Raw genomic sequence first — 57671 nt, forward strand, 5'->3', positions numbered from 1 at the left:
GTCACATCTTCAGATTGAACCCAGACCACCTGCACCTGGGCGTCATGAGCGTATCCACCATGCTGAAGTGCTGCCTGTACACTCGCATATGCGTCAGGTAAAGCTACATATTTTCCTACCACAGCAATTTTCACAAGTCGATGAAGATTAGAGATTTTTTCCACCATCTGTTGCCATTCACTCATGTCGGGTTCAGGAGCTTCAATCTCAAAGTGACGAAGAACAATGCTGTCAAGGCCCTCTTGCTGCATCAGTAAGGGAACTTCATAAAGATTTTCCGCATCGCGATTTTCAATGACCGATTCTTCATCCGTATCGCAGAATAGAGCGATTTTCTTTTTAACATCGAGTGACAACGGCACTTCTGTTCGGCAGACAATGACGTTTGGCGTGATGCCAATGGAACGCAGTTCTGCAACACTGTGCTGAGTTGGCTTCGTCTTCACTTCACTGGCCATTCGCAAATAGGGGATTAGCGTGACATGCAGGTATAGGGTATTTTGTCTTCCAACTTCTCTCTTCATTTCCCTAATCGCTTCTAGAAATGGGAGCGATTCAATATCCCCCACAGTTCCGCCAATTTCGGTGATAACAATATCCGTTCCCGGTGTAGCAGCTTTCATAATACGTTCTTTTATCTCATTCGTAACATGCGGAATCACTTGCACCGTGCCACCCAAGTAATCACCCCGACGCTCTTTGGTGATTACAGACCAGTAAATTTTTCCGCTTGTTACGTTATTGGCATGAGTCAAGTTGATATCAATAAATCGTTCATAATGTCCCAGGTCAAGATCGGTTTCTGCCCCATCTTCGGTGACGAATACTTCTCCATGTTGATAGGGAGACATGGTACCAGGGTCAACATTAATATAGGGGTCAAATTTTTGTATAGTTACGGACAAACCTCGATTTTTCAGCAATCTACCCAGCGATGCTGCTGTTATTCCTTTGCCCAGGCCAGAAACCACGCCGCCTGTAACAAAGATAAATTTCGTTTCCATGCTATATCCTCCCAAAGATTGTCCATCCTGTTTACACATGAGCACCTGACACCAAAAAGTGTGCGTCCTGGTTCTTTGCTCCACCAGAACGCACCTTGTTTGCCGCGCATTCTAACGAATATGCCTTTCGTTTAGGGCGATCTCGTTAGGCAACATGAAGAATCAGTCTTCCTCATCCTCTTCGTCTTCATCGTCTTCGAGAAGAGGTTCTTCTTCAAATGGCTCTTCTACTTCATCCTCAACTTCTTCTGTATCATCGAGATCATCATCCGGCAAAACTTCATCCTCACCATCTTCTACGACAGTGTCAAACAAATCGCCATCTTCTTCAACTTCTTCAAGTACTTCTTCCTCATCTTCGTAAACATCTTCTTCGTCTTCATCGCTAAAGGCATCGCCGCTGCGACGAACAAATTTCTTGTTGCCGCTGCTACCGCCAACTTTATCCACAGGATACCAACGAATCAGACCCCAAATATTTTGGCCGATGCAAGTAAAGCGACCATCAATATTGATTTCTGTGTAAAGACGCGCAATGACCTCATTGACTTCTTCATCCGTCATACCGCGCAATTCTTGAATTTGACGCATGATTTCACGGAAATACAGAGGTTCCTTGCGCTCTTTGAGAATTTCGTATGCCAACTCCACGAGCGGCATTTGCTGGATTTCCTCTTTCCCCTTGCTCAGCAGCGTCGCCAACGCTCGTTCCCTCCTCAAGGGCAAAGGGCAAAGCCGCGCCATTTGACCAGCGCGGGCTGCCCGTCTCCATCTACACTTCAAATGTGTGGATTATAACATAATCGCCAATAGGTTTACAGAGCCAATCTAGGAAAATGCTCTTGAATCATCTCTGCAGCTTGGTAAGGATCGCGAACATTCGATTGCAACAATTCTCTCCACTTTTGCGAAGAAAACACCTGATACTGTAAATAGTTGCGAAATTTGAGCTGTAACAAGCGTTCTACGTCCACTTCCAACCGTCGACAACGACGCTTTTCGCCAAAACCGCTAGAAGCTAAATGTTGGCGATGACCAACGAGCGTCTGCCAAAGCTCTTCGATTCCTTGCTCGGCAACTGCTCGAGTACGCAGTACAGGAGGCTGCCAATTTTCACGAAATTGCCTTTTCTCATGCAACATCCATTGAATTTCTCGAATCAAAGTGTCGCTTCCCGGCAAATCGTCTTTGTTGACCACAAAGATATCGGCAATTTCCATAATTCCTGCTTTAGCCGCCTGAATATGGTCACCCGTGCCAGGTGTCAAGACCAACACAACAGAATCAGCGCGAGTTAACACGTCCAATTCTGATTGACCTACTCCCACGGTCTCTAAAAAAATCACGTCACAGCCAAAGGCATCCAGAACATGAACCATATCGCCCGTAGCTGCAGACAGTCCACCTAAATCTCCGCGTGTGCCTACACTGCGAATAAATACACCTGAATCTTCGCTATGTCGGATCATGCGAATACGATCGCCGAGCAACGCCCCGCCACTGAATGGACTAGACGGATCAACCGCCAACACACCGACTTTCAATGAACGTTGGCGCAAAAATCCTATCATAGCATCTACGAGAGTGCTTTTTCCTGCTCCCGGCGGACCTGTAAACCCAATAATATGAGCGCGTCCCGTCATGGGATAGAGACTTTCCAGCAACTGCCGACGATTTTCATCATCAGACTCGACCACAGTCAGTGCGCGAGCTGCTGCGCGGATGTCGCCCTGACAAAGTTTTTCCACGAGGGGATGCACGCTCATTCTCCTTTCTAAGGGTGACGATGGATAACAACATCTGTCAGTGCTGACTGTTTAAAACATGACGAGCAATAACCAATCGTTGAATTTCGTTTGTACCTTCATAAATCTGAGTAATTTTAGCATCCCGCATCATGCGTTCTACTGGATATTCACGAATAAATCCATAACCACCAAAAATTTGCACAGCCTCTGTGGTCACTTCCATGGCTACATCGGAAGCAAACACTTTACTCATTGCAGACGCCTGTCCATAGGGCAACCCTTCTGATTCCAGCCATGCTGCTTGATAGGTTAGCAAACGCGCTGCTTCAGTTTTGGTGGCCATATCTGCTAGCTTAAACTGAATCGCCTGCAAATTGGCAATTGGAGCGCCAAACTGCTCACGGGATTGCGCATAGTCGCGCGCTGCTTCAAACGCTCCTTGGGCAATGCCAACCGCTTGCGCAGCAATTCCGTTTCTCCCACCATCCAGTGTCATCATGGCGATTTTAAAGCCAAATCCTTCTTCACCAAGACGATTGGCCAGCGGGACGCGACAATCTTCAAAGATCAGCTCGACCGTTGTTGAACCGCGAATACCCATCTTCTTCTCATGTTTGCCAATGCGAAATCCAGGTGTCCCCTTTTCGACAATAAAGGCAGTCACACCACGTGTTTTTTGAGCGCGATCGGTCGAAGCAAAGACAACGTAAGTCTCCGCAGCGTCACCGTTTGTGATAAATACTTTGTTGCCATTCAAGATATAGCTATCCCCATCGCGAACCGCCGTAGTACGCATTCCACCAGCGTCCGATCCGCTTCCCGGTTCCGTCAGACCATACGCCCCGAGCTTTTCACCTAACGCCATAGGTTTTAAATATTTCTGTTTCTGCTCTTCTGACCCAAACCGATATATCGGATAACCGGCCAATGATGTGTGTGCTGAAAGCACAACCCCTGCAGATGCATCCACACGTGATAATTCTTCTACAGCAATCACGTAGCCGAGATAATCCATGCCTGCGCCGCCGTATTCTTCCGGCCAAGGAATTCCTGTAATTCCCAACTGAGCCATCTTATCAAAGATTGTTCGGTCAAAATACTCCTTTTCGTCCCGTTCTGCCACCCCTGGCTTAACCTCATTCTCAGCAAATTCACGAACTAACTGGCGAAGCTGTTCATGTTCCTTGTCCAAAGTAAATTTCATAAGTATCTTTCATCCTCTCTGTTATCTTGTGCAAACACATGTCGGGCAGAAGGCTTTAGAACCCGATGAAGAAACCTTTACGCTGGATTCTCTTAATTTAAATATGACGGGCTATGACAATGCGTTGAATTTGGTTCGTTCCTTCATAAATCTGTGTGACTTTGGCATCGCGCATCAGCCGCTCAACATGATAGTCCGCTATATATCCGTACCCTCCAAACAATTGGACTGCATCCGTCGTGATTTGCATGGCGGCGTCTGAAGCGAATACTTTTGCCATGGAGGCCTCTTTCGCACATGGCAAATTGCGCATTTTACGATTGGCCGCATTGTAAATCAGCCAATGCGATGCCTCAATTTTGGTCGCCATATCTGCCAACATAAACTGTACGACTTGAAAGTCAAAAAGCGACTGGTTAAACTGCTTGCGACCGCGGACGTACTGATTCGCTGCATCAAACGCTGCCCGTGCTATGCCCTGAGCTTGGGCGGCAATCCCAATTCGACCTGTATCGAGCAAGCGCATGGCAATACTAAAGCCTGCGCCTTCTTCTCCCAGACGATTGGCGACAGGTACACGAGCATCCTCAAATAGCAATTCTACAGTAGAAGAGCCATGTAACCCCATTTTCCGCTCTTTGCGGCCTATGCGAAAACCCGGAGTATCTTTCTCTACCAAAAATGCTGTGATACCACGACTTCCTTTTTCTGGCCTGGTCACCGCAAAAACACAGTAGACATCCGCCTCGCCGCCATTGGTAATAAACATTTTGCTGCCATTCAGCACATACGAATCCCCATCACGCACGGCACGTGTACGAATGGAAGATGCGTCCGATCCGGCTCCAGGTTCCGTCAGGGCAAAGGCGCCAATCCATTCCCCCTGTGCCAATTTGGGAATATACTTTTGTTTTTGTTCTTCTGTGCCAAAGTATAGAATCGGAAATGTACCCACTGAAGTATGAACAGCGAGTATGACGCCAATAGCTGCACACGCGTAAGAAATCTCTTCAATAGCCAAAATATAAGAGACAAAATCAGCGCCTACCCCACCCCATTCTTCTGGAATAGGCAGACCCATCATTCCGAGATTGCCCATCTGTCGTATGATTTCTCTTGGAAATTCGTCTTTTTCGTCAATCTCGGCCGCTTTGGGCAGAATGACCTCTCGGGCAAAATCGCGCACCATTTTACGAATTTCTTGTTGTTCAGATGTGAATTCGAAATTCATGACCCATCGACACCTTTATCCAGGTTTCTTCGTATCTTCCCGAATTTCATGATTTATTTTAAAGATGCATAACCAATTTATTCTCCACGAAATTCCGGTTTACGGCGTTCGAGAAAAGCCTGCATACCCTCTTTGCGATCATTTGTTGAGAAAGCAAGAGCAAAAAAGGCTGCTTCCTGAGCGGTACCTCGTTCGAGATCCGTCTCTGCCCCTTCATAAACCGCTCTCTTGATAAAATGGAGAGCTTTAGCAGGCAACTTGGCAAACTTGTTGGCAAGCTTAATGCCCTCTTCCATCAATTCTTCTTCTTTGACCACAGCCGTAACGAGTCCATAAGCCATTGCCGTTTGAGCATCAATTGGCTCACCTGTCAAAAGCATATGCAAGGCTCGTCCCTGACCTATGATTCGTGGTAACCGTTGACTTCCACCAAATCCAGGCAATACACCAATACTCACTTCCGGCTGCCCCAATTTAGCACCTTCTGCCGCAATACGAATATCGCAAGCCAGGGCCACCTCCAGTCCACCACCTAAAGCGTAACCTTGAATGAGCGCAATGGTAGGTTGAGGAAGTGCCTCAAGTTTGGCAAACACCTTTTGACCAAGACGTGAAAATTCAGCAGCTTGGAGGCTATCTATATCAACCATCTCGGCAATATCTGCGCCAGCCGCAAAAGCTCTGCCTTCTCCACAAAGAATGATGGAACGCACATCTTTTTGTTTCTCCAATTGAGTTAAATGAGCGTCCAATTGACGGATAACTTCTTGATTGAGAGCATTCAACTGCTTCGGACGCTGCAAGATTAATTTTGCTGTCGTACCTTCAATCACAAGCTTTACGTACTCTTCAGACATTCACATTTCCCTCACTTGTCAATTATATATTTTCACTGCTTACAAGAGCTTTAATCGTTATACACGTAAAAACCACGACCTGATTTTTTCCCAAGCCACCCTGCTCTCACATACTTGCGCAACAAGGGACAAGGGCGATATTTGGAATCACGAAAACCTTCATAGAGCACTTCCATAATCGCCAAACACGTGTCAAGTCCTATAAAATCAGCTAAGGTAAGCGGTCCCATCGGATGATTCATGCCAAGTTTCATCACTTCGTCTATCGCTTCCGGTGTAGCCACTCCTTCATAGACACAGTAAATCGCTTCGTTAATCATAGGCAATAGAACACGGTTGGAGACAAAACCCGGGAAATCGTTGACCTCCACTGCCGTTTTACCCATTTTCTCTGCCAATTCATGCACAGCTGTATAAACCGCATCACTCGTGGCTAAACCGCAAATAACTTCCACCAATTTCATCACAGGTACTGGATTCATAAAATGCATACCAATGACTTGTTCAGGACGACGAGTGACAGCAGCAATCTCTGTTATCGGCAAAGAGGATGTATTGGAAGCTAAGATAGCGTCACCCTTCATCAACTCATCCAATTTGCGAAATATCCCCAATTTGATATCCATATTTTCTGTGGCTGCTTCAATCGCTATATCTGCGTCAGAACCTGCATCAAGCTGGCAACTCGTCTCAATCCGTCCCAACACAGCAGCCATTTCTTCCTGTCCCATGCGCCCTTTATCTACTGCGCGTTGCAAATTCTTACGTATGACAGCCAAACCACGTTGGATAAATTCGTCTTGAATATCATTCAAAACAACTTGAAGTCCCGCCTCTGCAGCTACCTGTGCAATACCACTCCCCATTTGACCTGCACCTATAACCATCACTTTACGTATCTCTGCCATTAGTCGATAACACTCCCCATTGTCTCAAATGATGAACGTGAACTTTCTTACATCTTCTTTGTAACTCAGGCAAGCTTAATTGCGCGGCACTTCTACCAATACTGCATCCCCCTGTGCCGCCCCACTGCAAATTGCCGCTATGCCGAGACCACCGCCACGACGACGCAGCTCATAGATTAAAGTCATCAATATACGCGCTCCACTTGCTCCAATAGGATGTCCAAAAGCGATGGCTCCGCCATTCACATTGACTTTTTCAGTATCCCAAGCCAGTTTGTTGCCCGTAGCTAAAGCAACTGCAGCAAACGCTTCGTTGACCTCAAATAAATCAATGTCTTTTAGGCGATAACCCGTTTTATCCAAAAGTCGAGATATCGCAAGCGCTGGAGTCAGGGCAATATATTTTGCTTCAAGTGCTGCTTCTGCATATCCATGGATGAACGCCAGAGGTTTTTGACCTAGTAACGCGGCTCGTTCTTCAGACATGAGCACAAGCGCTCCCGCTCCATCGTTCACTCCCGGTGCGTTTCCTGCCGTGATCGAACCATTTTCCTGAAACACCGGGGGTAAAGCTGCCAGTTTTTCAAGCGACGTATCACTTCGCGGACATTCGTCAGCCTCCACCAGCAAGTCTCCTTTGCGTGTGGGCACTGATACGGGAACTATCTCATCCCGCAACCTTCCTTCTCTTGCTGCGGCTATTGCTTTCTCGTGGCTCAACAAGGCAAACCGATCTTGTTCTTCACGTGTAATACCCAGCTCTGCCGCCACATCACTGCCATGAACCGCCATATGAACTTGATGAAAAGCGCATGTTAATCCATCATGAACCATCAAATCGACAATAGGTACATCGCCCATTTTGTTGCCGCCTCGCGCCGCAGGTAACGCGTAGGGAGCATTGGACATACTCTCCATTCCTCCCGCCACAGCTACCTCAATATCACCCGCGCGAATCAGCGCGTCTGCTAACGTGACTGCTCGCAAACCGGACGCACAAACTTTATTAATGGTTAAGCTTGGCACTTCCCACGGCAATCCAGCCAGTCTCGCAGCCTGTCGAGCAGGAATTTGTCCAGCACCGCCCTGTAGTACCATTCCCATAATAACCGAACCCACCTGACCGGCCGGTAGATTCGCTCTTTCAAGTGCGGAGCGAATGGCTATACCACCTAACTCAACCGCTTTCATATTGGACAAAGCACCTTGAAATTTGCCAAACGGTGTGCGTGCCGCGCTGACAATCACCGATTTTCTCATCTCGTCCGCCTCCTGTTAGACTGATGATGGTTTTCAGCAAGCAAAATTCCCGCTCTTTTCACTTTCTGTCATTATGATAGCCGAGATAGCGACAAGAACCAAAGGGAAAGCCTGGTCATTTTCAAATAGACACAACATGATTTGCAAACTTCTGCAGACAATCGGGAAGCTGCCCAAGAATCGTTGGACAGCTCCGATAGTTGCTTATTCATTTCAAAATTCCCATGAAAATATACTCCATGCGTAACAGAGAAGCTGAGAGTTTTGGATAAACCCACTTTTATGCCCCTCATACCTTATTCCTCAAGCAATGGACTGTGCGAGCAGTTCGATGACATCAAACGTTTCCAATCTTTCCTCTGCCCCATTCGCTTTTGTACCATCAATCAGCATGGTCATGCAATATGGACAGGCTGTGCCAACCACTTCAGCCCCAGTATCCAGAGCCTGTTTAGCCCGCATTACATTGATACGGGAAGCACCGCCCTCTTCTTTAAACATACCACCGCCGCCAGCGCCACAGCACATGCTCTTGTTCCGACTACGCTCCATTTCTACAAGCTCCAGCCCCGGAATAGCTTCCAGGATAAAACGAGGCGCATCATAGATGTCATTATATCGGCCCAAATAGCAGGAATCATGATAGGTAATTCTCTTTTCGATCCGGTGGGTTGGCTTCAGTTTTCCTTCTTGAATCAATTTTGCCGCAAATTGCGTACTATGATAGACTTCCGCCTCAAACCCAAAATCAGGGTATTCGTTTTTGAAAGTATTAAACGCGTGCGGATCGGTCGTAATAATTTTTTTCACGCCGTATGTTTGGAAAATTTCAATGTTGCGCTGCACAAACTCCTGATATAAAAACTCGTTGCCTAAACGGCGTGCAGAATCGCCATCACTTTCTTCCTCTGTACCGAGAATCGCAAAATCAACGCCTGCCGCCAGAAGAATACGCGCAAACGCTTGGGCAATTTTCTGATTGCGCTGATCATAAGAGGCGGCTGTACCGACAAAAAACAGATACTCGGCCTTCCCTTCCACTTCCTCCATGGTTTTGACAGGCAAGTCTCCAACCCAAGCCGCACGTTCACGTTTACTAATACCCCATTCATTGGACTGTCTCTCTAAATTACTAAAAACCTTGGTAACTTCCGGCGATGTTTTTCCTTCTGTCAACACCAAATACCTACGCAGATCGATAATGTCTTGAACATGTTCGTTCGCTACCGGACAGGCTTCTTCACAAGCACGGCAAGTTGTGCAAGCCCAAACTTCCTCGTCAGTAAATACTCCTTCAAAAACCGGATGTGTACTGAGAGTTTCTGCTCCAGCCGCTTTTTGTTGCAATAACTGAGGACCTTCAGCAACAATAGCCTCTTTCATCTTCAAAATCAGATGCTTAGGAGAGAGCGGTTTTCCTGACAAGGTTGCTGGACAATTGATGTGACAACGCCCACACTCCGTACAGGCATAGCCGTCTAATAACTGTTTCCAGGTAAATTGCTGTATTTGTCCTACACCAAATTCCTCAATAGACTCGTCTTCCAAATCGAGCTTGCGAAGCTTGCCAGCAGGCTCGTACTTCTTGAAGTACCAGTTAAAGAGTGCGCCAATCATATGCATATGTTTCGAACGAGGAATAAAATAGAGAAATGTGGAGATTGCAAGAATATGCAGCCAAAAACAAATTTCGCTAATTGCCAGCAACCCACTCTTTGAAAGAGGCGCCAACCAACGCGCGATCAGCGAAACACCCGGCGAATACCATCCACCGTAACTTCCCGCCAAGGCCATATCCGCACCTGTGGCAATAAAGTAAGTGACAACAATTGTCCCAATCAAAAAGAGAATAAAGCCGCCTTCGAAAGTCTGCTCCACGCGCATAGGACGCAACACATAGCGGCGAATAGCCGCCACAATGATGGCCACCAGCACAAACCAAGAGAACATCTCCTCAATAAACAGATAGACAGGAGAAGTTGCCCAAGGCAGATGAAAACGAAGGATGTGATAAACAATAAAATCGAGATCGCCAAATACTAGAAATAGAAAGCCCCAAAAGATAAAAAAATGTCCTAACCCGGACGGTTCGGCTAAAACCTTCCGTTGTCCCAACACATTGACTACGAAGCTTTTCAATCTTTGCCCCGGTTTGTCAAAACGTGTAGGGTCAGGCGCTGCCAATTTCAAATACAAGTAACGTTGTCTGACAGCTGTGCCAAACAGGTAAAGCGCTGTCCCAAAAACGAGGACAAACACAATTCCCTGAATGATATACCACATAGGCGCCCCTCCTCCGTGCGTTCATGACTAGTATAAACGTGCGCGGTCACATTTTGTATAGCAGCCGGCACGAACATCGCTAGCACATATTATACCTACCGACTGGTTGGTATGTATAGCGCATTCTCTGATTTTTTGCCGATCCGGTTACAAAAAGAATTTCGTCTTAACAGAAAGTCCAAGGTTTGTCATGTTCTGCTCCATTCATTCATAAGTATTGGACAATTGAATCCGGTGATGGAGCTCACCGTGAACTGCCGGAATGAACTGGCTAATGGCCCCTACTGTTATTCTTTCATTCACAGACAGTAGGGGTACTTTTTTGGTTTTGAGGTGAAACATGTCTTCCACATTGCAGCTGTTTTTGGTCTCGCTCATCACAAGTATAGACAACGCCTTATTGGCTGGAATTCTATTACCTACCGGATTTATGCCGCAAGAACGGCGCAACGCTCTGATTCAAACTGGAATTTTACTTGGTTTATGGCAAATTGCAATGGTCAGCAAAATTGATTATTTGCTACAGGCGGTTGTATTCCGCTTTTTGGCGATTCTCTTGTTGAGTTGGATGAGCATCCAGTCCTTGAGCCGCATTTCTGCCCGCCGACCATGGTATAGGATTCCTACAACGCTAAAAATCTTCAGTTTTACGGCAATCGGAAATCTGGATAATATCTTATGGCTTGGCATGATGACAAAAGGAAATCGCATAGGATTGCTTTTTACAACCGCTATCACATTACCTATCTTTTTTCTGGTTGCCTATTTCCTTTCTCAACAGGCGGAAAAACAGCAGTGGATACTCCCTCTGGGTGCTGGCATGATGGCCTGGGCAGCTGCAGCGCTATGCATGGAAACACCCGTTATCCATGCATGGATTTTGTCACTTGATGATGCCTCGCAAACAACCTTGCAAAGCCTGATGACGGCAGCCATTTTATCCATTGGATTGGGATTGCGTTTCTTTTTTCAAAAACGACAGAACGCCCCATAACCTGGATGGTTCAAAATAGATGGTAGATGCCTAATCCCAAATAGAGCGAGGAAACGGCAATGGAAATCGCTATTCTCATCCACCTGTTGAAAAATATTGTGGAATGTTCAGAATGAGTTGCTGATGGTTTTCTGCTCAATTGGAACATCCTAGAGCCCAAGACTAAAAATAACGCTAATAAAAAGCCTGCTATCACAGCCCAACTGATAAACTCATGCAAAAATCCAAGACTGAGCCCAATGGATAGATTTTCGAGTGAAAAGGCAAGTGCCAGCATCATTTTTTCATGAATCAGAACGGATACCTTTTCATCATGGATGTCTTGTATGAAATTGCGATCAATCTCTATTAAAATCCACAAACCCATGCTTATGAGTATGACTGAACCCAGCCAAGTAAAATGGAAAAAATTTTCTTCTGTAATGATTTTTTCAGCCGTCGATCCTCCCAAAAGGCAAAACCATAGCGAAATCACGGCTAACTTGTTTCGCCATCCCAACCATCTAGATTTTTGAGGATGACCTGCCACAAAATCCTCTTGCTCCAGCGTGGTTAAACCAGCACCCAAAAAACCTACAGAGGCACTCACACCTACCATTCCGAGCAACATGTGCAGACACCTTCCTATGTCTCCACAGCGTATGTTCAAGACATACTGAGTCGAAATAGACAAGGGTCCATGGAACTTGCCTGAAATTGTTGGGAGGGCAGGATTTAGGAAAGTAAATAGAGATGATAATCAACGTTCGTCAGGATACGAAAAACATTTATCGTCGTTAAAGTGGAAAACAACAGCGCCCCTGCCATCAATCCAAAGACCGCGTCAGGATAACCAAACCAGCGACTGAGCACAAAACCGATTAGCGCGTCTAAAGCAATGGACCATAGCAAGGGACGAATCACACCGTCAGGCCGAGATAGAGAAAACATTAAAATTGCATTCATTAAAGCGATTGACAGCAAGGTATAGCCAATCAGCGCAAGGAGAAATACTTTTATGGTATAGCCTGTAAAGATGGGCTCATGCAATGAATGCACAATATATTCAGCCAACACAAAGCGAAAGACTACATAATCTGTACACGCGCTTATCAGCGAAACTCCGAGCATGAGCAACAGACTGCGCAAATATTTGCGCCTGATGATGTTGCTCAATTCTTCAGCCATCGAAAGAGTATATTGTTGTTGACTTTCAATTGCCTCGACAATTAAACGATAGACACTTACTTCCATTAATCCCATCGGAACAACAAGCATAATGAGCGCAAAGTCAAGAGCTACTTCGTAATCTCCCCGAAACCAAATTGCCAGCGGAAGCAGCGATTGCCCCGTTGCTGTCCAAGCCATTAATCTATCCATAAATAGCAATAAATAATATAAAAATCCATAGAGAAAATAAGGTGCTACAGAATAGACTGTCACCGTCGTCTTCGGTAGAGAAGGATTAATCCCCCGTTCCCCGCGAGCAACGGAACGACGAAAAAAATAGGTGACAAGTAGAGCCCCTATTATCGAAATAGCTACAATGGCCATTAACTGGGAAATTAATATATTTAGACGAAAATAATGAAACCCAATATAGACAAACCCTATCCCTAATATCAACAGGCCGGAAAAAACCAGTTCTTGTTGAAGTAGATACAGGGAGGTTACAGCCATCCAAATAGCGTTTAAAGCCATGTAAAAGGAAATTGTAATGACAAACATGTGCCACGGAAGTATGGGAAACAGTACATTGAACAGGGCTAAAGCAACACTGACTGCTAACGAAAAAAACAGGCTAGCTCGAACAATACGCAGCGATATGATGCCTGCCATTCGATAGTAACCCTGAAGAAGATAGAAAAAGCCCCGACGAGAAATTGTCTGCATAAAGCCGCCTGCTGTCAAGAAACTCAGTACCGTGCCTATTGCAATAGCGGTTGCCGTCTTGACAGACGCTTGTTCATAAGACCACAGAGAAAAGCGAAAAAATAGCATGGAAGCAATGCCAATCAACATAGGCAAGGCAAAAAAAGTTCCTCGTATAAAACGCTTGATAACACTTATCCAGCGTTTCACATAAGACGTCCGCTGGCGATAGCTGTTAGCTGCAGTGGCAATATTGCGATGCGTCATGGGCCAGAGAATACGGGCAAGCTGAAAAACATCATGTAAGCCCAGTTCTTGCTCAACCCTTTTATCTGTCCATCCAAAAGACTCTAATATGGCTGCAATTTCCCATTCATTTTCTGGTTGAATGTGCCGTTCCAGTACTTCCAACAGCAATTTTTCATATAAATCGAACGAAGGATTGATCTTATCTGGAGGAAAGCTCATGTCTTATCCAGCTCATCAATAACCATATTTAAAATCAATTCCACCAGTTTCCCTTCCCGATCCGCTTCTTCGACTATCTCTTTGGTAATCGTTTCACCTCGAGCAATGATACGTTTCCCAAAACGTGTAAACAGATCACTCCCCGCCTTTTTACCGACGATATAACGCATTTTCAGATTTTCATGCTGTTCTACTACTTCACTCGGCAGAAACGTAGTTTTGGGCATGGAAGCAGGCAGGGAAAACTTTTCTTCTTGTGTTTTTTCGACGGTGTTTGCCGAAGCAGAAGATGCTGTCGTGGACGTTTGAAGGCTAGAGTCAAATGCCTCTTTGACTGGCTGCAACATAACCCTCATTTCCTGAATCTGTTGTTCCTTCGGCATCTCCATTGAAAAGGGATATGCAAATGTGATATGCGGCCTGCCTTCACTCTCTTCTGTCCAAAATTTGAGATAGGATTCAATTTCTGACCATAAACTCTCCATAATATTCTCCCGCTTTCACAGTACGATTCCAGCTGTCTTTTTAACCTGCGAAATCCATGATGTATTGAATCATCTCAAATTTACGCAAATACTCTTTCGCTTTCTCCTCTTGCCCAACGGAAGAATATAATTCAACTAAATCCAACAAAAATATAGGTGCCGCTAATTGATTCGGATCTTCTTTCAGCGCTTGCTCCAACAGTTTGATAGCTTGCGGATACATTTTCAAATCGCGCAGTGCATAAGCACGTTCTGCCGCCTGAAGCTGGCGCCGGCGATGAAGTCGCTCCTCTATTCGCTGAGACTCCATCAACGCTCGTTGTGCTTGAACTGTATCACCCAGGCTCATATATAAAAGTGAGATTTCTGTCCAAAGTATAGAAATGATCGACGGATGGCGAGTCAGTTGAATGGCCTTCTCAAAATGCTCAATGGCCAATTGTATATGTCCAATATCTTTTAACGCATAACCACGTTCTGCCAACAGTTGTTCAGTTCTAATCCTACCCTCATCATATTGATTTTCAGGTTCAATGAATGGTTCAATTGACGGAACATTTTCTCTCCATTCCGCAGTCTGAGTTTCCGCAACTTGGCGTACTAGAGCCAGCTTGATATAGGATTTCAAATATTGTTCTAGATTTTTTTCCAGTGTAAACATGCTCATGGCCCGCTGCCTTGCCTCACTCGCCATCTCGCTAGCCAATTGAGGCTGCTCCAGCAAACGAATGATACCTTCCGCCAGTCCCTGCACATCTCCGGGTGTAACCAATATACCGTGATCGCCCAAAGCCTCAGAGATACCGCCAACATCTGTAGAGACTATCGGCTTGCCTGCAAACATGGCTTCCACAATAGAGTAGGGAAATGCCTCGGAAACACTGGTTTGTACGACAATGTCACCGCTTTCGTAAGCTTTGACTATATCCGAGGTATGACCAAGAAAATGGACTGTTTCCTGCAGACCCAGTTTCTCATTCAACGCCAAGCATTCATCGTAGTACTCAGGCACACTGATGGAACCATAGATCAAAAATTGAACATTTGGAATGTGTTGTTTGACTATAAGCGCAGCCCTTTGCAAAGACTGCAAATCTTTAATAGGATCCACGCGCGCAACCGTAATTACCGTTGGACTATCATGCGCTACATCCTGCATATTGGAAAACAGAGTATGGTCGACACCGTTGTAAATGACTTGAATCCGTTCGTGTCTATCTGTCAAACGCTTTTCCCAGCGCATGTTGTAAGCACAAACTGGTGAAATTTGATCCGCGAATGCATAACATAAATCGGTCACTGATTGAATCATGCGGATTAAAAAAGTATTCAGAAACGATGGATACCCACGCTTGGAGAGGGACAGATATTGTTCACGCAAATATATTCCATGTTCTGTAAGCAGAAAGGGTGTTCCATATTTTAATTTTGAAACCACGCAAGGTAAGCCACAAAAAGAAGCAGCAGAAGCGTGGGTAATTGTGGTTTTGGGAACTGGCGTGTTGATGATATTGAAAAAGCGATAAATCCATCCCAAACTTTGCAAGGTACAATAAATATCCGGTTCGGCACGAAAAAATTGAGCTTCTTTCTCCAACTCCAGCAAATAACTCCGATAAGCACGCCAAGTCAATTCTGATTTAAAACAAACTTTGTAATCGTACTGCACAAAAAAATCGTACAATGCGACAATCGTTTCAGCAAAAACATAGCTGTTTTTTTCTTCGGTAAGCAATTCGCCGACTAAATCCAAAAATAGCGGAATAAACATCTGCTGTATGACTTCATCGGTTGTTCTTTGCTTAGCCAGATAAGTAGAACTAAAGGGAGTATCCAGATGTTCACTCGGTTCTTCTGTTCCCCAAAGCGGCACACGAATCAATTCATTCCGTTCACCAATATCAAATTTTTGAGTCACAAACGGGTCCATGACAATACTGAACACTTTATAATCAACTGCTGTGAGACGTTTCATCAGAATGTCGCACCACTGGCTAACCCCACCCTGACTGAATGGATAAGTACCCTCTGTAACTAACAAAACTGAGATTTTATCCTCCATCAGGGGGAGCCTCCTTCCTATTCCACCTAGCTTACACAGGAAACTGCAGCGTGATCGCCAAGACCGACATTTAATGGACGAATTCTTTATTGCGATAGAGAAATTCTGTACGCACAAAACAAGTTTTGCATTCCCGTCCATGTGCTTTACAAAGATGATTGCCAACTTCCCAGCAACGCGGTGCTGCAGACTGGTAGACCGGACAAGCCTGACAGATATGCTTGGGCGTACAACACAACTCATAACAGGGAGCCAGCGTGCGATTGTTTACTTCCGACATTTGCGCACGCTCTTTCCACCAGTCTACAAACGCGTTGACCACACGGCCATCCAACTGTGTCCCTGCTGCTTGTTGTAAAGTTTCTAGCGTTTTTTCGAAAGAAAGGGGAGTTCTCCATGCTCTTCCATTAATTTTGGCAAGAAAGACTTGTATAACATGAATAATTCTTGCCCCTAGCGGGATGTCCTCCCCTTTTAATCCTTCCGGAAAGCCTAACCCATCTATACGTTCATGATGATAGAGTACATATTGAGCAGCGCGCTCATTTCCAGAAGCAATCAGAATCATGGAAGCTCCTATTTGAACATGCAATTTAATGGACTCATATTCCGCATCATTAAAGACACCTTCTTTACTGAGCAGCTCCATATTGAGTCCGATCACGCCAATATTGCTCAAATGTGCTGCTAGCGCTAAATCCCGCAGTTCTTCTTCTGTCATACCCATTCGCTTTCCGACGACCAACGAATAACGCGCCATCATTTCAGAATAACCCACCGTGTAAGGATTAAAGTCATCTACCATATTGGAAAGATTCCACAGCATATAGGAATAAGAACGCCCCAGTCTACGATGAAGAGAAGAAAAACTAGAAATTTGTACCATTTGATCGACAAGTAACTGAATTTGGCTCTCATTAGGGCGCAGGGCATTTTTGTTGTCCAGATCTGCCCCAAAACAAATCAGCAAGATACCCTGCTGAGGAATCTGCACGATCAACACGGCACCTACATCGCTAACTGTAAGATAACCCGGTAATTGATAAAATTCTTGTGATTGGCGTCCTATGAAGCAATAAGGGCGGCCTTCTATCCATGTCTTCAGCATATCCTGAAGTTCCTGGTCCTGCTTGAGTCTTGATCTCAAGCCTCGCAAAGCCCCTACAGCGATTACCGCTTGCTCTTCATTCTCCGCAGCGCGAAAAAATGCGCCACCGCAATAGCCTGAAAATCCTGTAAAAGATTGCACAATAAGTTCCAAAGCGGACGATTCGTCCGTTGAAAGTCTGGCCACCTTTTTAACAGCATCTTCCCCCAAACTCGCAATTTCCTGTTGGAGACGGGCTGTTTCCAAAGCGACTACATCTTCGATTAACTTACTATATTGATGAAGAAATTTTCGCATCTCCATTCGGATTGGCTTAGCCACTCGATATACTGGACCAATGCGAAAAAGAACCAATTTCCCCTCCGTCTGCATAGAGAGCAAGGGAACTTCACCTTCATATATAACCTGAACTGATGCACGGGTGGCATCCGCTTCCAAAACCATAGGCGGCAAATACTTTTCTCGACTGTCGACAGCCAAGCCGCTATAGGATGGACCTGTATTAGAAAACTTGTCAAATGGGTGCAATGTTGCTTTGAGTATATATCGTTGGCTCCGCTTGTCGAGAACATATGCTGCATAATTAGGCGCTTCATGCATACTGGAAAGAATCCGTAACACGGCAGCCAGATTATCTTCTATTCTCGCCGTTGGACGAATTTCTTGTGCCATTCGTTCCATACGATTCATTTCTGTTTCGTAATGTTTTCGCCAGCGGACCTGCCTAAAGAGCAAACTGCCAAGGATGACAATGATTATAAAAACAATTAGAAGAATGAACCAAAATAATGTCATAGTAAGATGCGAAAAATCCATGTTCAATCTCACTGCGCACCTTCTTCAGTTGCCGCTGTCTCGGGTCTTAACTCCCATCCCTGATGCCGTAAAGCTGTTAATTCATTTTCCAGGATGGCAAGCGTCTGACTCATGGTACGCACTTTTTGGTCAAGTACAGTAAGTTGAATGGACTGATAAATCATGATGGACAGCATGCCTAAAATAGCCATTAGATACAATAAGGAGGGCGGATAAGTGACACCAAGAAGGTATGCTACTTGATTGAGGACCGTTGGAAAAATAGAAATGAGCATAATCAACACGAAAATAAACAACCACAAAATGCTAAAACGCTCTGTTAATTTTCGTTTTATGAGCAAATAACCGTTCGTCAAGGCAAAAATGAATCCTAGACAGAACACCGTAAGCCGCAGTACATCATTCACCCCATACACCACCTACCGTGTACAGCTTGCAAGAATATATCTTTTCTATGGTTTTTATCTTTTATTCTAACCATACACTATAAGGTATCTTCGAGCAAAATGATAGACATAGTTCCATTCTATTTTAATTTACTTTAAATAACATATTGCGTTTTTAATTTTATGATATTTATTTATTGTTATAAATCAGATAAACCGTAGTATTAGGTCCATCATATTCAATTTGTAAAGAATGACCCGCACTTTGATACTGTCGCAACCAATGAGCCAGATTCCGGTATGCGAGTTCATCCTGCTGATATATCTTTTTCTCAATTGGATAAATACTCAGGCTTGGATTAATTTCGTACAGATGTTTTGGATAAATGATATACACGTCATGCGGAATGGCTAAGGAAGGTTTCCCGGCTCCATACGCTGTCAACGGTATCCTTGCCTTTGGATTAAATTCATGCACAAACGCGTTGACATGCATCAAATAACCTGTATCGAGCACCAGAGAATAATATTGATCAGGCGCTACCAAAAAATAGCTTCCATTTGTTTGCTGTTTGACTATTTGTAAATACTGTTCGACATTGTGATTGGACAACAATTTATAAGGAATAATTGGATTGACACCGCAGAAAGCAACAGCTCCTTGGAACAGCGCATAAATGCCCACCGCCTGTGTCCATTGCCACCACGCCCGAACGGGAAAAAACGAAAGAAGCAGATAGACTGTGTATCCTATGACCAGCGCTTCTATAATGGCCCACATATCAATAGCCCGTGACGATAACGCGACGCTCTGGGAAAGAGGAGCCAACCATTCATAAAGTGTAAACATGAGCAGACCTGCCAAAGCTATGGATAAAGTGAGAGAGTCGCCTCGCAATACATGAAGGACACCTATCACACAGAGAAACATGCTGCAAGCGGCTCCTAGGATATCCAGCCAAGTGAGTTGAGGAAATGGAATCGCCTGATGAGCATGAATGAAAGTAACCGAAGCAGCGTTCACTGCATGACCTAGCAATCGACCCACAGCAAGCGGCCATAAAGTGACAAATAAAGAAGCCAATATGGCACCAGTCATCCATGTCATTTTTCGATTCCAACGCAAATGTTGAACCAGCCATTCAGCCAAAAGTGGCGATCCGGCACAAAGAAGTGCCAGTGCATAACCAAATGGATGTGATAAACCGGCTGCCGATAGACCAAAGAAAACGGTATATCCTTCTTCTGGTCTGCCACTCTTTAAATATTTATAGGCAAAGACTAGCACTGGCAAGGCAAAAACAAAACTGAATTCTTGCGAAAGACTGGCTCCTACGCGACTCCAATCGTCTTGCAAGATTAGATATCCAAAAACGCCATACAGAGCCATGCCAACAAGCGCGCCATTGGCCTTGCCTGTTAAATTTTTTAGAGTGTAGTAGATACTCCAAACCACAAGGCTGTTGTTAAAAGCCCCACTATACTTCAAAATATATAATAAATTCACAAGTGCTAATTTACCGATAAGAGCAATGTATATATAAAAACCTTGAGGATAAATTCCATCATGAAATAATTGGTTCATGTCAATATATTTGGCCCATGTCAATGTGGTGTACCCATCTGACATACTAGGTGCCGCATGGACCAATGCATCATAAGAGCGAATATAGACGGACAGGACAAAAACGACCCAAAAAGCAAAAAGTTCTATTGTCCGATGGCTAAAATGCCAACGACGCAAATCACGATAAAATATTGCCCAGCGTTTTCTCAACTTTTGTCTTAGGTGAACCCACCAACTTTGACTTTCCAAGCTGCTGTAAAAAAACGCTCCCCCAAGGGCCACTAAACGTGTCCTGTGAGGTGTCCGGCGCAAACGAAATACCAGGATTCCAAACAGACAAGCCAACACGCTGATGCCGGCAAAAATTTTGAAAACTACTAATACATAACCAATAATTATCAATAGACAATTCATGCGTAGATAAGAAGACCAAAACCGGTCACTTCTGGAGCCATCAACTTGTCGAAACAGCCAGCGAGGAAACAATAGAAAAAAAACAACCAATGCAATGGCAAAATGAAATAGATGAAAAAGCTGATTAAAGAACGAGCCGTAGTCAACGATGGGCCCACGCCTCCAAATACAGGGCTATTTTCATTTCAAGTGTATCTCACTTATGGATAAATACAAGCATTCAGCGAAGGTGTTTCCCACACTCAATATAGAGAACCAGACTGCAAAAGAGGAGTCAAAGTCATGGAACGCTTGTCTGAGAAGAAGTTTTGGGATGCTTATTGGCAACAAGAAACTAGGAGTGATTTTCAAAAGCATATATTTTCGGATATATTCCAACATTACCTGCCAAAGAACGCAAGTTACTTCGAAATCGGCTGTGCACCAGGCACAAATCTCGTCTATTTTGCTAACCAATTTGGTTACCGCGTTTCAGGAATCGACTACTCGAATATTGAACAGGTGGGAAAACTTTTAAAGCATCATGGCATTGTCCCAGAGGAACTCTCAGGTGAGGATTTTTTCTCGTATACTCCTAAACGTCAATACGATGTCGTTACATCGTTTGGTTTTGTAGAACATTTTCAAAATACTCAAGATGTCATAGAACGACATATGCAATTGGTGGCGCCTCAGGGATGGTTAGTCATAGAAGTTCCCAATATTCGCTATTTCAATTTTCTTCTCTACCGTATATTGAATCCGTCATTGTTAGCCATCCACAATCCAAAGGCGATGAATCTGCAAGCCTTGCAAGCACCTATCAAAGAATCCAACAATTTTGAAATTGTTTTTAGTGGATACTATAAATCCTGCTTTCTCTATTTCAATCCAGACAATGCTGAATTAGTGAAACACTCTCTACGCAGAAAACTATTTCTTGGTCTTCGTTCATTGACGACCACCCTAGGATTAGAAAATTATCCTAATCGATTTTTTTCACCTTATTTATTTGTGATTGCAAAAAGAATTCGTTAAAAAACGCTTTTGGGTTATATATGACGGTTTACGGGAGTAACTTTTCCCTGAAAATAAGTCTCTGCGAAGTAGACTGGATATTGATTTAAATCAGCAAACTGACGCCGCCGCAATATTTCTTGTCGCGTCATCTTTTCCAGTCTGTCAAAAAGCAGCAAAGTACGTACAGCGTATTTTTGTTGAAGGTTGCGCAGCCGTTGATTGACGATTTCAATCCAAGCTGCACTTGCCGAGTCACCGAGCGGAACATTTTCCCAAATAATGGCGTCCAGAAACGGAGCCGTATGGTTAGCCAGTGTCTCTAATCCATTATTTTGCAAAATTCCGTGCTGTGGAAACCATTTGCGTAAACTCGCGACAATTTGCATGGCAGCATTCAATTGATTTGTTTTATCTGGCAGTTCCGGCCACTCCACATTACCGATAGTATCTAAAAAAACACCATCGTAATGAGAATGAACCAACAACTGACCAATATGACGGTGGAGAAGGGTCTGCCAATGGGGAGAAGCGAGATCGGCATAAAATCCTCCATAAACTGGCTGCACTATTTTTTCACCCTTTTTACGAAGAAAGTCATCCTCTCTCAGTAAAGGATAGAGCGGGTGATACTCAGGCACCTCGATAACGCTTGCATAGGCCATCACCAGTGTCTGTCTGCTTTTAAGATATTGAATTTCTTCTTCTTGATAGTGAGCGGGTTCCAGAATCACCATATCGTACTCAGCTAAATCCTGCAGTGATCCTCGCCCATAGTAGACTGCGAAACGATGTAGGTTAGAAATGCGTTCTCGAACCATGAATTCTTGGATTTCTCCTCACTTTGATTTCGATTCTGAACAGTCACTCACAGACTGCACAGACTGCTTGACATCCAATAGATAAACGAGAAGATTGACCATAATACTCATGCTGACTTTCAAAAGATAGACAAGGGGACGGAGACCTGAATGCATACTTCTTCCAGAAGTTCTTTTTTGATTGCTTATCCCCACTTCTTTGATTTTCCAACCTCTTAAGCAAGCATCGATTAAAAAATCGGCATCTGGATAATCCGCTGGAAACTGTGCGGATTGACTGTAATAAGAAAAAGCGGCCCGATTCAGCGCCCGTAAACCAGAAGTTGGATCAGACAGATATTGTTTGCCAATCCAGAAGATGATTTTTCGAAAAAACCGAATGACAAAACCTTTGGCTAGACCAGGCTGAAAACTGGCATCCCCTTTGTAACGAGAACCAATCACGATATCGGCGTCCCCTTCAGAGAGAGCGGCCAGAAGCGTCGTAACATCTTGCGGACTATGTTGTCCATCTGCGTCTATCTGCACCACGCAATCATACGAGTGGCGAGCAGCGTATCGATATCCCGTCTGCAAAGCTGCGCCGTACCCTAAATTACATGGATGAGAAAGCACCTCTACCCCCATTAAGGCAGCGCGCTCAGCGGTATCATCTATGGAACCATCATTGATGACTAAAATGGAATGAAACGGCTGTTCCTTTTTTAATGAAATCAGCACTTTTTCAATATTGCTTCCTTCATTGAAGGCTGGAACGATCATCAATGCCCTCATCACAGTTTCTCCTCTTCACCTGCAAATTCATTTCCCTTCATTGTACAACGATTGGGGGGTATCACAGCCACCAATGAGTCAGCCAGGCTAGCAACCATCCACAACTGAGCGAACTGCTCAAATAAACGAGAGCAAGCATTCGCTTCCTCCTCATCAATCGGACAACTTCCACAGATAATGTTGAAAAAGTAGTAAAGCCCCCACAAAATCCCTCACCGAGCAATATCCAAAGAGCAATCCAATGATGAAGGACACTAAATTCTTGAAAAAAAATCCCCAGCAAAAATGTGCCTGTACTATTCAACAGCCATGTATTCCAGGGAAAAACATCTGTTCCAAGACTGATGGTTCGCTTACCTACCCAATAACGCGCTAAAGCTCCTAAGGCCGATCCGATACTGACCAGCAATAACATCATGGCATTCATACCGACAACTCCTTCACGGCATGCAACTTGCGCACACTGAGGTTTACCATCCATTCACCGAAAAAGGCTGTGAGAGGTCCTGCTATCAAACTTCCTAGCGCGTAAAAGACAGCCCATCCCAAATGGTGAATGGCTAATTGTTGAACACCTAAACAATAGGAAGAAAATGTCGTATATGTACCTATACATCCCGTACTCAAGCCGAGAATGAGCCACTCCGGCAACGATTTCTGGGCGACATAAGCCTGAAAAGCTCCTAGAAGCAAGGAGCCAGACAAGTTAATGAACAATATTCCGAGCGGAAACCCTTCTGGCGTTGGAATCCAGACACTGAGACAAAACCGCAATACCCCTCCAATAATCGCACCTGTTACAATCGCTCCTAATTTCATGACATGTCCCCCTCTCTTCATAAACCTCAATCCTAAAAGCCTTCCCTAGAAAATCTGCGTGGAAGTTGGATAAAAACAAACAGGCTCCTGCAAAAGCATTTAGCTTTTGCAGGAGCCATCATCCTCTTGTAGAGGCTTTCTGGTGAGCTCCATCACCGATATCACTCAATGGTTAATCCAGTCTATGCAAATAAGGAGTAGATATGTCAGTCATTTTTGCTGAATATCCTTGCTTAGACTTTATTTAGTCTACGAAGTCACGCCACTATTTGTCAAGACAATAATCCTATCATGACCTATGCAGTTGCTGTATGAGTTTGGTATTTGGACGAATGAAAATTACTTGAAAACGCCAAAAATCCCTTGACTTTTTTGAAACACCCCAAGAATCGCCGAGGAGGCATTTAACTGCCTATCTCTTAGCGATGTGGGTGTGAAACATGGCTCGTTTATGTAAACCTGGATTCAAGGAACTCTCGTCTTTCAGCAGTGTTGGTGGTGCTCCCGTTCTGCGTACGCTCTGGGATCGATTCGACTTTTCGCTACTTTTGTCGCAGTCTGGGATTTTCAAAGTTCGTGGCGTAGCCACCTAGATTTTAGCGTTTATCTACGTCATTGGTCTCATCAATCGTTGCTCGTCTGTAAACGCCTTGGCCACGTTCTTCAACTCAGACAACTTGCTACAGCGCATGACCGGTATTCAGAAAGTTACACAATCGGCTCTCAGTCGCTTTTTAACAGGGTTTTCTCAGTGGGACATATTCAATCTAAAACGAACAGCCCGTCTTCAAGAGGCACCCGGACACAGCTCTGGTAGACAGGGATGTACTTGCACTGGACGATACGCATGTGCCACACCCATACGCCAAAGGGATCCCATTTCTCTACTGGCTCTACGACAGTTCAAACAAAGTTTACACAGGGACGATGAACATCGTGGCCTTGCACGCCGTCCGCAATAACGGAATGGAATATCCTTGGTCCTACGCCATCTGGACGAAGCCCGAAAGTGATGCGGATAAGAAGCAATCGAAACTTGAATTGGCCTGGCAGATGCTTCAGACCGTCAGAAAACAGGTCACGTGTCGCCTGTGGGTGGTCATGGACCGCTGGTACTTTAGCAAGCCCTTTCTACTTCAGTGTGAGTCGGCGAACTTTGACTGGGTACCCAAGGCCAAACGGAACACGCAGTTATTCCGCCGGATGATTGAACCCGGAACTGCACGTGAACGCTTTGTGCCGCTCCGTCCGAAGGATCTCATTCGTGAGGCCCATCCGATGCTTATGGCACAAACCAATGTGGATGTCGCCTCCGTCGCTTGTGAGGACATCTACATGAAAAGGCCCAAGGCTTCCGTGAATCGGCGGGTCCAACCCTGCACGAAAATGAAATACACCAGAGTCGCTGCAGTTGTCGGCAAGCCCATGAAGTCAAAAAATGATCAAACAGCATCGGAACCAAGTGAGCTGGTGAACCCCAATGAACCCGTAGAGACCGAAGAGGTGGCTGCAGAGTATAAAGGAGCCTACCTGCTCGTCAGCAACCGCTACGATGCGCCATCTGAGGTAATTGGAGCATGGCTGAAGCGATGGAAAATCGAAGTCTTGTTCCGTACGGCAAAGCAAGAACTCGGAATGCTGGGTTGCCATTCACCGAACGAGAACCATATTCACGCTCACATGACGCTACTATTCACGGCTGAAACGCTTGTTCGGTACATAACCTGGCAACAAAAAACAGCGGGAGAAGAAGACTGTACCCACGGCCAAGTGATCCGCAATCTAATCTGCATCCGCTGTCGTACCCGTCAAGCCGCTCGGCAAAATGAGCAAGACTCGATCGTGATCGATCTTGACACACCAGCGAAACAGTTTGCAATACTCATCCGCAAATTTTGGTCAACTAAACTGGAATTGAGGTGGTTCGAACCTACCAATACCCAATTATTGAGAGCAACTGCATAGCTCATGCTATATATTGTAAATACACAGAAAGTCCAAACAACAATCACACATATCACTGATACCAATGACCTTCAAATTTACAAAGTTGACATCCTCCCCATGCCTAAAGATGGACGCATAAAGTTGCGTAGCCTCGTCACACCCCCGATATATCCTTGTTACCCAATCTCATCCAACAAGATAACTACATTCACACAACCATCCTGCATACGTTTTCGGATAAATTCCGCATAGGGTTCGACAACAGTTTTGGTAGATATGTGATGATAAGCTCCAGGTTCCTATTGAAAAAGCCATCCACGTATGGTCTTTCGATCCCGCCCGAGATTCTCTCCTCCTCAGGGAGGATGTCAGGTTCCTAGTGGAGATTTTATAACTGATGCTGACAGGGCCGTGAATGGGCAAAGATCCTTAACTCCATCATGATGACACAATTGAACAGGATGCAAAGGGGAACCCCGTTCCTGCAAAAATCGTGTTCGTGCGAGAAAGGAATCTCTCTTGTCAGTGGCTGGCTCTACTATCCACGGATATAAGTCTGTCGGACGATGAAGTCATTCGCATCTATGACAAGCGTTGGGATATTGAGTCCTTTTTCAAGGCGAGCAAGTCAGACCCTCCGGCTGGCGAAGGAGTTACAGGAACGTACATACGACACCGGAATCGATATGGTAATTCTGCAGTTTATGACTCATTTACCCAGTTCTATCAAGAGAAACTGGCTGCCTAAGAACGCGAAACTTGAGTGATTCTGATATACTGACATTTGTACTCTGAAGATACATTGTGATGCAAAAATAAAATTCAGAAAAAGAATTCCATAACATAAATGAGAAGAAGGTGTATGAACAACCCATGCATAACCAGTATGTAACAGTGAGTGCAAAAGACCCTATTATCTCTCGCTGGCTCAACAAGCCCTATAGGGAACCTTTGCTTTTACTTCTTCTCTCCATTTTCGTAGGTATAATTGGGGGTCTAGGCGCTATTTTGTTTCGCGCTATGATTCACTGTTTTTTTCTTTTATTTCATGCGTCCCCTGAAGTCACCCATTCCCCTCTGCGCATAATCATTCCAGCGATAGGGTTACTCTTAGTTGGATTCATTACAAACTATTTTGCGCGTGAAGTGAAGGGGCATGGTGTACCACAAATACTCGAATCTTTGGCATTACGAGGCGGCAGAATTCGTCCACGAATAGCTTTTTTTGGTATCCTCGCCCCCGCCATCACTATAGGTAGTGGCGGATCTGTCGGACGAGAGGGGCCTATTGCACTGATTGGCGGAGCTTTTGGCTCTGTGCTCGGCCAAGCATTAAAGCTTACAGATAAATACATTTCTTTGTTACTGGCTTGCGGAGCAGCTGCGGGTATTTCCGCCACTTTCAATGCACCGATTGCTGGTGGTTTTTTCGGGCTGGAAGTGATTCTTGGCAGTTACGCCTTTGGCGCCATCATGCCTGTCTTTATAGCATCTGTCACAGGTGCAACCACATTTGACGTATTTATGGGGAATCATCCAGTACTGCCAACCGCACACTACCCTATCATTCACCCAATTGCACTATTATTTATGATTATTCTTGGCGTTTTGGCAGGAGGATTTGGGCTTCTCTACTCCAAAGGATTGACTATCTCGGAAGACTGGATTGCTAAATGGAAAGTCCCTTTCTGGATGAAAAACATTGTAGGGGGGCTTACTATTGGATTAATTGGCTTTATGCTGCCACAAGTTCTTGGAGTTGGTTACCCGATTATTCTTTCAGCACTAAAGGGCAAGCTTTCTCTGGGTACACTCATTCTTCTGATGATTTTCAAATATATTGCTACGCTCACAACTGTTGGCTCAGGAGGTTCGGGTGGCGTATTTGCACCTTCCCTATTTCTTGGTGCTATGCTCGGTGCTTCGTATGGAGACTTTTTGAAAATTATTTTTCCCTATTGGATTCCTCATCCAGAAATTTACGCAATTGCAGGTATGGGAGCTATTTTTGCAGCGGCGGCACAAGCACCTTTTGTTGCTATCACTATTTTACTTGAAGTAACTGGAGATTATCAATTGACACCCGTTGTGATTGCTGCTTGCATTATGGCTTATTTAGTACATGGGCTTTTAACGCGAGATTCCATGTATACGGTAAAATTAGTCCGACGTGGTATTCGTATCCTGCGTGGTAACGAAGTACGACCCACCGAACAAATTTCAGTTACACAAGCTATGGAACCTGTTGCTTTAATTTTGTTTGAGCAAGATACGGTCGATCACGCTTATCATCTGCTAACCTCCTCTCGTCACCATGCAGCTGTTCTTTTGAACGAAAAAAATCAGCTAACTGGTATTGTTACCTTAGAAACACTTCGTCCGCTCATTGAGCAACACAAACCCAATGCTACCTTACATGATTTAAGTACCCACCAAACTCCCACAATTCAAAAACATCAAAGTCTTGAAGAGGCTATGAGGTTATTCTCACTTTACGATCTCCCCCTCTTACCTGTTATGGACGAAACCAACCATTCAGTCATTGGCATGCTCACAGAACGCGATGTGGTGCGTGCTTATAACGCTTATACCATTTATTCAACCGAATCGAACGCGAAAATTAGACAACTTCAAGATCTTCATCAAAATTCAGGCCAATTCACAAATCTCAGATTAAAAGAAAATAGTCCAGTGATTGGGCTATCCTTAGCAGATGTGCGATTTCCTTCTGAAGCCGTCATCGTTTCAATTAAACGACAAAATAATCTGCTTGTACCTCATGGAAAAACAGTGTTTCAAAAAGATGACGAAGTGCTTCTTTTTATTTCTCCGATTCAAAAAGTAGATGAGGTTGTAAATTTTATGTCCGGTGAGGTATCTTCTTTGTCAAAACATTGATAAACCTTAAAGATTTTTTATGAGGGAATTTGGATTATCTCTTTTGTCATGTACGTGTCCACAGTCTTGCACGCCTTTGCGTATGTCGCAAACTCCCATGTGGATAGTCTGTTATCCTTTAGCACTCGATGAAATGACTCCAGTGGATATTCTTCAGTCATGATATTCGTCGATCCGGTTCCTGTTTTCCCAGTCAAAAACCCACCATTCTTGTAGAGGAGGTTTGCCCACCGGTTCACCACAATCGCGCAAATCTCATGTTTGCAAGCAACGATGGACACATGATATAACGGCGCTGAAGAGGGATTTACCACCTGTTGCCTTCCACGGCCTTCGTCACACCTATGCAATGCTTTTGCTGATAGAAAAGGTGCCCCTGAAAGTTGTATCTGAACACCTGGGCCACGCCTCCATCACGATGACTGCAGATGCGTATGCACATGTGACCGACACGATGCAACGAGAGGCCGTGGAAGAATGAAATCGACTTTTGACTGCCAAGTAGTATCTTTTGGTAAAGGAGAGATTCGTGACTTTTCAATCCCTCAAACTATGGATGAAAGCCTATCAATCCGCGCCACGTAAGGAATATCCATCAAGGCATCTGCCAAATCATTGGTTTGTCAAGGTAAATGGCTGCGTTACTGCCTGGCCATCTTCGTTTTGAGCTGCCACACGATAAGTGACCGAAGTAGTCCCAGCAGGAACTTCCAAATTCACTCGGATGGGTGGTTGATTGGGCATAATGCCAGGCGGATAGATAGGATTACCCGGACTCATAGATGGTTGAACCGGTTGCAAGGGAACACCCGGATGAATTGGCGGTTGACCCGGCTGCTGAGAAATCCCCTGCACAGATACGGTTTGCACAGGAATGTATGAGCCATCTGCTTGTTCTTCATAAACGACATACTGAGTAGCTCCGGGAACCGAGTTGATGTTCAGAATCGCTTGCCCTCGTAACAGGGTACCCTTTACTACTGGCGCAGTTAAGCGCAAAGCTGGCAAATCAACTGTAGACGAAAGCATGCTTGCCGAAACATTGGGTCCAGCCGGCGGTGCTACTGGTGGCCCCACTAATGGGCCAGGGCCAAACAACGCTTCTACAGCAAATGTTTGAGCATATGCCCCTCGTTCTACAGGTAAATAGAGTGTGCTAGCAGACAACGGCCCACCAACGGGTTGCCACTGACCCGCTCTATTTTTACGAAGGACCCGATAGCCTGTTGCACCTTCTACAGGTGTCCAGGCAATTTGATTCTGATGACTTGACTCTTGTAAATAAGCGACCGGAACACGTGTAGGTGTTACTAAAATAGCTCCCTGATAAGGTTGTAAGGTCAACGTGACTTGACCATTCTCCACTGTATACCACTGGTTATTCAGCTCATCGAGCAAGCGAGTACCATCAGCGACCGTACCTTTGGTAGGAAGGCTGACTGTGGTAGATTGATTTTGATTATTTAGCGCTACAATTGCAGAAGCGTCATTAGCCGGATCGCCAAACACATCATGTCCATCACGTATGGTACGCGCAAAAGCATAGACCATGCCCTGCGTATAGAGTGGCTGGAAGTCACCTGTCTGCAACACAGGGTTTGCCTTGCGAATCGCACCTAATTTGCGATAGTGGTTGAGAAGAGTGAGGTTTTGATGATTCCACGGATAGGTTCGACGGCTCAGTGGATCTTTGTATCCTGTCAGGCCAGCCTCATCTCCATACCAGATGGTCGGATCACCTGGGAAACCAAATTGAAGATCGGAAACCAGTTTTAGCTTCTCTATGCCGATTTGTTCATCTGCAGCGGATGGTTGATACAAATCCTGTTGCAAAGCGGAAATATCGCTTGGTTGTGGTGCATTTTCAAGAATCGTCAAAATACGCATCGTATCTTGCGAATCCACCAGATTCATCATGGCATAGAAAGATTGCTTGGGATATTCGCTATACAGGCGCATCAGACGTTGATTAAACCCTGCTGCGTCAACTGCATGATGCTGTTCATTGCCATCGTTATAATTACCGCGGAAAAAGTCTATCACTGCATTTCGGAACTGATAATTCATGACACTGTCAAAGGTCGATCCGGTCAGCCAGTCTGTGCCATTATCATTGGTCGCGTTATTCCAAATCTCACCTATAATAGCAGCATTAGGATCGATAGACTTGACAGCGTCGCGAAAACCGCTCCACCAAGCTGTGTTGAAATTACTGTTGTCCGCTGAATCTAATCTCCAACCACTAGCACCTTGCTCAATCCAGTATTTTGCCACTGAATTCTTCCCGCTGTATATAAATTTCTGATATGCAGGGTTAGAAGTATTCGTTTCTGGCAACGTATCAATATTAAACCATCCGTTGTACGGATTTTGTGGATTACCTGTCCATTCATACCAAGAATAGTAGGGAGACGACGAGGGTTGGTTGCTTTGATACGCCTGCCATGCTCCTGTTGTTTTAAAATTGCCAAATTTATTGAAATAAATGCTGTCGCTACCTGTGTCTTCAAAGACGCCATCCAAAATGATATGAAAACCTTTGGCATGAGCGGCTTTGACCAAATTCAGCCAATCCTGCTGTGTACCAAAACCGGGATCAATCTTCATAAAATCTGCCGTATCATATTTATGGTTGGATTCAGCCTCAAAAACAGGCATCAAATAGAGCGTATTGACACCGAGGCTCTTCAGGTAATCCAGCTTATCTTGAATACCTTGAAGATCTCCGCCAAAGAAGTCAATATTCCACTGCCCGTTACCACGTAATTTCTCAATACTTGGATTAGAGGAGGGCGGAATATTGGGATCATCAGGAGGACTGCTCCAATGTTGATGAAACTCAATCGGTCCTAAAGACTCCTGTCCATTTGCATTCACATAAATCCCTTTTTGAGTCTTAGGATTTTCATCTGTAGCAATATTTCCGTTATAAAACCGATCAGGCATGATTTCATAAATGACTGCGTGCTTCAACCAATCAGGTGTTTGAAATCCCTTTTCAAACACGCTAATTTGGTAACTTGGACCATTCGATGAAAAACCAACCGCACCGGGCCCCTCTAATTGCGATCCGTTATCATCATAATATAGGGTCTGTCCACTAGATGTTTGGGTAACAAATTGATACCACATGGTTCCTGGTGTTTGAACGTCGGAACCAGGGATGGTCACCGTCCACCAGCTATAATCTGTAGCTTGGCTGACTCCAGCTTCCTGCTCAATTTGACTAGCAGGCATTTGCAAAGGTTGCATAGGCAGATCTAATTCACCCGATTGGCCCGTCGCACCCCAAAGGCGGAGTGTAGCACTTTTTAAATCGACAGGTCCGCGCAATCGAAGCGTAATCGGTGTACCAGCCGCAACAGCACCAAATGGCGACCGATAAAACGTGTTAAACGAATCGTGGTAATACGCCTTCATCCAAGCTGGAAGTGGTCCCACAAGCAGTGTGGCTGAACGGTTTAAGGAAACATTCACAACTCTATCCGCATCTTGCGCTACTGTATCTAAATCTACCGTATATAATCCATCTGGTAAATTCTGCGGGACAGTAAATTGCACACTGCTCCATCCGGCATTAAAACCTTGACTGGTTGCAACTGTCTGACCATCTGCATTGATAAAACTGACCATCGTCTGATTCGGTTGACTGGAACTCCCTGAAAAATCGCCTACCGGATCGTTCGCTGTCAATGTGTCTCCGGGGTTGGCATCCATTTCAGACAGTGAAACTGAACCAACCGGCAGAGGAAAGTTTTGATTCGTGTCGTCATAGGTGTGCAATCCGTCACCTGAAAGGCAGGCAAAACTGCTTCCGTCATAAATATCGAATCGATAGTAGATGGTTCCACCATTGGAAGCAGGAATGGTGGCAGACCAAAGTTGATAGGGTCCAAACGTTTTTCCAGGTGTCATATCCACTTGAAAGCCTTTGTTGGCGGCTGTGTCCCAGCAATTGAGAACCACTTTGCTGAGGTTTCCACTATATGCTCGCATACTGATGGTCACCGACTGACCCGCAGCAGGATTGGGATTAGATACATAAGTTGAACTGTCGGATGTATAGATACCGTCCCACTGTACAGTACTTGCATCCGTATATGGCAACACTTGCAAACCATTTCCTGGAGTTGTGCTTGCCATGTTACTGCCGCTTTGCACAGTAATCGTGTAAGTTCCCGCACCTACACCTGCGTCTCCTTCAGGAAGTTGTAAAAGTATGCTATTGGGACCAGTTACGGTAGCGTTATTCGTCACGTTGATTGTACCATTGACACTATTCTCGAGTGTGACCTGAACATTCGAAGCACTCAAGTCTATACCAGAGACATCAAGCTGGACAGTGGCTGCCTTACCAGCAGTAAAATCGTTTCCTGACACAATTTGTACCGTTGCACTCGTACTGTATGTACTTCCATACGTAGTAGCCTGTGTACTTGTGCCACTATTCGAAAGATTACTGGCATAGTTAGTTCCACTGCTAGAGGATTGCGTTGTTTGACCTCCGCCACTCGCAGAATCGCTGCTTGTACTAGCATAGACTGTACCGGCAGATGCAACAAGCGGTAACGCAGCCGTCATGACAACCGTAGCTGCCAAACTCATGGAATTTTTCCATTTCAATGTAACTCTCTCTCCCTCATCCTCATTTTACCCTCGCCCTAACCACAAATAGTTCATCATGTGTAAGTGCAACGTTTGCATAATATACTCAGTGTTAATGCAAACGATTGCACATTTTCTTAATATTTATCCTACCAATTAATGAAAGCGGCTTCAATATCTAATTTTGTCGATCACAATACTTTTTTGATACGCTGTCTTAAAAACATTATTCTATAGGTGATTTGCTCTTGAACCCTATGAAAATGGGGAAAACAGGCTTGTGCATCCGAGAATCTTTGGAAACCGTTTGATGAGGAGACAACATCATTTGTTTTTGCCACGCGTCATAGAGATAAATGAGAAGCGATAATCCAAATACAATGAGATAATACTGCCAAGGTTGCATCAAGCGAAATTTAGCAATTTTTAACCATGGTAAAACGCGATCAAAAATAAGATATACATAAATCCAATCTATCACTAGGTTGACACTGACATATTGCCAAAATCGGCGCGAAGTAAAATAATAAATCCACAAGACCGTCACCGGGAATAATCCATAAGCAAAACTGACATTGATAACATATCCCCAGGGGACAATCGATTGTTGTATACTCCACCAATGATAATGAAAAGCAATAATGAAGATATTGCTCATCACAAAGCAGGTGAATAGAGTCACTGGCATATAGCGTTTTAAAGACGCGCGATCCATAAAAAGAAAAACTGTCAACCATGAGGAAATCAACATGGCCCATAAGATCTGCTGGGAATGGGTCAACTCAGAAACCTCTCTTCTTGATGACGCCTCTGCAAGTTTTGAGAATTGAGCGCTATAACATAGCTTTCTTCCCTCTACTGAATCGGACGGCGTGTTGGCCTGACCAACAACTCAACAGCACTCAAAGTATGAGCGATTTCCCACCCCAGCATGCATGACTGAACAAAAACTTTACTGCAAATGACGAGCAACCATTTCCTGAACTACAAAAGAAGCCACATCAGGCGCTAAAGTACCAGGACCAAATCCAGCATCATAGCCCAATTCAAGTGCCAATTCATGAGTAATTCGCGGACCACCGGCAACCAAAATCAGTTTATCTCGTAATCCTTCAGCTTCAAGAAGGTCAACTAAAGCGCTCAAATTGTGAAGATGCACATCCTTCTGCGTGACAACCTGCGAAACAAGCAGCGCATCTGCCTTCAGTTCAATCGCTTTACGAACCAGTTCCTCATTTTCTACTTGACTGCCAAGATTGTAAGCTTGGATTTCCGGATAGCGTTCAAGCCCATACTCACCGTTGTAACCTTTCATATTCATAATTGCGTCTATTCCCACTGTATGTGCGTCTGTTCCAGTACACGCTCCAAGTATGGTGATTTTACGACCAATTTTTGTTCGGATAAACTCATTAATTTCATAAAAATTCATCACTTCTGTCTCGACTTTGGGAACTTGTATGTGGGCATAGTCGACACTGTGTACACAGTTCCCATATAAAACGATAAAAGTAAAGTTCTCTCCAATATCTTCGTGATGAACCACACTCGGATTGACAATTCCCATTTTAAGAGCAAGCAGGCGGGCTGCTTCAACAGCTTCAGGACCGTCCGGAACGGGCAAAGAGAAACTCAACTGGACTTTGCCGTCATTCATTGTGTCCCCGTAAGGACGAATTGCCGTATAGTCTGGCTTCGCAATCTGCGTTCGATAGTCGAGTTGCTCCATCATCCGCGCCGAACCTCCTCTTGCTGTACAGTCCTAGTAATCCCTAAGCGCACGCGCAATTCATCAGCAAATGGATTGAAATAGTCTGCAGTTTTCATCAGTACGCCGGATAATCCTTTACCACCAGTGGCAGTCCGTTTGACATCAGCAAACATACCCGAAGCCAATGCTTGATAAAGTCCCACATCCACAATGTTTTCCAGTAGCTGTACCGCTTCTGCTAAAACCTGATGAGCCCGCCGGACAATGATTCCATCTTCTTTAAAATTGATTTCTTCTCCTAAATGTCTTGCATTATTAAAAATATATTTTGCACTCTCAATCGCCAGATGCCGATCGTAGATAAGCGGAGTATGAATCTGTTCCGTCATCATGCCCAGCAGTTGAATTCCTTGCTGTGTCATAATACCTACCATATTGAAAAGAGCGTCTTGGACATGACCACGAAAGATGTTTCCTGTCATATGTTTGGTAGGCGGCATGTATTTGAGCGGGGCATTAGGGAAAATTTCTCTAGCCATCTGCGCCTGTGCCAATTCGTACAAAAAACCGTCCTCTAACATGGGATTCATCTCAAAAGCATGCCCAAGCCCCATCTGTGCTTCGGGAAGGCCACTCCGTAGAGCTAACTGTTCATTGATAAATTGCGAAGCAAGAACAGTATGAGCTGACTCTACTGCATCTGCAGTGGTCAGATAATTGTCTTCGCCTGTATTAATAATCACTCCAGCATAAGCGTTAATCATTCGAGAAAAAGCCTGATCACACAACGTTCGTTGCATGTTAATATCTCGAAAAAGAATTCCGTACAAAGCGTCATTCAGCATAACATCCAAGCGTTCCAAAGCACCCATAGCGGCTATCTCAGGCATACAAAGTCCTGAACAATAGTTACACAGCCGTATATAACGGCCTACTTCCTCACTCACTTCATCAAGTGCCTGCCGCATGATGCGAAAGTTAGCCTGCGTGGCATAAGTTCCCCCAAAACCTTCCGTTGTCGGCCCATACGGTACATAGTCAATCAGACTTTGCCCTGTACTGCGAATGACAGCAATGATATCCGCTCCCTGACGGGCAGCAGACTTGGCTTGAACTACATCCTCATAAATATTTCCTGTCGCTACAATGACATAGATGTATGGCTGTTTCCCTTCTCCCAAACGTCCAAGATACTGATTGCGTTTCTCACGGTTAGCAGCAATACCATCCAATGCGTATTGCGCCATCTCTCTTGCTTTGACCTGAATATCAACTCGACTGGGTAAATCTTCCGTTCCTAATTGAACCATTCCTGCGCCTATCGCTTCAGCAAGTTCTTGCGCCGTCATCCCATGCACCATCATTGCACCGACAAACGGGTAGGCAATACCCCCCGCCAGGAGATCTCGGGATAGAGCGTGATCGACCACCACATTGGCAAGTGGTACGCCTTCGGCATCCACTCCATCTACACCAAACAGCCGCAGAACTGTTCTTTCAATAGCAACCGTGGTACGTTCCATGACTTGAGACATAACATCATCGGCTATTTGACTGGCTGCCTGCCTGGCCCTTTGAATTTCGGCTTCATTCAAATGGAGTTTTCCTGTCATATGTTCATCCGTCCTTCAGTTTCTTGATATCGCCGGGCCACCTGTAACAGAGAATCAGGCAACCCCAGCCATTTAGCCACTTCCAGCGCTTCCTGTACGCCTTGGCCAGGCTGGCTCCGCTCCAAACGGTAATCCATTGCGGCGGCAAGAAATCGCAATCGCTCTGCTAAGGTAGCATTTTGCATATCTTGGTGCAGCACCGAGGATAACCCCCGTACACGCCAATGCGCAGCTCCTTGATAAGCTGCCACGGAAGCGTAGTGTGAAGCCAGAAAAACAATGCTGTCCTGCAATCCGGAAAGTTTATGAAGCAACCCGTGCACCAGCGCTTCCCCCTCCTGAGGATTCGTGGTACACCCGGGCTCGTCAAAAAGTAACAAAAGCGCTTGATGTTCCGCTTCTTCCAGTACACTTCCCCATCCTACAACTTCCTGCCCAAACGCTGAAAGGCCATGCTCCATCTGCGTTCCAGCCGCAAAGAGCAAACGCACTCCCGTCAGTAGAGGAGCTGTGAAGGATACGGCCGGAACTGGCAATCCATACTGCAACAAACACTGCATCAGTGCAATGACACATAGCGTAACTGACTTACCGCCCATGTTCGATCCCGTTATCACATTAAGAGTTCCCACATCCGGTAAATCAATAGCTACAAAAGAACGCCCCTGTTGTTGAAGTTGCTCAGCCAGAAGAGGATGGCGAGCTTCCCGAAGCGACCATCTTTCGCTGACACAAGGTACGACTCCCTGCCATACTCGAGCCAATGCAACTTTCGATAGACGGATATCCATCTCCTGAAGAGCATCTGCTAACCTGTTCCAGCTTTGCAGTTGCCTCTGTACCTGTTCGGTCAGTTGGGCCAACAGTCGATCAGTCTCTTGTTGAAGCTTGGCGAAAGCATTCTCCCAAGCGACAAGCAACTCTGACTCCACGTCATCAGGCACTCTTTGCAAGATGATTTCAAACGGTGTTTCACGCAATACACGCAAGTTTGGAGAAGATTTAACGAGTTCGAGCAGATCACGATGAACTGGCAAGCTGAGCATCAACGTGCTATCCGGCCGTTGGTAGAGTGGCCATCCTTGTTTTTGAAGAGTTTTCAACCATTCCGTTTGATACTGGGTCAACTTTTTTTTAATCTCTCGCTCTTCGTGTTGCGCTTCCAGATAAAAGGAGTCCGCCAAATGCTGTACAGCAAAATGACTTAATTCTGGGTGACCAAATGGTTTTAGCAAGGATTCCATGTCGCTTATGGCCAGATAGTCCAATCCTGGCGGAATTTGCGACTCTTTTAACAAGTGAAGCGTTGACTGTACCGTTTGCTTCAACCAAAGTGCCGTTTTCGGCGTCAATTCGAGCGTATCTAAGGCAAGCGAAGCAAGCAGTGGCTGAATATCGGGCAACTGGCGGAGCCATTCTCTCCATCGTCTCAATTCTTCTGGCGAAATGCGTTGCAAATCCAGTGCCAAAAGCTCATAAACATGGAGTAGATCAACTTCATTCCCCGGTAAATAAGGCCGCAAATTTTCTTTAAACCGCACCCCGCTAGCTGTCACTGGCTGCCACGCCGCAAACACTTCTTTCCAACCGATTTTCTCAGCTGTCTTCTCGTCCAAAAAGGAACGAGATACAGAACGCCAGGTTATATTTTCATTCATCACGCATTCCTCTCCATGGACAAGGCGGCATGATACACAGGCACTTCCGGCAATGCAGCAGATACAGCCTGCAACATCTCATCCAACGGCAGGTCTGCTCCGGAAACATGGTGAGGATTCACAGCTACGCCTAAAAGAGGCAGCTTTCGCATCACCATGAGTTGATGACCTGCCCGATAAAACGGCAACAAGACTTGCCGACTTACCCAAACCTGCGCAGGATGAGCAGCGATGAGTGTCATCGGTTCTTGTCTTTGAAGCAAAATGGTTTCCATGAATTTATCCTGCACAGCGCCAGGCACATAAAGCGCCTGAAGAGGCGCAACCAGCCGCGCATCAGCCAAAAGCCGTTCCGGGTGTAAAGTTGCAGCATCTGCGGAAAACTCTCGATACTCTCCCGTGGTAAAATAGAGCGCCACTTGTCTTCGCTGATGAGCGGAATCTAATACGTTGCGCCATGCCAAAGGCACTTCTGGCAAGAAAAACCGGTGTGAAAGTTCAAGTGCCACCTGTGCAACGGCATCAGGTGTCGATCCCGATACGGGACTGACTGCTAATACCACAGCATCCACCAGTTCTGGCGATGCTGCCGCTATTCGATTCAGCGCACCATCCACCAATACCATGTCAACCTGGTAGCGTGCAAACCCCTCTAGCACACGGCTGATATGCTGCCGGGAACGGACTCCCGCCAAAAGCACCTGTGTGGTCTCTGCTGCACGAACTATGACGACCTCACCCAGCGGAGAACGAATGCCCGTAGACTCCAACCATTCGAGCGACTGAGTTTCAAAAAGTGCGCGTTCAGCAGTAGCCAGGAGCGCCCCCTGCGGGGCAAAAATCGGCGGTTTATCTATACCCATCAGCGCATCTTGGCGTTCTCCATCCACACCAATACTGCAAAGTCCGACAACCCGGCCAGCGACTGCTGCCTGTTGCAAAAAAGCATTGAAGGCAGTTGTCTTACCGGCATGTTTACTGGCTCCCATGAAAGCAATCCGATTCCAGCCGTGAGCTACAGCACGGTCGTAGATTTCCACTGGCCATCCCTCAATGTCCGTGCTGATTTCGTTCCGCCCGTTTGAGTCCTTTAGGTTCAAGTGCGAGTTGCACATCATTGAGCAAGCGAGCCACACCAATCAACTCATCATTGTCTTTAGCGTGATCGTGCGTACAAGTCGGCGGACAGCCTTGATCTTCATAAACCGGTTCGTGATAAGTGGTAATGACTCCTTCAAAATTGCGCAGAATCACTTTTCCATGTCCTTGTGAAATAATGTACTGCGGTTGAACAGGTATCTTACCGCCGCCTCCCGGAGCATCTACCACATAAGTAGGAATCGCGTAACCAGAAGTGTGTCCGCGCAACTGTTCCATAATTTCAATGCCTTTAGAAACGGTAGTGCGAAAATGCGAAATGCCCTCTGACAAATCACATTGATAGAGATAATAGGGACGAACGCGAATTTTTACCAAATCATGGAGCAACTTTTTCATAATGTGCACACAATCATTCACTCCGCGCATGAGGACTGTCTGATTACCTACTGGCACTCCTGCATCGGCTAGCTTTTTACAGGCTTCGGCCGCCTCTGGTGTAATTTCGTCCGGATGGTTGAAATGTGTATTCAACCACACTGGGTGGTATTTTTTTAGAATATTACAAAGGTTGTCTGTAATCCGTTGCGGGAATACAACTGGAGCCCGCGTGCCAATTCGGATAATTTCCACATGCGGAATATCACGCAAGCTGGAGATAATGTATTCCAGGATACGGTCATTCACAAGCAGGCCATCGCCCCCGGAGAGCAGAACATCGCGCACTTCCGGATGGTTACGAATATAATTGATGGCTGCATCCAATTGTGGTTTGGGCACTGCATGACCCACAGCGCCTGAAAAACGACGACGCGTACAATGACGGCAATACATCGAGCACTGATTGGTAATGAGGAACAGAACGCGATCGGGATAACGATGCGTCAATCCAAGCACAGGTGCGTCCGTATCCTCATCGAGGGGATCTTCCATATCCCATGGAGAACGCTGCATTTCGTTGGAAAGCGGTACAGCTTGAAGACGAATGGGACAATTAGGATCATCCGGATCCATCATCATTGCATAGTACGGCGTAATGCGCAGAGGGATTGTCTCTTTGACATGGCGCACGCCCTCCATCTCTTCTTCGGTCAAATGAATCACTTTCGCCAGGTCTTCCATGGTATTGACGGTATGTGTCAATTGCCACTTCCAATCATTCCATTGTTCTTCCGTCACATCTTTCCACAATTCAATCTCTTTATAATGACGCTGTTTCTTGCCATATCGATATGCACTGACGGGTTCGAGAACACTCATTCAAAACACTCCCTATTTTAAATTTTGCAGTCAATCCGACTGGAACTTTTGTTGAGAGAAACGATTAATGACTGTGTACCGCAAACTTCTGACGAAAAATGTGTTGCAATACAGGTTCAGTACGCAGCAAATTCAAAGCGTAATCAGCATGATTTTTGCAATACCCATTGCCAATCATCATCTGAATGTCTTTGCCTATTCCCTCTGCACCTAGTGCAGCGGCTGTAAAGGACGTGGCCATGGAAAAAAAGTAGACTGTTCCGCCATCCTTGCAGGGTAGAATAGAGGCCATTTCTGTGCCAGGAACATTGACACAGTTGATAACCACATCAGCTCCGCTAAATGCTTGCCCAAATCGCTGATTCCAGGCCTGTTCCAAACTGGCTAAACAAGCTACCGCATCCTGCGCACTCACATCCAACACGATATCTGCTTTACCAAGAGCCTGTATTCGCTCGCAAGCGAGTTGACCATAATCCATTGCCACAACGATACCGTCTCGTGCACTTCGCCGGGCCGCCGCAAGGACAGTTAATCCAGATTTTCCGCCAGCCCCCAGAACAACAACCGTCTGACCAGGCTGTACAAGGCGAGCTGTTTGGGCTGGCGCCCCGCAAACGTCAAAAAGTGCCAAGGCCAACTGTTCTTCAATATCGTCCGGCATTTTGGCATAGAGACCTGTCGCAAACAGAATCGCTTGACCGCGAATGGTGACCTGAGCATTCGCCACATCAATTTGTAGAATTTCCTCCAGCGCAAGCGGGGTTAATGTCAAGGACACCAAAGTCGCAATCCTGTCACCTACTGAAAGCTCCTGACGCGCTGGATGCATGGAACCTATTTCCCGCACCCTGCCAATCAACATTCCGCCCGATCCGGTTACGGGATTGTGATGCTTACCGCGTTCGGCCACAATTTCTTTCATCTTGGCAGCTATCGCTTGCTCATTTTTTCCAACTTCCTCATAGATTTGTCGGAAAGATGCGGAATCAATATTGAGTCGCTCTACATCAATCAGCAACTCATTGACCCCACATTCCATTCGATTATCCAGTTTCCAAGCTGCTTGAGGCATAACTCCTTGTGGCTCAAGCACTCGATGCAATCCAAAGGGATGAGAATCAGCCACGGCAAACACCTCCTCTTGCGGGCCTATACCATCTCGCTGGAGACGGTCCCGCGTCACGCTTCCTTAAACCTTCAGAACGGACAAGATATGAAAGCGCTATCGAATTTCTCAATAGAATGATTAAGCAATTTCTGTGCCAAAATTAACATCACATAGGGATAAAATCTTGAAAACTGTTTGCGCTTAGTGTGAAAGCCCTAATTTTTGCAATTTATATTGGAGCGTTTGTCGTGGAAGGCCAAGTTTTTTAGCCGTGGATAAAACGTTGCCGTTGCAACTGGCTAGTGCGCGTTCGAGGACGATTTTTTCAATTGATTGCAAAACTTCTGGAAGTGCAGGAGAAGGTGCGTCATCTAATACCACCGATTCGTTCAAAGCAGTCCACAGTTGTTCAAACCCTGATTGCGACCATACATTTTCTATCCCTTTCGTTCTCGGCTCTACATGGCTTGCTGATTTTTCGGCAAAAGAAAACGACGAAAGACGCCCCCAATGTCTATTGCCGATTTTTCGGCAGAAGAAAATTCAGCTAACTCTTCTTTCTGGCGCTCGGCCTTTCGAATGCCAAATCCATACTGCCTAGCTGATTCCTGCATGGGAAGCGGCAAATCGGCAAGTGTCAGCACTTCACCATCCATCAAATTCAACGCAGCCTCTATAACGTGTTCAAGCTCGCGAACATTGCCAGGCCATGGATAAGTTTGAAAGAAAGCAAGTGTATCTTCTGATAAACGTTTCACCCGGGTCCCTAACTGTTGATTCCATTTTTCAAGAAAATGCCTAGCCAGTAAAAGAATATCCTCACCGCGTTCGCGTAAGGGAGGCAAATCAAGCCGCACTACATTCAATCGATAATACAGATCTTTGCGCAGCGAACCTTTTGCTAACTCTCCTTCCGGCGATTCATTCATAGCAGCGACAATTCGTGCGTTGGTATGCAAAAGTCGCGCATCTCCTACCCTAGAGAACTCTCCAGATTGTAAAACACGCAACAGTTTTGCCTGTACATCAAGCGGTAATGATTGCACCTCATCAAGAAACAGAGTACCGTTATCTGCCAGTTCAAACCACCCTGCCCGATTTTCGGCACCTGTAAACGAACCTCGTACCGTTCCAAATAGCAAAGACTCTAACAAGGATGGCGGCAAAGCTGCACAATTGACAGCTAAAAACGCCCCTGTTTGGCGGCTCGCATTATGAATGGATTGAACCAACAATTCTTTACCCGTACCCGTCTCACCATACACAAGAATTGGGGACTGGCTGCGCGCCGCCCGTTCTGCCCGGCGAATCGTTTGCAACATTTGTCCATCCGTCGTGACTATATCTGAAAAACGATATTGTGCTCCTACCGTTTGCTGTTTTTTAGGTTTTCGTCCAATCATCTTCTCTTGTAAAGCAGAAAGTTGGTCTGTCAAATGTTTAACATAAGTAAAATCTTTACTGATTTCTAAGGCGCCTACAATTTTACCTTCTCTTCGGATCGGCAATGTGGTATTGACCGTATGTACTTGAATACCACGAATATTTGTAAACGTCTGTGCTCTATGAAACAGGGCTTGACCCGTTTTCAATACCTGTAAAAGCGTACTTCCTTCCTCACCAAGAGAAGGAAACGAATCGAGCACATGTCGACCAAGCACGTCTCCTACAGACACTCCATCTAATTGACTGGCCGCCCGATTGTATACCACCGTCACTCCTCGCGCGTCCACTACATGGATGCCTTCATCCATCGTATCAAGAACTGCGTTAAACCATTCTTGCTGATCACGATGTTGATCCATGCTGCTTCCTCCTTACCACACATGACCCAAAACATATCTGTAGATAGATGTCGCTATCCTCTCCCGAAAAATCCCAGGAGTAGTACAGTTGAACTTGCCCGCCAGTAGCATTCACATCTACCAGCAATTGACGAGTCCTGACTTCGACCGAATACGGTTCGCCACCGAGATAAAGTATAGAAGACTGTTTTTGTCCGGACACAAAAGTGCAATTCCATAGATAAGCGCCGCGACGAATCACCGTCACGGCGTCTTGACGTATCACGAAAGTGCTCCTCTCTTCCGTTTGAGCTTCTTCAAAGTAACGCAAATAATGCGCATTGGAACGAAAATCCCAAGTAGCGGACAGTACGGGAGAGGATTCTAAATTTTGGCCATCGCCGCGACTCCAAACCAATGGGACAACATTCTTTAATGGACTGCCGAGATAAAAACTGCTCATGGTGAAACACAGGCCAAGAGAGCCTCACGAACCAATTTGGCAGCCAAAATTTGCGTCTGTTCACTTGTATCCAGGACCGGAGAAACTTCCACCAAATCAAAGCCAACGACACGCAACCGAGAAAGCATAGGAAATATACGAAATGCTTCGCGCGGATGAATACCACCATGCTCTGCAGTTCCCGTACCGGGAGCATGAGCCGGATCAAAAACGTCAATATCCCAAGTCACATAGACCGGATGACCCATCAGCTCCGACAAAACAGATTCTAACGGATCAGCTACTTCAAAGGGAAAGAAACGCGTATGTTGCCGTGCATACTGAAATTCTTCACGCGTGCCAGAGCGAATACCAAACTGATACACTCGTTCTGGACCAATCGCGTCGCATACTTTTTTAATCACCGTGGCATGCGAATAGGGTTGGCCTTCATAAGTATCTCTTAAATCCGTATGGGCATCGAGATGGATGACGCGCAAATCGGGATAATTTTCCCAAGCAGCACGCATAGCACCCCAAGAAACTAAGTGCTCTCCGCCAAGACCAAGCGGAAATTTGCCATCCTCGTATAGACGCGAGACGTACTCATAAATCATTTCCACACTCATCTGCGGATTGCCAAAGGGTAACGGCAAATCTCCCGCATCGTAGTAAGTAATGTCGCGCAAATCGCGATCGAGATAAGGACTGTATTCCTCAAGACCCACAGAAACTTCACGAATACGAGCAGGCCCTAAGCGAGTACCGCCGCGAAATGATACGGTCCAATCCATGGGCATGCCATAGAGAACTGCTTTAGCCGCTTTGTAATCTGGAGACGATTGGATAAAAACATTGCCGCTGTACGCGGCATCCAAAGGTTGACGCACATTCCATTCACTCATTTTTGCACCAACTCCTGGACAAACGGCGGCAAGGCAAACGCAGCTTTGTGAACTTCCGTTGTGTAATATTTCGTATCACGCACTCGCGAAGCCACTGGCTCAAGCGGATTGTACTGCTTACTGCCCATGGTAAAACTCCACATTCCCGTGGGATATGTGGGTATATGGGCTAGATACAAATAGGTGTGGGGAAAAATATCTCGTACGTCACGGTGAACATGACGAATGAGATCCTGATTGGCAAAAGGTGATTCGGTCTGCGCTACAAACAATCCATCGGGTTTAAGAGCGTCATAGACAGCCTGGTAGAAATCCTTGGCAAAAAGACCCACAGCCGGTCCAATGGGATCGGTTGAGTCCACATAAATGACATCATATTTTCCTTTGTGTTCTTGAACATGTTTGATGCCATCACAAACTTGAACGTCTACACGCGGATCGTTTAAACCTTGGGCAATCTGTGGAAAGTACTCGCGAGAGATGTCAATCACTCGTCCATCGATTTCTGCAAGCACTGCTCGTTCGACAGCCGGATGCTTGACGATTTCACGAATGACGCCACCGTCTCCTCCCCCCACTACTAGCACATTTTTCGGCTCAGGATGAGTATGCAGGCCGACATGAGCAAGCATTTCATGATAGACAAACTCATCTTTGTCAGTTGTCATGACACAACCGTCAAGTACCAACATACGTCCGTACTGTACCGTTTCTACTACGTCGAGACTCTGAAATTCTGTCTGCTCGCTATGCAAAGTCCGATTTACACGCAAACCAATTGACAGATTGCTGTTTTGCAGTTCTGTAAACCAAAGCTCCATTGAATTGGCCAATAATGCCCACTCCTCTCATGCGCTCGTATTATACCAAAAGCAAGAGAAGTGGACACCTTTCAATGACCGCTCTGTTCAACATAGAGCAAAGTGTGGGCAATCAAAGCAGCATAATGGGACGCTCCAACCGGATTGAGGTGCACGCCATCCGGATAAAACCACTGGTTTTCACCACGGCTTGCAGCATACCAGTTTACCAGTGTGACACGTGGATTGGCAGCAGCTTCCGAGGCCAGCATCTGATTGACAACGTTCTGCCAGGGACGAGGTACACGAGTGTTGACCAGTAAAATGTGGGACACAGGACCGAGATCGGCCAAAAGGGCCTGTAGCTGACCCATGGTGAATGGCCCATTGGTACCAAGTTCAATAATAGCTGCTTTCTGAATTTCACCTGCAGCTCGCATTTTATCCACAACAGGTCCAGCTTCAATTAACTGGCGACCCACTTTGCCGTTAACCACAATGCCTGGCAACATTTTTTCCAAATAAGGTTTTGCGTCTACCATAACTGAGTCGCCAACAGCAATGACGCCAGCGCCCGATCCGATGACCCACGAACCGCCTTGATTGTATGTTGTGGACGCTGTGGTAGCTGTCTTTGAATTCGTTCTGTCGGTTGCTGATAGACTCTTCTTCTGAGTATTCGCGTCGGCGGTTGTGAGATTTGATTTCACTTTGGTTTGTTTTGATGTCACTTTGACTGGAACGGGTCGACTATCGCGAAGTTCTGTCTGAGCAGTAGCAGCATGCACACGCAGTCGATAGGAAGTAAACACGCCACCGACAAGCAACAAGAGTGCCACGCTACTCACGGTCAGAATGCGACGCAGGGGATGTGGATGAGCACGTCGATGGACTCCTCCTTTGCCAAAGAACGACTTCCACATTCGTTCAAGTGCCCCATGGCGAATCGGATCTTCAATAAACCGCCAGGAGAGCGCCGCTAATAGGATGCTCGCTGTAACCTGTAAAGCCGCTCGCCAATAATTAAAACCGCCTGTCTGTACACTCGGTGTGGTCAAGACAATAATCGGATAATGCCAAAGGTAGATAGCATAGGAACGGACGCCAAGCCAACGCAATGGTTTGCTTCCCAACAGGCGATGGAGCAACGTCGCTGGATGAGCCAAGGCGGCAATAGCGAGAGCAGCAGCTACCGAAAGAAGCACCATACCCCCGCGATAAAGAAAAGTTTCATATTCATTCGTGCCAACCATCATCCAAATGACCATGGCTAATCCCAGAACTCCTATAATATCCAGCAACCAACGGGAAGCATTTGGTAGTTTTGAAGAGAGTTTGCGACTTGGCCAGATAACAGCCAGCAACGCTCCAATCAATAGAGAGAAAGCACGGGTATCCGTTCCATAGTAGACCCGGTTTGGATCAGAACCTGGTTGATAGAGAAGAGCCATAGCTAACGCGGAAGCGGTAGCCAAAACCACAGTCAGCCAGACGAGCCAACTGCGCCGGTTTTTTTTGCGCAATCCAAACACTAACAAAAGTGGCCAAATCAGATAAAACTGTTCTTCAACAGCCAATGACCATAGATGAGTGAGGGGAGAAGGAGATCCAAATTTAGCAAAATAGGATACATGGTGAAAAATATACCACCAGTTACTGACATAAAAGAGAGCGGCCAGTGTGTCCTGACCTAAAGATGACAATTGTGAAGGGGTAACAAAAATTTCCCACAACCATACTGCAGCCAGCAGGGTAAAAAGCGCAGGTAAAAGTCGTTTGGCACGCCGCAGCCAAAACTGGCGCATGACAATTTTCCCATTTCTGGCCCATTCTGCAATTAGCAAGTCAGTAATGAGATAGCCGGAGAGCACAAAAAAAACGCCTACTCCCAACAATCCGCCCGGAACAAAACCTATCCCCAAATGATAGGCCATGACAGCGAGAACCGATATGGCGCGCAGGCCATCCAGTCCAGGCATATAGCGGTTTTTTCCTTCTATGGGTTGTGGCACTGTACATCTCTCCTCATTCACCAGTCGCTGCCATATAGACGAAGCCACATGACGATATGTTACACCATTCGACATTTGGACGGTATTCATCAGCCGCATGTCCTATGCGAAAATGCGACTATTTTCGCACAAAAAAACCGCCGACACTTTGCGACTCTAAGCAAATGTCGACGGTTTTTTGCTTTCTTACCCCTTTGGTTGCGGAGGCAGGACTCGAACCTGCGACCTTCGGGTTATGAGCCCGACGAGCTGCCAACTGCTCCACCCCGCTTCGATAGTTTGGGGGAACGATTCTTAAGATACCCAACATCTGCGCTGTCTATACGCCTGCCGAGGCACTCGAGAGAACTTACATAGTTTTTCCTGAAGCGGAAATAATACCGTTGAAGATTTGGTAAATCTTACACGCCATTCATTGCGGCTGACTGCAGCTTTTGAAGAGAGGAGCTTCTCAATCCATGTTGTTGCACTCATTCAGCCTGCCGAAAATGCGTAAACCAAACCGTAAAACTCTAATTCTCATGGTCGCTTGGCCACTACTGGCTGGTTTTACAGGTACCGCATTGTTGTTGTTTGGACTGCGTGCCACACCCCTGCCAGAAGACAGTTTGTCCGATCCGACAGAAATTGAAGCGGCAGACGGTACCCGCATCGCTAGTTGGAGTTGGACTGCCAATACTGAAAGACATGTGCCGCTTTCAGAAATACCTAAAGCACTTCAGGAAGCCACACTTGCCGTAGAAGATGCTCATTTCTATCATCACCGAGCCTTCAGTTTGCCCTCCTTGGGACGAGCCCTGCTTGTTGATATTAAAAGTGGACATGTCGTTGAGGGCGGATCGACCATAACCCAGCAATTGGCTAAAAATCTTTTTTTATCACAACAGCGAACCCTTACCAGAAAAATTCGTGAGGCGTTGTATGCAATTCAGCTAGAAATGCATGAATCGAAAGATACCATCCTCAACCAATATCTCAACGTCATTTACTACGGTCACGGGGCTTACGGAGTAGATGCAGCTGCTGAAACCTATTTTGGTAAACCTGTAGAAGAATTGAATCTTGCCGAATCTGCTATGATTGCAGGATTGCCAAGAGGACCTGCCATCTTCTCTCCCATCGAACATCCTGCAGCAGCCAAGGAACGGCAGCGAATTGTACTCGACCGAATGGTGGCCTGTCACTACATCACTTGGCAACAAGCAAACGCTGCTTTTAACCAGCCATTGCACTATGCCACCCACCATATACCGCTGCATCAGGCTCCCTACTTCACAACAACCGTCATGGAGGAGTTGGCGCATCGCTACCACCTGTCCAGCGATGAACTCTACCGTGGCGGCACCAAAGTCATGACGACGCTCGATCCGTTGCTGCAACAGGCAGCTGAACGTGCCATTCGCAGCACTTTGCCGGCAAACAGCTCTTTACAAGCCGCATTGGTCGCTCTCGATCCGCAAACTGGCGCGATTCGGGCCATGGTTGGTGGAAGATCGTACATGACAAGTCCGTATAATCGTGTATTTGCCGAACGTCAACCGGGATCGACCTTTAAACCATTGCTTTACACAACGGCTCTTGAACAGCACTGGTCACCTGCCCGGCAAATCAACAGTGAACTGACAACCTTTGTTGCTGGGATAGGCGCAAACGCCCTGTATACTGTGCATGATTATGGAGATTTTTACGCTGGACGGCCGTTAACTTTGCGTGAGGCTTTAGCGCGAAGTGATAATATATATGCTGTCAGCACCAACCTTGCCGTAAATCCCAGCCAAGTTGTGGCTACAGCACACCGTATGGGCATAACCACTCATTTGGGCTCCGTGCCATCACTTGCACTCGGTGTATACCCTACCAGTCCGTTACAAATGGCGACTGCATACGCTACACTTGCCAACGGGGGTAAACGGGTGGAACCTTACGCAGTGGAAGAAGTGCGTTCAGCCACGCAAAATGAAGACATTCATGCCAATCCGACAGCCAAACAAGTCATCTCGCCACAGGTCGCTTTTCAAATGGCGGATTTAATGCGAAGTGTCATGCAGCCTGGCGGCACTGGCTATAGTGTAAGCCATTATCTGAATGATCCAGTTGCTGCAAAAACAGGAACAACCGACACTGACGCATGGATGGTCGGCTTTACCCCCAATTTAGTCTGTGCTGTATGGGTAGGATACGACGACAACCGTCCGCTCAATCTGATGGAATCGCACTTGGCCTCGCCGATCTGGGCCAAGTTTATGAGTACGGCTCAATTGCATATGCCCTACTCCTGGTACTCACCGCCGAGTGGTCTCATTACACGCCAAATCGATCCCCTCTCGGGGAAATTAGCTACGGATAAATGTGGTCGCACAGAAACGGATTATTTCCAGCCTGGCACAGAGCCTGTTGCATCTTGCCCATTGCATCCTCATCCGCAAACACCTGTGCAAAAACTAACCAGAGGACTGCTGCCTTGGCTGCGCCATTGGTTCGGCGGCTGAACTTTCTCTACTTTTCAGATACAAGCCACCACTTTTCACCCCGAGGACGCCTCTCTATGCTAAAATGTCGCTAATTCATAGAGAGGAGTCCGCCCGAGGTGAATAGACTATCCCTTCGCGTCAGCCAATTAACCCCATCCGCCACCATGAGTGTCGACGCTAAAACAAAATCTTTGCTGCAAGCCGGCCAACCTGTTATCAATATGAGCGTCGGTGAACCTGATTTTGACACACCCACCGCGGCTTCCTTAGCTGGCATTCGTGCCATTGCTAATGGCAAAACACGCTATACGGCTGCTGCTGGAACGCCGGAATTACGCCAAGCAATCGCCAAAAAATTACAGACAGAAAACCATCTCACCTATACGCCCGAACAAATTGTTGTTTCCAATGGCGCCAAACATACATTATTTAACATTTTCTTGGCCATTCTCAATCCTGGTGATGAAGTGATAGTTCCGACTCCCTACTGGGTCTCTTATCCTGAGCAAATTCGCTTAGCTGGTGGTATCCCAGTCTTTGTAAAAACAGACGAATCGAGCGGTTTTAAGATGACACCCCAGCAATTGCAGGCAGCGCTTAACGAAAAAACAAAAGCTGTTTTGCTAAATTCTCCCTGCAATCCAACTGGAGCTGTATACAGCCGCAATGAATTAGCGTTGCTTGGAAAAATTTTGGAGAACCACAATGCATGGATAGTTTCAGACGAAATTTACGAAAAATTAGTTTACAACGTAGCTTTCACTTCTTTTGCCGAAGCTTGTCCACAACTCATCGATCGTACCCTGCTCGTCAATGGTTTTTCCAAAGCTTTCGCTATGACTGGATGGAGGCTGGGATATTTAGCTGCCCCGCCCGATCTCGCTAAAGCTGTTGCATCACTGCAAAGCCATGGAACCGGATCGCCCTCCACCATGTCTCAGGCGGCTGGAGTCGCCGCACTTCAATCCTTAGACACAACTATGATTCAAGCGTTCCATGCTCGCCGTGACTGTTTAGTAAAGGGGCTCAATCAGATCTCTGGACTCAGTTGCCTTAATCCGGAGGGTGCATTTTACGTTTTCCCAAACGTCTCTGCAGTTTTTGGCAAACGGTATGAAAACCGGATCATTGAAACAGCGGTTGACTATGCTGAACTGTTGCTGGAAAAACAGTTGGTTGCAGTTGTTCCAGGGGAAGCCTTTGGAGCCCCGAATAATATCCGCCTTTCTTATGCGGTCTCAATGCAAGACGTGGAGGAAGCTGTCAGACGTATAGCTGCTTTTCATAACATGCTGAATTAAATTGCTAACTTATTTCATCTCCTCGCAATGTGCACACTCCATGGCCAAATTCAATACGATAGGAGTGGAATGCGAAAATAGTTCGGTCCCTCAAAGACCGTTCGGTCTCGCCAAACAATGGGCGCAAATCTAGGTTGCTTGTCGTATTTGCGCCCATGAAGCGAGGAGGTGACAAGCGTGGCTACAAAAACTCCTGTTCCTAAAAAAGCATTGCCAAGCGCAACCAAAAGACGTAAGACGGCTGGAAAGGCCGCAACACCAAAGTCTACCACTTCACTTCCAAATCCAAACCAAAGTAACGGTTCGTCAACAAACAAAAAAAAGCAGTCGCAAACATTATCTCAACTGTTGACACCCAAAAATATACAGAATTCTTTTAAAGCAGTAGACAATCTGCGCTCGACGGTCAAAAATTGGCTTTCCTATCTCCAACAGGCAGATGTTTGGCTGGATAGCATCTATGGAACAACGACTTCTTTAAAAGAGGCGGGGATCCTTGAGAAGCTAACTTCCAAAAAGAAAGGCAAACTGACCACAGAAGATTTTACAACCATCTTTGCTACCATTCTTAACACACCCTTAGGCGGACGGATGCTCCAAGGTTTAGGTGGTGGCGAAACGAGTTCGGAAGAAACTCCTGCAACACCTGAACCGACCGCATCTGCTGCAACCAATCAAAATTCATCTGGACAAAACGGCTCTGGTCAACAACCGGCAGCACGAAATCCTACTCTTCCCCCGCCAGGAATGATGTAAAATAGATTTTCTTGACATAGGGCCTGCCTCTCCTATAGAAAGGCAGGCCATTTTAAATTCCCACATATGCTGAGGGCAAAAAGGTGTCCTGTCAGCCGTTATACAGCTGGCAGGACACCTCCTATCAAACATGGCTTTCAATCTTTTGTTTTGGGTACAAATTTTTTAATCTCTTTTAAAGTTTTATCATCCACATTTTTTCCGTATTTTTTCACCAATTCATCCACATTGGCATTTGGTCCATTTTTGGTAGCGTCTGTATAAGCATTCATGAACTGTTTAATACGCTGTTCAGGAACAGGTAATCCTAATTTGTTGGCAAAAGATTTAGCTAAATTTTCAACTTGTTGAGGATCTTTCCATTGTTCTGGTTTAACCTTCTTGACATCGTCAAGAATTTCAAAAATAGCCTTACGCTTGCCACTCAAATTATTTTTCAATGTATTGAGGGCGTTCCGTCGGCACGGTTGGAACTGGTTTGTGCTTCAACAGCGGGCTGTTCCATGGATTGAATAGGTTGTTCTTGCACCCGCCCCTTTTTTCTGGCAGTCACCGTGCGGTTTTTCTTCCCGGATACACTGCGACCTGCTCGGTTTGGCACGTGATTTTCCTCCTCTGAACGTTTCATGCTGAGGTATGACTCTCCATACCGTATGCAGAAAACCGCTCCAGACGTGCCAATATTTTTGCAACTTCAGCACATGTCTGTGCCTCTTTTCGGTACAATAGTTCATATCCCATCTAAGTTAAATATGACTTCCTTCTGAAAAAAATAGAAGAAAGGCTGGTGATTCTATCATGAAAATTCAAGGTCGATTGATATTAGCTCTACTTTTTGCTGTCATTGTAGCTATTTTTGCGGTGATCAATGTCCATCAAGAACCTATTAACTTTCTCTTTGCTACTGCTTATGTTCCACTTGTTCTGATTATTCTCGGTTCCGCTGCTGCAGGCGGCATAATTGTAGGCAGTTTTGGACTCGTTTCACAACTGCGTCTGCGTCGCAAATGTAGCCAACTGGAAAATGAATTGTCAGAACGTACTGCGCGGATGGAAGAGCTAGAACAACAATTATCCCCCGATACGGGACATCTCGACCTTGGGCAAAGCGACAGTAGCGTCCGTACGGATCTCTGAGTATCGATCTCGCCTGTGTTGCCACAGCGAACACAATATTTCTTTAATTTCCTTGTCACTAGCACCTTCGCGCATGGGTGTTTTGATATCTAATCCATCTGCCGCAAACAAACAAGTGTAAACTTTTCCATCTGAAGAAAGTCGCGCTCGCGAACAACCATGACAGAAGGGGTTAGTGACTGAGGTAATCAGGCCGATTTCACCTTCCCCATCCAGATAACGGTAACGTTTGGCTACATCATTAGGCGATCTCGCTGGTATCGGTTCAAGTGGCCAACGACTAGAAATTTTCAACAGTATCTCATTTGCGGAAACCACATCTTGCAGACTCCAGCCATTGGTGGTACCTACATCCATGTACTCAATAAGGCGCAAAACATGGCCCGTACCCCGGAAATATTCAGCCATCTCTATGATTGCGTTGTCATTTTTCCCTTTTTGAACAACCATATTTACTTTAACTGACGTAAAACCGGCTTCTTTTGCTGCTTGAATGCCCTGTAGCACACGCTGAACCGGAAACCTTACTCCGTTCATGCTGCCAAAAATGTTATCTTGCAAAGAGTCCAGCGAAACTGTCAAACGTTTTAAACCTGCTTCTCGCAAACGTTGTGCGCGTTGAAGCGTAAGCATGGACGCATTGGTAGTTAAGGCAATATCGCGAATGGTATCTACAAGCGCAATTTTGTGGATTAACTCTTCAAGATCTTTACGTAATAAGGGCTCTCCCCCGGTAATGCGAATTTTTTCTACACCAAGCTGCGAAAAAATCCTTACCAACCGCTCAACTTCTTCAAATGTCAAGATTTTCTCGTGGGGAAGAAAAGAATAATTCGATCCGAAAATCTCTTTTGGCATACAATAGGTACAGCGAAAATTACACCTGTCAGTGACTGAAATCCGCAAATCTTTCAATGGCCGACTCAGTGCGTCCACAATAGGTTGGATCGGTTGGTCCATGTTTATCTCCTCGTTTCACGAGCGTAGATAGAATTTAATCATTTCCCAAGAAATATGTCGAGGTCTGTCGAAAAGACATATCCCCGATTGGAACCATTCTGCTGGACAGATCATCCATAGAAAGGAACGATATTAAATTATGTACAAGCATTATACGATAACAGATATTCACACACACGTTTTACCGAATCTTGACGATGGTCCGGAAAATATGGAAGAAACCGAACATCTACTGACAGCCATGCATGCAGTAGGAGTCGATCGAATTTTCTGCACATCCCACTACCTTTCTCCCTCTTTTGAAGTCTCTCTTCAGCAAATGACTTCAGCCTATGATCTTCTGCAGTCCACTCCTCAAAAATCAGCATGGCCCGCAATTCAACTGGGTGCTGAAATGCGCGTCCATCTGCAACAATTGGAACGGCTAAAAGATAGTGATTGGCCCCGCCTCGGAGACACTCATTACATTCTTCTGGAACTTCCCAACCTTGGACTCGCTCAAACTACTCTGCAATTTGTGAAACGTGTTACATCCGCAGGATTGCACCCCATTATTGCCCATCCTGAAAGACTTGTTGAATTGCAAAAGTCATTTGACTTAGTCGATCAACTGTTAGCTACTGGCGCTAGTTTCCAATTAACAGCCAGCTGTTTTATACCTTCCGCCAAAGCGGATCGACCTGTGAATCGTCTGGCATGGACTTTGCTGGAGACCGGATATGCCAGCGTCATTGCGTCTGACAGCCATAACACCAACGCCCGCCCTCCTGCACTGGTCGCTGCATACCAAGGCATTGAAGAACGGTTTGGAGAGAAAGCAGTTATACAACTCATTGAAAATGCCAATAAGATATGGCAAGACGATGAAATCTCCCGAGTAGCTGTACGTTAGATTTGTTTGAAAGGTTTGAATGACTCACATGTGGAATTCATATAAAGAGACAAGTTGGTTACTTTCATTCTACCAAAAAGGCCGGTGATGCCATGATGAAAATTGCATTGATTGCCCATGATAATCTAAAAGACTGGATGGTCAACTTTGCAGTTGCCTATGAATCTTTTCTCCTTCAACATCAACTTTTCGCTACAGGCACAACAGGTTTACGAATCATGGAAGCTACATCCCTGCAGGTCGAACGACTGCAGTCCGGCCCAATTGGTGGCGATCAACAAATTGGTGCATTGATTGCTACAGATCAAATGGATATGGTCATTTTTTTGCGCGATCCGTTAACTGCCCAACCGCATGAGCCTGATATTTCTGCACTTTTGCGCATTTGTGATGTACATAATGTTCCTGTGGCAACCAACTTGGCAACTGCAGAAGCTCTCATTCGAGCTGCTGCTCAAAATTTGCTCGGTTCTTCTAACAAGCCTTTATTCTCTCCACCCAACTTTACCTGAACCGATTTTCCCTACCGTTTTGATTTCTAGAATATACTAAGGAGGCAAACTTCGTGGGTCATTTGGAAGACAGAAAAATACGCCGTGCAGCAGTAGCTGCTGCAATGGAGGACAATTCTTTTGCTTTGCTATTTTCTGGAACCCGTATTCCTCAATCGGAAGATCATGATTATCCTTTTAGTGTCAATCGCAACTTCTATTATTTGACGGGCTGCGACAGAGAAAATCAGATTTTGCTGATCAGCAAAAGAAATGGAAAAATCTCTGAGACCCTGTTTACACCTAAAACTAATCCTGATTTAGAAAAATGGGTAGGTTTCTATATGACTCCTGAAACCGTGAAATCACTCAGTCATATCGATGATGTCCAGCCTAGGGAATCATTCGAAAATATCCTCGGACGCATGTTGAGTTGGCAAAATCTCCAATATTGCTACCTGGATTTTGATCAAAACCAATTACAACAGGAGCCCATCAGTCTTTCACACCGCTTTGCAAACACCATACAACGTAACTATCCTGGACTGACGATTCGCAATTTACACTATACATTGAGTCAAATGCGCTTGATTAAATCATCTGCTGAAATTGAAGAAATTCGTAAAGCCATTGCTGTTACTAACGAGGCTATTCAAAATCTTTGGGCGCACAGCCAACCTGGAATGAAAGAATATCAACTGGAGGCTTACTTTGATTTTACACTTCGTAGCCACGGCGTTTCAGAACACGCTTTCCCGCCCATTGTTGCTGCTGGTGAGCGCGCTACCATCCTTCATTATGTCAGTAACGACTTAACTGCCGAAGATGGCGAACTCGTTTTGCTCGATCTAGGAGCCTCAAGCGGATACTATGCGGCTGATATTTCGCGGACTTTTCCGGTCAACGGTAAATTTTCCGAACGCCAAAAGGCTATATATGAATCGGTTCTTGAAGCGGAGGAAAAAGTGATTGCCGCTGTGCGTCCCGGCGTCACTTGGTCTGAGCTGAATCAAGTGGCTAAAGATTCTTTAGCCGAATCTGTTGTTCGTTTGGGAATCGCAAAATCGAAGGATGAGATTGACGAATATTATTACCATAGCGTCGGTCACCCGTTGGGATTGGATACACATGATGTGGGCGATCGCGATGTTCCCCTGGCGCTTGGTATGGTGATTACCATAGAACCTGGATTGTATATTGCCAAGGAGAAGATTGGTATAAGAATTGAAGATGATATTTGGGTAACTGAAAACGGACACGAAGTCTTGTCACAGGCTATTCCCAAAACGGTTTCTGAAATCGAACAGCTTGTAGGAAAACATCGCCAATAAACCTGTAAAGACGAATACGACTTTTATCATCAGCATAGGACTGTCCCACTCGTTCTTCCATGGGGCAGTCCTATTCAACATGGATAACATCAGGAGTATTCTTGTTACAACGCGCAGATTGTCAAACCTTAGTCAATCTAAAATCGACTAGCGTCCACACTATCTAACCAACGAGTTATAGGTGCTGTGACGGATGCTACTGCCCCTTCTTGAAAAGGTGACATCAGCCTTCCTTCTCGAACAATATCGAGAAAGGAACGACTTCCCCCTACCCTGCATATGCGCAAATAATCTTTCCAGGCTTCTTCGGGATTCTCTTGCCTTTTTTTCCAAAATTGAAACGCACACACTTGAGCCAAGGTGTAATCAATATAATAAAAAGGATTTGTGTAGATGTGCGTTTGGTGCTGCCAATATCCACCCGCCTCAAGA

50 protein-coding genes, 1 tRNA gene, 1 pseudogene and 2 riboswitches (2 of these 54 running past the window's edge) are annotated in these 57671 nt (G+C 45.6%); of the genes and pseudogenes, 13 read left to right on the top strand and 39 right to left on the bottom strand.

The window, feature by feature from the left end:
• The 9 genes from FY534_RS13260 to FY534_RS13300 all read right to left on the bottom strand — a co-directional run.
• Positions 1–1004, bottom strand: the 5' portion of a protein-coding gene (locus FY534_RS13260) for a CTP synthase (protein WP_203114829.1). 604 nt of this gene lie to the left of the window's left edge; 1004 of the gene's 1608 nt are visible here — the first part of the coding sequence; it begins with the start codon at positions 1002–1004; the stop codon falls past the left edge of the window.
• A gap of 162 nt (positions 1005–1166) precedes the next feature.
• Positions 1167–1706, bottom strand: coding sequence for a DNA-directed RNA polymerase subunit delta (rpoE, locus tag FY534_RS13265; protein WP_072874940.1), 540 nt, complete (start codon positions 1704–1706; stop codon positions 1167–1169).
• Positions 1707–1819: 113 nt separating this feature from the next.
• Positions 1820–2764: a methylmalonyl Co-A mutase-associated GTPase MeaB gene (gene meaB, locus FY534_RS13270; protein ID WP_203115647.1), complete on the bottom strand. Its 945-nt coding sequence runs from the start codon at positions 2762–2764 to the stop codon at positions 1820–1822.
• A 43-nt stretch (positions 2765–2807) separates the two neighbouring features.
• Positions 2808–3956 (bottom strand): acyl-CoA dehydrogenase, encoded by a 1149-nt coding sequence (locus tag FY534_RS13275; protein WP_203114830.1) that lies wholly within the window; start codon positions 3954–3956, stop codon positions 2808–2810.
• A 97-nt stretch (positions 3957–4053) separates the two neighbouring features.
• Positions 4054–5187 (bottom strand): acyl-CoA dehydrogenase, encoded by a 1134-nt coding sequence (locus FY534_RS13280; protein WP_203114831.1) that lies wholly within the window; start codon positions 5185–5187, stop codon positions 4054–4056.
• 77 nt (positions 5188–5264) lie between these two features.
• Positions 5265–6044: an enoyl-CoA hydratase/isomerase family protein gene (locus FY534_RS13285; RefSeq protein ID WP_203114832.1), complete on the bottom strand. Its 780-nt coding sequence runs from the start codon at positions 6042–6044 to the stop codon at positions 5265–5267.
• A gap of 50 nt (positions 6045–6094) precedes the next feature.
• Complete coding sequence (locus FY534_RS13290; RefSeq protein WP_203114833.1) at positions 6095–6952, bottom strand: 3-hydroxybutyryl-CoA dehydrogenase; 858 nt, start codon at positions 6950–6952, stop codon at positions 6095–6097.
• A 75-nt stretch (positions 6953–7027) separates the two neighbouring features.
• Positions 7028–8212 (bottom strand): acetyl-CoA C-acetyltransferase, encoded by a 1185-nt coding sequence (locus FY534_RS13295; RefSeq protein WP_203114834.1) that lies wholly within the window; start codon positions 8210–8212, stop codon positions 7028–7030.
• Between the two features lie 303 nt (positions 8213–8515).
• Complete coding sequence (locus tag FY534_RS13300) at positions 8516–10495, bottom strand: heterodisulfide reductase-related iron-sulfur binding cluster (protein ID WP_072874947.1); 1980 nt, start codon at positions 10493–10495, stop codon at positions 8516–8518.
• A 224-nt stretch (positions 10496–10719) separates the two neighbouring features.
• Positions 10720–10786: riboswitch (Fluoride riboswitch) on the top strand.
• 49 nt (positions 10787–10835) lie between these two features.
• Between FY534_RS13300 and FY534_RS13305 the strand changes: the two genes are divergently transcribed.
• Positions 10836–11489 carry a hypothetical protein gene (locus FY534_RS13305; protein ID WP_203114835.1) on the top strand — a complete coding sequence of 218 codons (654 nt, stop codon included), beginning with the start codon at positions 10836–10838 and terminating at the stop codon, positions 11487–11489.
• A 10-nt stretch (positions 11490–11499) separates the two neighbouring features.
• Here the strand turns inward: FY534_RS13305 and FY534_RS13310 are convergent, their stop codons facing one another.
• The 7 genes from FY534_RS13310 to FY534_RS13340 form a co-directional block, all read right to left on the bottom strand.
• A complete protein-coding gene (locus FY534_RS13310; RefSeq protein ID WP_203114836.1) occupies positions 11500–12099 on the bottom strand; it encodes an MntP/YtaF family protein in 600 nt (199 codons plus the stop codon).
• A gap of 104 nt (positions 12100–12203) precedes the next feature.
• Positions 12204–13808, bottom strand: coding sequence for a hypothetical protein (locus tag FY534_RS13315; RefSeq protein ID WP_203114837.1), 1605 nt, complete (start codon positions 13806–13808; stop codon positions 12204–12206).
• Positions 13805–14293, bottom strand: a complete 489-nt coding sequence (locus FY534_RS13320) for a hypothetical protein (RefSeq protein ID WP_203114838.1) — start codon at positions 14291–14293, stop codon at positions 13805–13807. Before FY534_RS13320 ends, FY534_RS13315 begins: the two co-directional genes overlap by 4 nt.
• Positions 14294–14333: 40 nt before the next feature.
• Complete coding sequence (gene pelF, locus FY534_RS13325; RefSeq protein ID WP_203114839.1) at positions 14334–16355, bottom strand: GT4 family glycosyltransferase PelF; 2022 nt, start codon at positions 16353–16355, stop codon at positions 14334–14336.
• Between the two features lie 70 nt (positions 16356–16425).
• Positions 16426–18291 (bottom strand): HD-GYP domain-containing protein, encoded by a 1866-nt coding sequence (locus tag FY534_RS13330; RefSeq protein ID WP_238413581.1) that lies wholly within the window; start codon positions 18289–18291, stop codon positions 16426–16428.
• Positions 18288–18686 (bottom strand): DUF2304 domain-containing protein, encoded by a 399-nt coding sequence (locus FY534_RS13335; RefSeq protein WP_203114841.1) that lies wholly within the window; start codon positions 18684–18686, stop codon positions 18288–18290. Before FY534_RS13335 ends, FY534_RS13330 begins: the two co-directional genes overlap by 4 nt.
• Before the next feature lie 169 nt (positions 18687–18855).
• Entirely contained in the window at positions 18856–20718 is a 1863-nt protein-coding gene (locus FY534_RS13340) for a hypothetical protein (protein WP_238413582.1), read from the bottom strand.
• A 210-nt stretch (positions 20719–20928) separates the two neighbouring features.
• Between FY534_RS13340 and FY534_RS13345 the strand changes: the two genes are divergently transcribed.
• On the top strand, positions 20929–21663 hold the full coding sequence (locus tag FY534_RS13345) for a class I SAM-dependent methyltransferase (RefSeq protein ID WP_203114843.1): 735 nt from the start codon (positions 20929–20931) through the stop codon (positions 21661–21663).
• Between the two features lie 14 nt (positions 21664–21677).
• Here FY534_RS13345 and FY534_RS13350 read toward each other — a convergent pair whose 3' ends face one another.
• From FY534_RS13350 to FY534_RS13365, 4 genes are all read right to left on the bottom strand, one after another.
• The gene (locus tag FY534_RS13350) at positions 21678–22463 is read right to left on the bottom strand and encodes an endo alpha-1,4 polygalactosaminidase (RefSeq protein ID WP_203114844.1); all 786 of its coding nucleotides are present in this window, start codon (positions 22461–22463) and stop codon (positions 21678–21680) included.
• A gap of 18 nt (positions 22464–22481) precedes the next feature.
• Complete coding sequence (locus FY534_RS13355) at positions 22482–23237, bottom strand: glycosyltransferase family 2 protein (RefSeq protein ID WP_203114845.1); 756 nt, start codon at positions 23235–23237, stop codon at positions 22482–22484.
• A 61-nt stretch (positions 23238–23298) separates the two neighbouring features.
• The gene (locus tag FY534_RS13360; protein WP_238413583.1) at positions 23299–23664 is read right to left on the bottom strand and encodes a fluoride efflux transporter FluC; all 366 of its coding nucleotides are present in this window, start codon (positions 23662–23664) and stop codon (positions 23299–23301) included.
• On the bottom strand, positions 23661–24056 hold the full coding sequence (locus tag FY534_RS13365) for a fluoride efflux transporter FluC (protein WP_165612016.1): 396 nt from the start codon (positions 24054–24056) through the stop codon (positions 23661–23663). Before FY534_RS13365 ends, FY534_RS13360 begins: the two co-directional genes overlap by 4 nt.
• 102 nt (positions 24057–24158) lie before the next feature.
• Positions 24159–24222, bottom strand: a riboswitch (Fluoride riboswitch).
• 644 nt (positions 24223–24866) lie between these two features.
• On the opposite strand from FY534_RS13365, the gene FY534_RS13370 reads away from it, so the two are divergent.
• The 4 genes and pseudogenes from FY534_RS13370 (at position 24867) to FY534_RS13385 (ending at position 29382) form a co-directional block, all read left to right on the top strand.
• The gene (locus tag FY534_RS13370; RefSeq protein ID WP_255567433.1) at positions 24867–26021 is read left to right on the top strand and encodes a transposase; all 1155 of its coding nucleotides are present in this window, start codon (positions 24867–24869) and stop codon (positions 26019–26021) included.
• Positions 26022–26422: 401 nt separating this feature from the next.
• Positions 26423–26672 (top strand): annotated as a pseudogene (locus FY534_RS13375) (IS4 family transposase); the annotation flags it as partial.
• A gap of 204 nt (positions 26673–26876) precedes the next feature.
• Entirely contained in the window at positions 26877–28901 is a 2025-nt protein-coding gene (locus FY534_RS13380) for a chloride channel protein (protein ID WP_203114848.1), read from the top strand.
• Positions 28902–29124: 223 nt separating this feature from the next.
• Positions 29125–29382: a tyrosine-type recombinase/integrase gene (locus tag FY534_RS13385; protein ID WP_203114849.1), complete on the top strand. Its 258-nt coding sequence runs from the start codon at positions 29125–29127 to the stop codon at positions 29380–29382.
• Between the two features lie 131 nt (positions 29383–29513).
• Here the strand turns inward: FY534_RS13385 and FY534_RS13390 are convergent, their stop codons facing one another.
• The 15 genes from FY534_RS13390 to FY534_RS13460 all read right to left on the bottom strand — a co-directional run bounded on the left by FY534_RS13390 (position 29514) and on the right by FY534_RS13460 (position 48171).
• On the bottom strand, positions 29514–33524 hold the full coding sequence (locus FY534_RS13390) for an alpha-amylase family glycosyl hydrolase (protein ID WP_203114850.1): 4011 nt from the start codon (positions 33522–33524) through the stop codon (positions 29514–29516).
• A gap of 208 nt (positions 33525–33732) precedes the next feature.
• Positions 33733–34287 (bottom strand): hypothetical protein, encoded by a 555-nt coding sequence (locus tag FY534_RS13395; RefSeq protein ID WP_238413584.1) that lies wholly within the window; start codon positions 34285–34287, stop codon positions 33733–33735.
• A gap of 171 nt (positions 34288–34458) precedes the next feature.
• Positions 34459–35238: a lysine 5,6-aminomutase subunit beta gene (locus FY534_RS13400; protein WP_072874353.1), complete on the bottom strand. Its 780-nt coding sequence runs from the start codon at positions 35236–35238 to the stop codon at positions 34459–34461.
• Complete coding sequence (locus tag FY534_RS13405) at positions 35235–36830, bottom strand: lysine 5,6-aminomutase subunit alpha (RefSeq protein WP_203114852.1); 1596 nt, start codon at positions 36828–36830, stop codon at positions 35235–35237. Before FY534_RS13405 ends, FY534_RS13400 begins: the two co-directional genes overlap by 4 nt.
• Complete coding sequence (locus FY534_RS13410) at positions 36827–38488, bottom strand: MutS-related protein (RefSeq protein ID WP_203114853.1); 1662 nt, start codon at positions 38486–38488, stop codon at positions 36827–36829. The genes FY534_RS13405 and FY534_RS13410 overlap by 4 nt, the downstream gene beginning before the upstream one ends.
• Positions 38488–39528 (bottom strand): lysine 5,6-aminomutase reactivase subunit KamB, encoded by a 1041-nt coding sequence (locus FY534_RS13415; RefSeq protein ID WP_203114854.1) that lies wholly within the window; start codon positions 39526–39528, stop codon positions 38488–38490. The genes FY534_RS13410 and FY534_RS13415 overlap by 1 nt, the downstream gene beginning before the upstream one ends.
• Positions 39529–39538: 10 nt before the next feature.
• Positions 39539–40846 carry a lysine 2,3-aminomutase gene (gene ablA, locus FY534_RS13420; protein ID WP_072874357.1) on the bottom strand — a complete coding sequence of 436 codons (1308 nt, stop codon included), beginning with the start codon at positions 40844–40846 and terminating at the stop codon, positions 39539–39541.
• A 64-nt stretch (positions 40847–40910) separates the two neighbouring features.
• A complete protein-coding gene (locus FY534_RS13425) occupies positions 40911–41975 on the bottom strand; it encodes an L-erythro-3,5-diaminohexanoate dehydrogenase (protein ID WP_238413585.1) in 1065 nt (354 codons plus the stop codon).
• A 183-nt stretch (positions 41976–42158) separates the two neighbouring features.
• The gene (locus FY534_RS13430) at positions 42159–42350 is read right to left on the bottom strand and encodes a helix-turn-helix domain-containing protein (RefSeq protein ID WP_203114855.1); all 192 of its coding nucleotides are present in this window, start codon (positions 42348–42350) and stop codon (positions 42159–42161) included.
• 65 nt (positions 42351–42415) lie between these two features.
• A complete protein-coding gene (locus tag FY534_RS13435; protein WP_203114856.1) occupies positions 42416–43762 on the bottom strand; it encodes a sigma-54 interaction domain-containing protein in 1347 nt (448 codons plus the stop codon).
• Entirely contained in the window at positions 43746–44204 is a 459-nt protein-coding gene (locus tag FY534_RS13440; RefSeq protein ID WP_203114857.1) for a YwiB family protein, read from the bottom strand. Before FY534_RS13440 ends, FY534_RS13435 begins: the two co-directional genes overlap by 17 nt.
• Positions 44201–45088, bottom strand: coding sequence for an agmatinase (speB, locus tag FY534_RS13445; protein ID WP_203114858.1), 888 nt, complete (start codon positions 45086–45088; stop codon positions 44201–44203). Before speB ends, FY534_RS13440 begins: the two co-directional genes overlap by 4 nt.
• Positions 45085–45909: a polyamine aminopropyltransferase gene (speE, locus tag FY534_RS13450; protein ID WP_203115650.1), complete on the bottom strand. Its 825-nt coding sequence runs from the start codon at positions 45907–45909 to the stop codon at positions 45085–45087. The genes speB and speE overlap by 4 nt, the downstream gene beginning before the upstream one ends.
• Positions 45910–45980: 71 nt before the next feature.
• Positions 45981–47990 carry an acyltransferase family protein gene (locus FY534_RS13455; protein WP_238413586.1) on the bottom strand — a complete coding sequence of 670 codons (2010 nt, stop codon included), beginning with the start codon at positions 47988–47990 and terminating at the stop codon, positions 45981–45983.
• Between the two features lie 105 nt (positions 47991–48095).
• Positions 48096–48171, bottom strand: a tRNA-Met gene (locus FY534_RS13460).
• A 187-nt stretch (positions 48172–48358) separates the two neighbouring features.
• On the opposite strand from FY534_RS13460, the gene FY534_RS13465 reads away from it, so the two are divergent.
• From FY534_RS13465 to FY534_RS13475, 3 genes are all read left to right on the top strand, one after another.
• On the top strand, positions 48359–50389 hold the full coding sequence (locus FY534_RS13465) for a transglycosylase domain-containing protein (protein ID WP_238413587.1): 2031 nt from the start codon (positions 48359–48361) through the stop codon (positions 50387–50389).
• Positions 50390–50535: 146 nt separating this feature from the next.
• Positions 50536–51672: a pyridoxal phosphate-dependent aminotransferase gene (locus FY534_RS13470; RefSeq protein WP_203115653.1), complete on the top strand. Its 1137-nt coding sequence runs from the start codon at positions 50536–50538 to the stop codon at positions 51670–51672.
• A 177-nt stretch (positions 51673–51849) separates the two neighbouring features.
• Positions 51850–52428, top strand: a complete 579-nt coding sequence (locus FY534_RS13475) for a hypothetical protein (protein ID WP_072874362.1) — start codon at positions 51850–51852, stop codon at positions 52426–52428.
• A 137-nt stretch (positions 52429–52565) separates the two neighbouring features.
• Here the strand turns inward: FY534_RS13475 and FY534_RS13480 are convergent, their stop codons facing one another.
• Positions 52566–52868 (bottom strand): hypothetical protein, encoded by a 303-nt coding sequence (locus tag FY534_RS13480; protein ID WP_203114859.1) that lies wholly within the window; start codon positions 52866–52868, stop codon positions 52566–52568.
• Positions 52865–53029 (bottom strand): hypothetical protein, encoded by a 165-nt coding sequence (locus tag FY534_RS13485; protein WP_203114860.1) that lies wholly within the window; start codon positions 53027–53029, stop codon positions 52865–52867. The genes FY534_RS13480 and FY534_RS13485 overlap by 4 nt, the downstream gene beginning before the upstream one ends.
• A gap of 197 nt (positions 53030–53226) precedes the next feature.
• On the opposite strand from FY534_RS13485, the gene FY534_RS13490 reads away from it, so the two are divergent.
• Positions 53227–53565, top strand: a complete 339-nt coding sequence (locus tag FY534_RS13490) for a LapA family protein (RefSeq protein ID WP_203114861.1) — start codon at positions 53227–53229, stop codon at positions 53563–53565.
• Here the strand turns inward: FY534_RS13490 and moaA are convergent.
• The gene (gene moaA, locus FY534_RS13495; RefSeq protein WP_304503218.1) at positions 53500–54525 is read right to left on the bottom strand and encodes a GTP 3',8-cyclase MoaA; all 1026 of its coding nucleotides are present in this window, start codon (positions 54523–54525) and stop codon (positions 53500–53502) included. The two genes, FY534_RS13490 and moaA, sit on opposite strands and share 66 nt — an antisense overlap.
• 139 nt (positions 54526–54664) lie before the next feature.
• Here moaA and FY534_RS13500 point away from each other — a divergent pair, with 139 nt between their 5' ends.
• The 3 genes from FY534_RS13500 to FY534_RS13510 all read left to right on the top strand — a co-directional run bounded on the left by FY534_RS13500 (position 54665) and on the right by FY534_RS13510 (position 57239).
• On the top strand, positions 54665–55417 hold the full coding sequence (locus tag FY534_RS13500; protein ID WP_203114862.1) for a tyrosine-protein phosphatase: 753 nt from the start codon (positions 54665–54667) through the stop codon (positions 55415–55417).
• Positions 55418–55512: 95 nt separating this feature from the next.
• Positions 55513–55929 carry a methylglyoxal synthase gene (gene mgsA / locus FY534_RS13505; protein WP_203114863.1) on the top strand — a complete coding sequence of 139 codons (417 nt, stop codon included), beginning with the start codon at positions 55513–55515 and terminating at the stop codon, positions 55927–55929.
• 53 nt (positions 55930–55982) lie between these two features.
• Positions 55983–57239: an aminopeptidase P family protein gene (locus FY534_RS13510; protein WP_238413588.1), complete on the top strand. Its 1257-nt coding sequence runs from the start codon at positions 55983–55985 to the stop codon at positions 57237–57239.
• A 137-nt stretch (positions 57240–57376) separates the two neighbouring features.
• On the opposite strand, the gene FY534_RS13515 is transcribed toward FY534_RS13510, so the two are convergent.
• Positions 57377–57671, bottom strand: the end of a protein-coding gene (locus FY534_RS13515; RefSeq protein WP_203115656.1) for a M3 family oligoendopeptidase. It continues 1400 nt past the right edge of the window; only the last 295 of its 1695 coding nucleotides appear in the window; its start codon lies beyond the right edge, outside the window; it ends in the stop codon at positions 57377–57379.

Origin of the sequence: Alicyclobacillus sp. TC (assembly GCF_016804365.1) — a bacterium.
GTDB classification, from domain to species: Bacteria; Bacillota; Bacilli; order Alicyclobacillales; family Alicyclobacillaceae; genus Alicyclobacillus_I; species Alicyclobacillus_I tolerans.

Excerpts from the sequence above, each read along its gene's own strand:
- FY534_RS13275 (WP_203114830.1), bottom strand. The coding sequence starts at position 3,956 with ATGAAATTTACTTTGGACAAGGAACATGAACAGCTTCGCCAGTTAGTT.
- FY534_RS13280 (WP_203114831.1), bottom strand. The coding sequence starts at position 5,187 with ATGAATTTCGAATTCACATCTGAACAACAAGAAATTCGTAAAATGGTG.
- FY534_RS13285 (WP_203114832.1), bottom strand. The coding sequence starts at position 6,044 with ATGTCTGAAGAGTACGTAAAGCTTGTGATTGAAGGTACGACAGCAAAA.
- FY534_RS13290 (WP_203114833.1), bottom strand. The coding sequence starts at position 6,952 with ATGGCAGAGATACGTAAAGTGATGGTTATAGGTGCAGGTCAAATGGGG.
- FY534_RS13295 (WP_203114834.1), bottom strand. The coding sequence starts at position 8,212 with ATGAGAAAATCGGTGATTGTCAGCGCGGCACGCACACCGTTTGGCAAA.
- FY534_RS13300 (WP_072874947.1), bottom strand. The coding sequence starts at position 10,495 with ATGTGGTATATCATTCAGGGAATTGTGTTTGTCCTCGTTTTTGGGACA.
- FY534_RS13305 (WP_203114835.1), top strand. The coding sequence starts at position 10,836 with ATGTCTTCCACATTGCAGCTGTTTTTGGTCTCGCTCATCACAAGTATA.
- FY534_RS13310 (WP_203114836.1), bottom strand. The coding sequence starts at position 12,099 with ATGTTGCTCGGAATGGTAGGTGTGAGTGCCTCTGTAGGTTTTTTGGGT.
- FY534_RS13315 (WP_203114837.1), bottom strand. The coding sequence starts at position 13,808 with ATGAGCTTTCCTCCAGATAAGATCAATCCTTCGTTCGATTTATATGAA.
- FY534_RS13320 (WP_203114838.1), bottom strand. The coding sequence starts at position 14,293 with ATGGAGAGTTTATGGTCAGAAATTGAATCCTATCTCAAATTTTGGACA.
- pelF (WP_203114839.1), bottom strand. The coding sequence starts at position 16,355 with ATGGAGGATAAAATCTCAGTTTTGTTAGTTACAGAGGGTACTTATCCA.
- FY534_RS13345 (WP_203114843.1), top strand. The coding sequence starts at position 20,929 with ATGGAACGCTTGTCTGAGAAGAAGTTTTGGGATGCTTATTGGCAACAA.
- FY534_RS13350 (WP_203114844.1), bottom strand. The coding sequence starts at position 22,463 with ATGGTTCGAGAACGCATTTCTAACCTACATCGTTTCGCAGTCTACTAT.
- FY534_RS13355 (WP_203114845.1), bottom strand. The coding sequence starts at position 23,237 with ATGAGGGCATTGATGATCGTTCCAGCCTTCAATGAAGGAAGCAATATT.
- FY534_RS13360 (WP_238413583.1), bottom strand. The coding sequence starts at position 23,664 with ATGAATGCCATGATGTTATTGCTGGTCAGTATCGGATCGGCCTTAGGA.
- FY534_RS13365 (WP_165612016.1), bottom strand. The coding sequence starts at position 24,056 with ATGAAATTAGGAGCGATTGTAACAGGTGCGATTATTGGAGGGGTATTG.
- FY534_RS13380 (WP_203114848.1), top strand. The coding sequence starts at position 26,877 with ATGCATAACCAGTATGTAACAGTGAGTGCAAAAGACCCTATTATCTCT.
- FY534_RS13400 (WP_072874353.1), bottom strand. The coding sequence starts at position 35,238 with ATGATGGAGCAACTCGACTATCGAACGCAGATTGCGAAGCCAGACTAT.
- FY534_RS13405 (WP_203114852.1), bottom strand. The coding sequence starts at position 36,830 with ATGACAGGAAAACTCCATTTGAATGAAGCCGAAATTCAAAGGGCCAGG.
- FY534_RS13410 (WP_203114853.1), bottom strand. The coding sequence starts at position 38,488 with ATGAATGAAAATATAACCTGGCGTTCTGTATCTCGTTCCTTTTTGGAC.
- ablA (WP_072874357.1), bottom strand. The coding sequence starts at position 40,846 with ATGAGTGTTCTCGAACCCGTCAGTGCATATCGATATGGCAAGAAACAG.
- FY534_RS13435 (WP_203114856.1), bottom strand. The coding sequence starts at position 43,762 with ATGGATCAACATCGTGATCAGCAAGAATGGTTTAACGCAGTTCTTGAT.
- FY534_RS13440 (WP_203114857.1), bottom strand. The coding sequence starts at position 44,204 with ATGAGCAGTTTTTATCTCGGCAGTCCATTAAAGAATGTTGTCCCATTG.
- speB (WP_203114858.1), bottom strand. The coding sequence starts at position 45,088 with ATGAGTGAATGGAATGTGCGTCAACCTTTGGATGCCGCGTACAGCGGC.
- speE (WP_203115650.1), bottom strand. The coding sequence starts at position 45,909 with ATGGAGCTTTGGTTTACAGAACTGCAAAACAGCAATCTGTCAATTGGT.
- FY534_RS13455 (WP_238413586.1), bottom strand. The coding sequence starts at position 47,990 with ATGAATACCGTCCAAATGTCGAATGGTGTAACATATCGTCATGTGGCT.
- FY534_RS13465 (WP_238413587.1), top strand. The coding sequence starts at position 48,359 with ATGTTGTTGCACTCATTCAGCCTGCCGAAAATGCGTAAACCAAACCGT.
- FY534_RS13470 (WP_203115653.1), top strand. The coding sequence starts at position 50,536 with ATGAGTGTCGACGCTAAAACAAAATCTTTGCTGCAAGCCGGCCAACCT.
- FY534_RS13490 (WP_203114861.1), top strand. The coding sequence starts at position 53,227 with ATGAAAATTCAAGGTCGATTGATATTAGCTCTACTTTTTGCTGTCATT.
- moaA (WP_304503218.1), bottom strand. The coding sequence starts at position 54,525 with ATGGACCAACCGATCCAACCTATTGTGGACGCACTGAGTCGGCCATTG.
- FY534_RS13500 (WP_203114862.1), top strand. The coding sequence starts at position 54,665 with ATGTACAAGCATTATACGATAACAGATATTCACACACACGTTTTACCG.
- mgsA (WP_203114863.1), top strand. The coding sequence starts at position 55,513 with ATGAAAATTGCATTGATTGCCCATGATAATCTAAAAGACTGGATGGTC.